Source organism: Klebsiella sp. CN_Kp106, assembly GCF_040064575.1.
Classification (GTDB): domain Bacteria; phylum Pseudomonadota; class Gammaproteobacteria; order Enterobacterales; family Enterobacteriaceae; genus Klebsiella; species Klebsiella michiganensis.
The window spans coordinates 113260-170438 of the sequence record NZ_JBEAIG010000003.1; the positions used below are offsets into that span (position 1 = coordinate 113260).

Annotated in this window: 54 protein-coding genes and 1 pseudogene (2 of these 55 only partly in view); 34 read left to right on the forward strand and 21 right to left on the reverse strand. The window is 55.8% G+C overall.

Going from position 1 to position 57179, the window contains the following annotated elements; all coding sequences use genetic code 11:
* The 3 genes in view from ABLU96_RS03445 to ABLU96_RS03455 are tightly spaced (at most 8 nt apart) and all read left to right on the forward strand, a layout consistent with a single transcriptional unit that may run on beyond the window.
* On the forward strand, positions 1-351 hold the end of the coding sequence (locus ABLU96_RS03445) for a cytochrome ubiquinol oxidase subunit I (protein WP_014229613.1). The gene continues 1053 nt to the left of window position 1, outside the view; only the last 351 of its 1404 coding nucleotides appear in the window; the start codon falls outside the window, past its left edge; it ends in the stop codon at positions 349-351.
* Complete coding sequence (cydB, locus tag ABLU96_RS03450; RefSeq protein ID WP_025105844.1) at positions 351-1361, forward strand: cytochrome d ubiquinol oxidase subunit II; 1011 nt, start codon at positions 351-353, stop codon at positions 1359-1361. The genes ABLU96_RS03445 and cydB overlap by 1 nt, the downstream gene beginning before the upstream one ends.
* Positions 1362-1369: 8 nt before the next feature.
* Positions 1370-2995: an alpha-amylase family protein gene (locus ABLU96_RS03455; protein ID WP_064405886.1), complete on the forward strand. Its 1626-nt coding sequence runs from the start codon at positions 1370-1372 to the stop codon at positions 2993-2995.
* Here ABLU96_RS03455 and ABLU96_RS03460 read toward each other — a convergent pair.
* From ABLU96_RS03460 to ABLU96_RS03475, 4 genes are read right to left on the reverse strand one after another with little or no spacing between them, the layout of a single operon-like run.
* Entirely contained in the window at positions 2992-3981 is a 990-nt protein-coding gene (locus tag ABLU96_RS03460) for an SDR family oxidoreductase (RefSeq protein ID WP_014229616.1), read from the reverse strand. The two genes, ABLU96_RS03455 and ABLU96_RS03460, sit on opposite strands and share 4 nt — an antisense overlap.
* Before the next feature lie 22 nt (positions 3982-4003).
* A complete protein-coding gene (locus ABLU96_RS03465; RefSeq protein ID WP_009653693.1) occupies positions 4004-4522 on the reverse strand; it encodes a 2-oxo-tetronate isomerase in 519 nt (172 codons plus the stop codon).
* Positions 4523-4534: 12 nt separating this feature from the next.
* A complete protein-coding gene (locus tag ABLU96_RS03470) occupies positions 4535-4981 on the reverse strand; it encodes a YetF domain-containing protein (RefSeq protein WP_025105847.1) in 447 nt (148 codons plus the stop codon).
* Positions 4982-4990: 9 nt separating this feature from the next.
* Positions 4991-5494, reverse strand: coding sequence for a hypothetical protein (locus tag ABLU96_RS03475; RefSeq protein WP_064405885.1), 504 nt, complete (start codon positions 5492-5494; stop codon positions 4991-4993).
* A 354-nt stretch (positions 5495-5848) separates the two neighbouring features.
* On the opposite strand from ABLU96_RS03475, the gene ABLU96_RS03480 reads away from it, so the two are divergent.
* The 5 genes from ABLU96_RS03480 to ABLU96_RS03500 all read left to right on the forward strand — a co-directional run bounded on the left by ABLU96_RS03480 (position 5849) and on the right by ABLU96_RS03500 (position 13448).
* Complete coding sequence (locus tag ABLU96_RS03480) at positions 5849-6847, forward strand: LacI family DNA-binding transcriptional regulator (protein WP_064405931.1); 999 nt, start codon at positions 5849-5851, stop codon at positions 6845-6847.
* A 43-nt stretch (positions 6848-6890) separates the two neighbouring features.
* Complete coding sequence (locus tag ABLU96_RS03485) at positions 6891-8558, forward strand: alpha-glucosidase (RefSeq protein WP_224243828.1); 1668 nt, start codon at positions 6891-6893, stop codon at positions 8556-8558.
* 7 nt (positions 8559-8565) lie between these two features.
* Positions 8566-9963 (forward strand): PTS transporter subunit EIIC, encoded by a 1398-nt coding sequence (locus ABLU96_RS03490; protein WP_025105851.1) that lies wholly within the window; start codon positions 8566-8568, stop codon positions 9961-9963.
* 117 nt (positions 9964-10080) lie between these two features.
* Complete coding sequence (locus ABLU96_RS03495) at positions 10081-11655, forward strand: carbohydrate porin (RefSeq protein WP_064405881.1); 1575 nt, start codon at positions 10081-10083, stop codon at positions 11653-11655.
* Between the two features lie 182 nt (positions 11656-11837).
* Positions 11838-13448, forward strand: coding sequence for an FAD-NAD(P)-binding protein (locus ABLU96_RS03500; protein ID WP_064405928.1), 1611 nt, complete (start codon positions 11838-11840; stop codon positions 13446-13448).
* A 37-nt stretch (positions 13449-13485) separates the two neighbouring features.
* On the opposite strand, the gene ABLU96_RS03505 is transcribed toward ABLU96_RS03500, so the two are convergent.
* Together ABLU96_RS03505 and ABLU96_RS03510 are read right to left on the reverse strand one after the other, a co-directional pair.
* On the reverse strand, positions 13486-13635 hold the full coding sequence (locus ABLU96_RS03505) for a hypothetical protein (RefSeq protein ID WP_004851580.1): 150 nt from the start codon (positions 13633-13635) through the stop codon (positions 13486-13488).
* A 21-nt stretch (positions 13636-13656) separates the two neighbouring features.
* A complete protein-coding gene (locus tag ABLU96_RS03510) occupies positions 13657-14049 on the reverse strand; it encodes a YdeI family stress tolerance OB fold protein (RefSeq protein ID WP_025105854.1) in 393 nt (130 codons plus the stop codon).
* Positions 14050-14422: 373 nt separating this feature from the next.
* Here ABLU96_RS03510 and ABLU96_RS03515 point away from each other — a divergent pair, with 373 nt between their 5' ends.
* Positions 14423-15307 carry an SDR family oxidoreductase gene (locus tag ABLU96_RS03515; RefSeq protein ID WP_064377232.1) on the forward strand — a complete coding sequence of 295 codons (885 nt, stop codon included), beginning with the start codon at positions 14423-14425 and terminating at the stop codon, positions 15305-15307.
* Between the two features lie 22 nt (positions 15308-15329).
* On the opposite strand, the gene ABLU96_RS03520 is transcribed toward ABLU96_RS03515, so the two are convergent.
* Positions 15330-16136, reverse strand: a complete 807-nt coding sequence (locus ABLU96_RS03520) for a hypothetical protein (protein ID WP_064405879.1) — start codon at positions 16134-16136, stop codon at positions 15330-15332.
* 106 nt (positions 16137-16242) lie between these two features.
* Positions 16243-16878, reverse strand: coding sequence for a carbonic anhydrase (locus ABLU96_RS03525; protein WP_004119381.1), 636 nt, complete (start codon positions 16876-16878; stop codon positions 16243-16245).
* Positions 16879-17102: 224 nt separating this feature from the next.
* Between ABLU96_RS03525 and ABLU96_RS03530 the strand changes: the two genes are divergently transcribed.
* Positions 17103-17732, forward strand: coding sequence for a LysE family transporter (locus ABLU96_RS03530; protein ID WP_014229623.1), 630 nt, complete (start codon positions 17103-17105; stop codon positions 17730-17732).
* Between the two features lie 13 nt (positions 17733-17745).
* Here the strand turns inward: ABLU96_RS03530 and ABLU96_RS03535 are convergent, their stop codons facing one another.
* On the reverse strand, positions 17746-18516 hold the full coding sequence (locus ABLU96_RS03535) for a DeoR/GlpR family DNA-binding transcription regulator (protein ID WP_004851588.1): 771 nt from the start codon (positions 18514-18516) through the stop codon (positions 17746-17748).
* 93 nt (positions 18517-18609) lie between these two features.
* Here ABLU96_RS03535 and ABLU96_RS03540 point away from each other — a divergent pair, with 93 nt between their 5' ends.
* The 11 genes and pseudogenes from ABLU96_RS03540 to ABLU96_RS03590 all read left to right on the forward strand — a co-directional run bounded on the left by ABLU96_RS03540 (position 18610) and on the right by ABLU96_RS03590 (position 29482).
* On the forward strand, positions 18610-18993 hold the full coding sequence (locus ABLU96_RS03540) for a VOC family protein (protein WP_048262238.1): 384 nt from the start codon (positions 18610-18612) through the stop codon (positions 18991-18993).
* Positions 18994-19023: 30 nt separating this feature from the next.
* Positions 19024-19662, forward strand: coding sequence for a CatA-like O-acetyltransferase, family 1 (locus ABLU96_RS03545; protein WP_025105858.1), 639 nt, complete (start codon positions 19024-19026; stop codon positions 19660-19662).
* A gap of 272 nt (positions 19663-19934) precedes the next feature.
* Positions 19935-21156, forward strand: a pseudogene (locus tag ABLU96_RS03550) (SfnB family sulfur acquisition oxidoreductase).
* Position 21157: 1 nt separating this feature from the next.
* Entirely contained in the window at positions 21158-21832 is a 675-nt protein-coding gene (locus ABLU96_RS03555) for a methionine ABC transporter permease (protein ID WP_047723711.1), read from the forward strand.
* A 22-nt stretch (positions 21833-21854) separates the two neighbouring features.
* Positions 21855-22631, forward strand: coding sequence for a MetQ/NlpA family ABC transporter substrate-binding protein (locus ABLU96_RS03560; protein WP_046878498.1), 777 nt, complete (start codon positions 21855-21857; stop codon positions 22629-22631).
* 62 nt (positions 22632-22693) lie between these two features.
* Positions 22694-23740: an ATP-binding cassette domain-containing protein gene (locus tag ABLU96_RS03565; RefSeq protein ID WP_048262240.1), complete on the forward strand. Its 1047-nt coding sequence runs from the start codon at positions 22694-22696 to the stop codon at positions 23738-23740.
* 149 nt (positions 23741-23889) lie between these two features.
* Positions 23890-25593 carry an ABC transporter substrate-binding protein gene (locus ABLU96_RS03570; RefSeq protein ID WP_048262242.1) on the forward strand — a complete coding sequence of 568 codons (1704 nt, stop codon included), beginning with the start codon at positions 23890-23892 and terminating at the stop codon, positions 25591-25593.
* 43 nt (positions 25594-25636) lie between these two features.
* The gene (locus tag ABLU96_RS03575; protein ID WP_064405877.1) at positions 25637-26596 is read left to right on the forward strand and encodes an ABC transporter permease; all 960 of its coding nucleotides are present in this window, start codon (positions 25637-25639) and stop codon (positions 26594-26596) included.
* Positions 26593-27543 carry an oligopeptide ABC transporter permease gene (opp4C, locus tag ABLU96_RS03580; RefSeq protein ID WP_025105865.1) on the forward strand — a complete coding sequence of 317 codons (951 nt, stop codon included), beginning with the start codon at positions 26593-26595 and terminating at the stop codon, positions 27541-27543. The genes ABLU96_RS03575 and opp4C overlap by 4 nt, the downstream gene beginning before the upstream one ends.
* Complete coding sequence (locus tag ABLU96_RS03585) at positions 27540-28520, forward strand: ABC transporter ATP-binding protein (RefSeq protein ID WP_048262246.1); 981 nt, start codon at positions 27540-27542, stop codon at positions 28518-28520. Before opp4C ends, ABLU96_RS03585 begins: the two co-directional genes overlap by 4 nt.
* Positions 28517-29482: an oligopeptide/dipeptide ABC transporter ATP-binding protein gene (locus tag ABLU96_RS03590; protein WP_049102257.1), complete on the forward strand. Its 966-nt coding sequence runs from the start codon at positions 28517-28519 to the stop codon at positions 29480-29482. Before ABLU96_RS03585 ends, ABLU96_RS03590 begins: the two co-directional genes overlap by 4 nt.
* A gap of 75 nt (positions 29483-29557) precedes the next feature.
* On the opposite strand, the gene ABLU96_RS03595 is transcribed toward ABLU96_RS03590, so the two are convergent.
* Complete coding sequence (locus ABLU96_RS03595; RefSeq protein ID WP_064392146.1) at positions 29558-31963, reverse strand: membrane-bound PQQ-dependent dehydrogenase, glucose/quinate/shikimate family; 2406 nt, start codon at positions 31961-31963, stop codon at positions 29558-29560.
* Between the two features lie 424 nt (positions 31964-32387).
* Here ABLU96_RS03595 and ABLU96_RS03600 point away from each other — a divergent pair, with 424 nt between their 5' ends.
* The 6 genes from ABLU96_RS03600 to ABLU96_RS03625 all read left to right on the forward strand — a co-directional run bounded on the left by ABLU96_RS03600 (position 32388) and on the right by ABLU96_RS03625 (position 38922).
* Complete coding sequence (locus ABLU96_RS03600) at positions 32388-32936, forward strand: tyrosine-type DNA invertase (RefSeq protein WP_032749775.1); 549 nt, start codon at positions 32388-32390, stop codon at positions 32934-32936.
* Positions 32937-33392: 456 nt separating this feature from the next.
* Positions 33393-33911 (forward strand): fimbrial protein, encoded by a 519-nt coding sequence (locus ABLU96_RS03605; protein ID WP_064392148.1) that lies wholly within the window; start codon positions 33393-33395, stop codon positions 33909-33911.
* A gap of 100 nt (positions 33912-34011) precedes the next feature.
* Positions 34012-34701 (forward strand): fimbria/pilus periplasmic chaperone, encoded by a 690-nt coding sequence (locus tag ABLU96_RS03610; protein WP_064405875.1) that lies wholly within the window; start codon positions 34012-34014, stop codon positions 34699-34701.
* Between the two features lie 60 nt (positions 34702-34761).
* A complete protein-coding gene (locus tag ABLU96_RS03615; protein WP_048262250.1) occupies positions 34762-37332 on the forward strand; it encodes a fimbria/pilus outer membrane usher protein in 2571 nt (856 codons plus the stop codon).
* A 15-nt stretch (positions 37333-37347) separates the two neighbouring features.
* The gene (locus tag ABLU96_RS03620; protein ID WP_025105873.1) at positions 37348-38349 is read left to right on the forward strand and encodes a fimbrial protein; all 1002 of its coding nucleotides are present in this window, start codon (positions 37348-37350) and stop codon (positions 38347-38349) included.
* Between the two features lie 45 nt (positions 38350-38394).
* Complete coding sequence (locus ABLU96_RS03625) at positions 38395-38922, forward strand: fimbrial protein (protein WP_048262251.1); 528 nt, start codon at positions 38395-38397, stop codon at positions 38920-38922.
* Between the two features lie 37 nt (positions 38923-38959).
* On the opposite strand, the gene ABLU96_RS03630 is transcribed toward ABLU96_RS03625, so the two are convergent.
* Positions 38960-39511 (reverse strand): tyrosine-type DNA invertase, encoded by a 552-nt coding sequence (locus tag ABLU96_RS03630; protein WP_014838689.1) that lies wholly within the window; start codon positions 39509-39511, stop codon positions 38960-38962.
* A 404-nt stretch (positions 39512-39915) separates the two neighbouring features.
* Here ABLU96_RS03630 and ABLU96_RS03635 point away from each other — a divergent pair, with 404 nt between their 5' ends.
* Positions 39916-40587 (forward strand): helix-turn-helix domain-containing protein, encoded by a 672-nt coding sequence (locus ABLU96_RS03635; protein WP_348862329.1) that lies wholly within the window; start codon positions 39916-39918, stop codon positions 40585-40587.
* Positions 40588-40702: 115 nt separating this feature from the next.
* Here ABLU96_RS03635 and ABLU96_RS03640 read toward each other — a convergent pair whose 3' ends face one another.
* Complete coding sequence (locus ABLU96_RS03640; RefSeq protein ID WP_025105876.1) at positions 40703-41611, reverse strand: DUF535 family protein; 909 nt, start codon at positions 41609-41611, stop codon at positions 40703-40705.
* Between the two features lie 315 nt (positions 41612-41926).
* Between ABLU96_RS03640 and ABLU96_RS03645 the strand changes: the two genes are divergently transcribed.
* On the forward strand, positions 41927-42067 hold the full coding sequence (locus tag ABLU96_RS03645) for a hypothetical protein (protein WP_004851627.1): 141 nt from the start codon (positions 41927-41929) through the stop codon (positions 42065-42067).
* Between the two features lie 122 nt (positions 42068-42189).
* Here ABLU96_RS03645 and ABLU96_RS03650 read toward each other — a convergent pair whose 3' ends face one another.
* Positions 42190-43608 (reverse strand): Na+/H+ antiporter NhaC family protein, encoded by a 1419-nt coding sequence (locus ABLU96_RS03650; RefSeq protein WP_032749783.1) that lies wholly within the window; start codon positions 43606-43608, stop codon positions 42190-42192.
* Positions 43601-44788, reverse strand: coding sequence for a PLP-dependent aspartate aminotransferase family protein (locus ABLU96_RS03655; RefSeq protein ID WP_064406636.1), 1188 nt, complete (start codon positions 44786-44788; stop codon positions 43601-43603). The genes ABLU96_RS03650 and ABLU96_RS03655 overlap by 8 nt, the downstream gene beginning before the upstream one ends.
* 464 nt (positions 44789-45252) lie before the next feature.
* Here ABLU96_RS03655 and ABLU96_RS03660 point away from each other — a divergent pair, with 464 nt between their 5' ends.
* Both ABLU96_RS03660 and cspF read left to right on the forward strand, forming a co-directional pair.
* On the forward strand, positions 45253-45423 hold the full coding sequence (locus ABLU96_RS03660) for a YnfU family zinc-binding protein (RefSeq protein WP_213220741.1): 171 nt from the start codon (positions 45253-45255) through the stop codon (positions 45421-45423).
* 170 nt (positions 45424-45593) lie between these two features.
* Positions 45594-45806, forward strand: a complete 213-nt coding sequence (gene cspF / locus ABLU96_RS03665; protein WP_074189048.1) for a cold shock-like protein CspF — start codon at positions 45594-45596, stop codon at positions 45804-45806.
* A gap of 28 nt (positions 45807-45834) precedes the next feature.
* On the opposite strand, the gene ABLU96_RS03670 is transcribed toward cspF, so the two are convergent.
* Entirely contained in the window at positions 45835-46707 is an 873-nt protein-coding gene (locus tag ABLU96_RS03670; protein ID WP_014229640.1) for a LysR family transcriptional regulator, read from the reverse strand.
* A gap of 106 nt (positions 46708-46813) precedes the next feature.
* On the opposite strand from ABLU96_RS03670, the gene budA reads away from it, so the two are divergent.
* The 3 genes from budA to ABLU96_RS03685 are packed head-to-tail and all read left to right on the forward strand — an operon-like array spanning position 46814 to position 50077.
* Positions 46814-47593 (forward strand): acetolactate decarboxylase, encoded by a 780-nt coding sequence (gene budA / locus ABLU96_RS03675; RefSeq protein ID WP_004851637.1) that lies wholly within the window; start codon positions 46814-46816, stop codon positions 47591-47593.
* Positions 47594-47603: 10 nt separating this feature from the next.
* Positions 47604-49283: an acetolactate synthase AlsS gene (gene alsS / locus ABLU96_RS03680; RefSeq protein ID WP_014838692.1), complete on the forward strand. Its 1680-nt coding sequence runs from the start codon at positions 47604-47606 to the stop codon at positions 49281-49283.
* Positions 49284-49306: 23 nt separating this feature from the next.
* Positions 49307-50077 (forward strand): (S)-acetoin forming diacetyl reductase, encoded by a 771-nt coding sequence (locus tag ABLU96_RS03685; protein WP_014838693.1) that lies wholly within the window; start codon positions 49307-49309, stop codon positions 50075-50077.
* Between the two features lie 56 nt (positions 50078-50133).
* Here the strand turns inward: ABLU96_RS03685 and ABLU96_RS03690 are convergent, their stop codons facing one another.
* The 6 genes from ABLU96_RS03690 to tssF all read right to left on the reverse strand — a co-directional run.
* Positions 50134-51204 (reverse strand): ABC transporter ATP-binding protein, encoded by a 1071-nt coding sequence (locus ABLU96_RS03690; RefSeq protein WP_032692928.1) that lies wholly within the window; start codon positions 51202-51204, stop codon positions 50134-50136.
* Positions 51197-52966, reverse strand: a complete 1770-nt coding sequence (locus ABLU96_RS03695; protein WP_064406638.1) for an iron ABC transporter permease — start codon at positions 52964-52966, stop codon at positions 51197-51199. The genes ABLU96_RS03690 and ABLU96_RS03695 overlap by 8 nt, the downstream gene beginning before the upstream one ends.
* A 71-nt stretch (positions 52967-53037) precedes the next feature.
* A complete protein-coding gene (locus tag ABLU96_RS03700; protein ID WP_048262261.1) occupies positions 53038-54126 on the reverse strand; it encodes an ABC transporter substrate-binding protein in 1089 nt (362 codons plus the stop codon).
* A 500-nt stretch (positions 54127-54626) separates the two neighbouring features.
* The gene (gene tssJ / locus ABLU96_RS03705) at positions 54627-55172 is read right to left on the reverse strand and encodes a type VI secretion system lipoprotein TssJ (protein WP_049083754.1); all 546 of its coding nucleotides are present in this window, start codon (positions 55170-55172) and stop codon (positions 54627-54629) included.
* Positions 55150-56235, reverse strand: coding sequence for a type VI secretion system baseplate subunit TssG (gene tssG / locus ABLU96_RS03710; RefSeq protein ID WP_049083755.1), 1086 nt, complete (start codon positions 56233-56235; stop codon positions 55150-55152). Before tssG ends, tssJ begins: the two co-directional genes overlap by 23 nt.
* Positions 56199-57179 carry the 3' portion of a type VI secretion system baseplate subunit TssF gene (tssF, locus tag ABLU96_RS03715; RefSeq protein WP_047723689.1) on the reverse strand. It continues 774 nt past the right edge of the window, so only the last 981 of its 1755 coding nucleotides appear in the window; its start codon lies beyond the right edge, outside the window — the gene reads right to left on this strand; its stop codon occupies positions 56199-56201. The genes tssG and tssF overlap by 37 nt, the downstream gene beginning before the upstream one ends.

Consider the following 57179-nt stretch of genomic DNA (forward strand, 5'->3'; position numbering starts at 1 on the left):
CTTTTTCACTCCCGCGCCTTTCAGTGGTTTGCGCTGGCGATGGGGCCGGCGGGGCTGCTGGCGCTGCTGGCCGGCTGGATCACGACCGAAGCGGGACGCCAGCCCTGGGTCATCTATGGTTTATTACGCACCCGGGATGCGGTCTCTCTCCACAGCACAGCGCAAATGATCGTCAGCCTGCTGGTCTTTATCGTGGTGTACTGTTCGGTGTTTGGCGTAGGTTATTACTACATTATCCGGCTGATTCAGAAAGGGCCTCAGCCCGTCAGCGAATTGACATCGACAACCTCCGGTACGCCGGCTCGCCCCCTTTCCGCCGCAGAAGCCGTGCCTGAAGAGGAGACTCGCTAATGGGCATCGATATCCCCGTTATCTGGTTTGTCATCATAGTGTTTGCCACGCTGATGTATATCGTTATGGACGGCTTCGATCTCGGCATCGGAATCGTCTTCAGCTTTGTGCCCAACGCCAACGAGCGCGACGTGATGATGAACAGCGTCGCCCCGGTGTGGGACGGCAATGAGACATGGCTTGTGCTGGGCGGCGCGGGGCTATTCGGCGCCTTTCCGCTGGCCTACGCCGTCATCACCGATGCGCTAACGATTCCGCTCACCGCCATGTTAATTGGCCTGATCTTTCGCGGCGTCGCCTTCGAATTTCGTTTTAAGGCCACCCCCTCTCATCAAAAATTCTGGGATTACTCATTTGTGGGCGGCTCGTTGTTGGCCACCTTTAGCCAGGGGATAGTCGTGGGCGCGGTCATCAGCGGCTTCGAGGTTGCCGACCGCAGGTTCATCGGCTCAGCGCTGGACTGGCTGACGCCCTTTAGCCTGTTCTGCGGCTTAGGGCTGGTGGTGGCTTATACGCTCCTCGGCACCACCTGGCTTATCATGAAAAGCGAAGGCGCGCTGCAGCAGCGCATGCGTGAGCTGACCCGTCACACGCTTCTGGCGCTGATGGCGGTTATCGCCGTGGTCAGCGTCTGGACGCCGCTGGGCTGGCCGTCCGTTGCTGAACGCTGGTTTACCCTGCCTAATTTCTACTGGTTTGTGCCCGTTCCCATTCTGGTACTTGTCTTTAGCCTGTGGATCTGGCGCCTGAGCGCTCATCCCGCGAGCCACGCCCGCCCTTTCCTCCTGACGCTTGGGCTTATTTTTCTCGGCTTCAGCGGTCTGGGCATCAGCCTGTGGCCCAATATCATCCCTCCGCATATCACGCTGTGGGAAGCCTCCGCGCCGCCGGCCAGCCAGCTATTTATGCTGGTAGGAACCCTGCTTATCATTCCGGTGATTTTGGTTTACACCGCATGGAGCTACTACGTATTCCGCGGCAAAGTTTCCGGAAATGAAGGCTATCACTGAGGTGGGCTATGGCTGACTGGCATACGCGGGCCATTGTCTATCAGATTGATTCAGCGCTGTTTTACGATCTTAACGGCGATGGCTGCGGCGATATCGCCGGGATCGCCGCGAAGCTGCGCTATATTCGCCGGCTGGGCGCGACGGTGATCTGGATAACGCCCTTCTACCTGACGCCGTTTCTGGATGAGGGTTACGATGTCAGCGACCATCTGCAGGTCGATCCGCGATTTGGTCAACTGGCGGATATCATTGCTTTTATCGAGCAGGCCCGCGAATTAGGCATGCAGGTTATTATTGAATTACTGATCCAGCACACCTCCGACGCTCACCCCTGGTTTCAACAAGCGCGGCGCAGCCGTCGCTCGCCGTTCCGCGACTATTATCTGTGGGCAGATAGCGATGATGACGATACGCCGCCCATGTTTCCCGGCGTCGAAGAGAGCATCTGGTCGTGGGATGACGAAGCCGGGCAATATTTTCGCCATATGTTTTACCGCCATGAACCCGATCTCAATCTGGCCTCTCCCGCGGTGATCAAAGAGGTCGAAAATATCGTTATCTTTTGGCTGAAGCTGGGGGTTTCCGGCTTTCGTCTGGATGCCGCCTCGCATTTGACGAAACAGGCCGGACGCGGCGAGGAGAAACGCGGGCTATGGCTCCTGGAGCATCTGCGTCGGCTAGTTGAACGACATAATCCGCAGGCCATACTGCTCGGCGAAGTCGACGTTGAGGTGGCGCAGTATCGCGACTATTTTGGCGATAATAACCGACTTAACATGGTACTTAACTTCTGGCTGAACAAATATTTTTACGTCAGCCTCGCCAGCCAGAGCGCCCGCCCGCTGATCGACGCCATCAAGAAAATGGTGGTGCCTCCTGACGCCTGCTGCTTCGCAAACTGGCTGCGCAACCACGATGAACTGGATCTTGAAGGGATCGGTAACAAGAACAAGCGGACCGTGCTGGATGCCTTCGCGCCGGATAAGGAGATGAACGTTTATCAGCGCGGTATTCGCCGTCGGCTGGCGCCCATGCTGAACGGCGACCGGCGGCGGCTGGCGTTCTGTCATGCCGTGCTTTTTTCGCTGCCCGGCGTACCGATCATGCGCTACGGGGATGAGATCGGCATGGGTGACGACCTGGCGCTGGAAGAGCGCTACGCGGTGCGTACGCCGATGCAGTGGGCCGGTTCAGCGGGCGGCGGCTTCTCCGCAGCCGATCCGCAGACGTTTGTGGCTCCCATGATCGACCGGGGACCGTTTCGCTATCAGAAAGTCAACGTCGCGGATTCCCTGCTGCACCGCCATTCTCTCCTGCACCGTATTATTGATATCGCCAATACGCGGTCAGAATTCCCGGAAATCGCCGTTGCGCCTTTCCGCATCATTAGCACCGATCGGCAGGCGATTCTTGGGATCTGCTACGATGACCACGAGCGCAGCGTCATCGCCTTTCTTAATTTCAGTGATAAACCGCTGCGTTTTACCGCGAAAGGGATCTATGCGGCGGTGTGGACGCCCTGCCTGGCCGACAAAACCTACGCGGACGCGCTCACTCCCGGTAAGCACGCTAAGCTGGAGATTAGCGCATATGGCTATCGATGGTTCTGGACCAACAGTAGCGCGCTGCGTTAGCGTTTTTTACGCGAGATAAACCATTTTGCTAAAAGTACCCCCGCCGCTGCCGCGCCGCCCAGCAGCGCTTTTCCCGGCACGCCGGAAGTGATGGCGGTGGCGCGATATTTCGCCTCAGAGGAAAAACGCCCGTGCGTTTTATGCAATCCGCTGACCGGCTGTTCGAGATAGTCCTGACGGTCGTCGGCATTCAAGCGCCGGGTCATTTGCCCTTCCCACGCTTTTTTGACCATCAGCCGGTCAAGGAAGCCCGGGAAAAGAAATTGCCCAATAATGGACTGAATCGTGCTGCTCCCTACCCAGAGTTCGCGTACGGGCCGGCGCGCGACGTTGAAGATAGCCTGGGCGGCCACTTCCGGCTGAAATACCGGCGGCACCGGGCGCATCGCCCAGGCAAACTTATTGCGCGCCCACTCGAACTGCGGCGTATTCAGCCCCGGCATCTGTACCATCGCAATACTCACGCCGCTATTTTCATGCATCAGCTCCGTACGCACCGCATCGGTAAAACCCCGAATCGCGGCCTTTGCCCCGCAGTAGGCGGACTGTAGCGGAATGGAGCGATAGGCGAGCGCGGAGCCAACCTGGATAATCACTCCGCGATCTCGGGGCGTCATCAGCGCCAGCGCGGCGCGAGTCCCGTTAACGTAGCCGAGATAGGTGACCTCGGTTACCCGTCTAAATTCGTCGTGGGTCATCGCTCTGAAAGGCGCCAGCACCGCACACATCGCGTTATTGACCCATACCTCGATAGCCCCGAGCCGATTTTCGATTTCGCCGGCGGCGGTCAAGAGCGCATCGGCATTTGCCACATCGGCCTGCACGGTATGCACCCGAACGCCGCAACGAAGGAGCTCCTGCTTCGTCGCCTCAAGGCTTCGGCCATCGCGGGCAATAATGCCGACGTCATAGCCTGCCCGCGCAAAGCGCAGGGCCGTTGCTTTACCGACTCCCGCAGTACCGCCAGTGATCGCCATGACTGCCATATAAACCTCCGCAATAAAAGCGTTATGCGCTCTGCCAGCCGGGCAGTTTCTCGATGAGCATCGCCAGTGAATAGCGTACGGCTTTCTCCACAACATCCTGGCACTCGCCGGAAAACAGCGTTTTATGCGCGTCGATACTGCCGCGAAAGTTCCACGCGAACCAGACGGTTCCCGCAGGGGTCCCGTCATCGCCGCCGTCCGGCCCCGCGTATCCGCTAATGGCGATACTGATATCCGCCCCGGAACGCGCCAGCGCGCCGGTGGACATCTCTTCAACGGTCTGCCGACTGACGGCGCTATATTTTTCCAGCGTTGAGGCGTTGACGTCGAGAAGCTGCTGTTTCGCCCGATCGCTAAAAGTGATTAAACCAATATCGTAGAATGCGGCCGTATCCGCTTCCGCGCACAGCGCTGCCGCCAGGCTACCGCCGGTGCAGGATTCCGCGGTGGTTAAGCGTAAACGACGGTCAATCAGCGCGCTGGCGACCTGTTTAGTCAGCTCGCCGGTGGTTTTCGCCTGGTTATAAGGGTTATTTGACATAAAAAGACCTTTTTAACTCTCAGCAGGAATAATAGAAATGTGGCCATTCCGTTCCAGTATGGCATATTTGATTTTACTTAATTCCGTAATACCCTGATTCTGCCGCGCGGCGACCAGAATATCATCACAGGAGACGTCCACTTTTTTCAGCTTGTCAATTAACGGCACGCCATTTTCGACTAAAATCACCGGGCAACCATCAAGCGCTGACTCTGCGCCAGCGGAATATTTCTTCATTAATCCGAAAAGCATATCCACGACCACCAGCGTCATAATCGTCAGCATTGCGCCGGTCACCGAAAAATCGTTCCCCAGCAGCGCCTGCTGGGTAGCCTCGCTGATAATAAGTAATAAAATCAGATCAAAGCTGGTCATTTGTAATAGCGCCCGGCGGCCGGCGATTTTAAACACCACCAGCAAAATTAAATATATCGCTAACGCACGCAAGACCATCTCCATCGCATCCTCCTAAGGATAAATAAATTGCCAGAAGCGGATTTCGGGTTCGCCGTTTAGCTGCAAAGAGTGGTTTAACTTACCTGGGCGGGTGGGCGTAACGTAGAGCCATATAGAAAAATTATTCATGCTTTTCAGATCATTATAGACCAGAAAGAGCCGGTCGTTCTGACTGTACATCCTGTCTGGCCGGGGCCAGATACTGCCAGGTTCAAAAGAAGAGGTAAAATCACCGCCAAGGCTAAAAATATATTTATCCGCGACCTGCGGGTGGGCGGTAATCTTTAGCCTGAATTCAGTTTGCAAACGACCGAAGCGGTCATAGGCCACCGTTAAATTGCGCTGCGCAGTTGTTTTTTCGGCAGTGCTAAAATATCCTCCAGAAAAGAGACCCAAAAGGGCTGCCAGTATGATCGCCAATAATATTCCGAGGCCTATCTGGCGGGCAGCGCATTCAAAATTAAGAAAAAATTCGTTCTCTTTAATCCCGGGCAGCCTCTCTTTTTCACTTGCCATTTTTCACCTCACCGTTGCGCTTATTATCGGGGCGCCAGTTTAAGAAATAGCAACCCGGCTTAATATGTCAAGTTCGTCGCGCCAAAGCCGGAATAATAGCAAAACGGGACATCTCGCTTGTTATTCGTTGAGCATCTCCCCCGCCTCCATCCGGAGGAAGATGTTTCCATTTAGCGCGGCGGGTGCACGGATGTTGTCTCGAGCTTAGGCCGTTGCCCGCGACAACATCCGTACCGCTCAGCAGGCGTGTCGTTAACTTTATTGTGAGTCAGGTCATGTTTTATAAAAATGAGGTTGACCCGACTCCTGCGCGAAAATATTTTATGCCCATGTGATATCGATTTCATAAAAACCATGGCAACCATAAAAGACGTCGCTGTAAAAGCCGGCCTGTCGGTCACGACGGTATCCCGCTTCCTGAACAATCATCCTTATATCTCTGAAGATAAAAAGGAAAAAATCCTCGCGGCCATGAAAGAGCTGGATTACGAGCCGAGCACCGTCGCACAGCAGATGCGCGGGGTGAAAACCCACCGGATTGGCGTGCTTATCTCAAGGATAACCAACCCTTTTTTTGCCAGCCTGGTCGACGCCCTTGAAGTTACGGCACGAAAAAACGGCTATTCGGTGCTGATCGTCCAGAACCACAATAGCGCGGGCGAAGAAGAAAACTGTCTCGATCTGCTGAAGAAAAAAATCATCGACGGGGTGATCTTATGCGCCGTAGAGAGTGACAAAGACGTCATTGAGCAATATCAGAAATATGGCCCTATCCTGCTGTGCAACACCAGCATAGATAATACCACTTTGCCCGTCGTCAGAATGAACGATGAACTGGCAACCTATAACGCCGTCAGCTGGCTGCTTAACAAAGGGTATAAAAAAATCGCCTACTCCACCGGTGGCGCATTCCAGCAAAAGGGCCACGGCAGCAGAAGGAACCGCGGCTTTATTGCCGCTATGCAAGACGGACAGCAGGCGGTTAACGAGCGGTTTATTTTTCGTCATGTCCACACCTGGCGCGACGGGCAGCGCCTGGCTGAGCAAATTCTGCAGATGACGAAAAGCGAACGTCCCGATGCGATTTTCGCCGGCAGCGATGAGGTCGCCTGCGGCCTGATTTCCGCGCTATCGGCCCACGGCGTCAGCGTTCCCGGCGAACTGGCGGTCATGGGCTTTGATAACCTTCCCGTGGCGGAGATGGTGCATATTCCGCTCACTACCGTTAGCCAGCCCATTGAGCAGCTGGGCCGCATCTCTGTAGAACGCCTGCTGTCCCTGATCAACCACACGCAGTATCGCTATGACGAGGAAGACCTGAAATCGGAACTGGTTATCAGAGCCTCGGCGTAATTTTTTTTCACTCAATATGGTATCGATTTCATACTCAGGAGAAATGATGAATCAATCACAACAAAGCGCATGGTGGAAAGAATCGGTTATTTATCAGGTGTACCCAAAAAGCTTCTATGACAGCAATAACGATGGCGTTGGCGATATCCCGGGTATTATCGCTAAACTGCCGTATCTGAAAACGCTAGGCATCACCCTGATTTGGGTCTCGCCGTTCTACCGCTCGCCGGGAGCAGATAACGGCTACGATATCGCGGACTACTATGCGGTGAATCCCGATTTAGGCCAGATGCAGGACGTTGATAACCTGATTAAACAGGCTGGCGAGCTGGGCATTGAGGTAATGGTCGACCTGGTGGTTAACCATACCAGCGATGAACACCCCTGGTTTCAGGCCGCGCTGGCCGACCCTCAATCGAAATATCGTGATTATTACATCTTTAAACCCGCCGCGGCGGGCGGCGCGCCCAATAACTGGCGATCGATTTTTGGCGGCAGCGCGTGGGAAAAAGTCGCTGGCGAGGAGTGCTACTATCTGCACGTTTTTCATAAAAAGCAGCCGGATCTCAACTGGGAAAACCCGCAGCTGCGCGAGGAAATCTACGCCATGATTAACTGGTGGCTGGATAAAGGCATCGCCGGTTTTCGCATCGATGCAATTACCTTTATTAAAAAAGATCAGGACTACGCCTCTCTGCCCGCAGACGGTATTGATGGTCTGGCATCGATTAAAGCGAAATCGCGCAACCGTCCGGGCATCGAGCGCTTTCTCCATGAGCTAAAAGAGCGCACTTTCCGTCGTCACCGCTGCGTAACCGTGGGCGAAGCGCCGGGCGTGCCTCTGGAAGAGTACGACAGCTATATTGGGCCAGACGGCTACTTTAATATGATTTTCGATTTTCACGCCGCCGATATTGATGTCGAAAACGGTTCTGAATGGTTTAAGCAGCGCGACTGGAACGTTCGCGAATTCAGGGAGGCGCTATTTGCCAGCCAACGGGCCTTTTGCCAGGCCGGCTGGGGAACGACGTTTATTGAAAACCACGACCAGCCCCGCGCGCTGTCCAAGCTTATCCGCGACGCGGATTATCAAAATGACATCGGTGCCAAAGCGCTGGCCGCGATGTACTTCTTTATGGCCGGAACGCCGTTTATTTATCAGGGCCAGGAGCTGGGGATGAAAAATTTCCGCCGACAATCGATCGCGGAATTTGACGATATTTCCAGTATTGATAACTACCACCGCGCCCTGGCGGAAGGTTTCTCTGAACAGCAGGCGTTAGGCTTTATCAACCAGCGCTCGCGGGACAATTCGCGAACGCCCTTTCCGTGGTCAGATAGCGCCAATGGCGGATTTAACCGGGGCGCGCGGCCCTGGCTGGCGTTTTCCGCAGCTGACTTCAGCGTCAACGCGCAAAGCCAGATAAACGATTCGGATTCAGTATTCGCGTTTTACCAGAAGATGATCGCCTTGCGAAATAAGCACTATCCGCAACCGCTGATCTATGGTTCATTCGCCGCCATAGAAGACGTTGACGATCGCATCATTGCCTACGAACGGAGAACGGCGACCGAGCGTTTTATCTCGATAACCAATTTAAGCGCACAGCCTCTGCCCTTTACGCTCCCGGCGGGTGAGATTGTCCTCAATAATTATGCCGACGCTGAGACTCCCCTGAAACCCTATCAAACCCTTCTCGTTAAGGAATGAGTCAAATATGAACAACTATAAAAATATCGCCGTTGAGATCGTGAATATCATCGGCAAGGAAAATATTGCCTCAGCCACCCACTGCGCCACCCGTTTACGTTTGCAGGTAAAAGATCGACAGAAAATTGATGACGATAAAATCCGCAATATTAGCGAAGTCAAAGGCGTATTTTTTAATGCTGGCCAGTATCAGATAATCCTCGGAACCGGGATCGTCAATAAGGTTTACCAGGCGTTTGTTAACGAATTCCAGGTGGCCGAAATCAGCAAGGATGAAATGACGAAGCAGAGTACGGGCCGGTTACAGCGGGGAATTCGCAATTTATCGGACGTGTTTGTGCCGATTGTCCCGGTACTCGGGGCCACCGGCCTGTTTCTCGGCCTGAAGGGGGTCATTTTTAACGATACCGTCCAGGCGTGGTTTGGCGGCAGCGTTCATCAGGTTCCGGTGGCGCTGCAAACGCTGACCACGGTGCTTTGCGACACCGCTTTCGCCTTTCTGGCGGCGTTTATTTGCTGGTCGGCGTTTAAGAAATTTGGCGGTACGCCAATAATCGGCTTCTTAATCGGCCTGATGCTGGTCTCCCCCGCGCTGCCGAACGCCTATGACGTGGCGTACGGCAACAGCAGCCCAATTTATGTATTGGGTTTTATTCCTCTGGTCGGCTATCAGGGGTCTATTCTGACCGCCCTGATCACCGGCATTATCGGCGCTAAGCTGGAAATTTTTTTCCGCCGGGTGATGCCCAACTCGATGGATCTGATTTTTACGCCGTTTATCGTCATCCTGATTGCGGTGGCCATCGCTTTACTGGTTTTAGGGCCGCTGGTGCATGCGTTTGAACATTATGCCGTGATGGCTATTCAGCAATTTCTGACGTTGCCTGCGGGTATTGGCGGTCTGTTAATCGGCTTCATCTATCCCATTGCCGTGATGACCGGGATGCATCATATGTTTATTATGATTGAAACCTCGCTGATTGCCGGTACCGGGTTTAATCCATTAATTACGGTGTGCGCGATGTACGGCTTTGCCAACGCCGCCGTATGTCTGGCTATTTCACTGAAGGCGAAAAATATCGCGTTTAAAACCGCCGGGATTTCCGCGACCATTACTCAGCTATTAGGCGTTTCGGAACCGGCTTTATTCGGTATCGTGATGCAATCCGGGCTACGGGCGATAATGGTGATGCTCACCAGCTCGGCGCTGGGCGGCATGGTGCTGTCGCTATTGTCGATAAAAGCGAACTCATACGGTCTGGCGGTCCTGCTGTCGCCGCTGATGTATCTCTACGATCGCTATCAGTTTGTTACCTATATTACCGTCGGACTCGCGGTCTTTATTTTTGCCTTTATTATCACGTTCATTTTTGTCAAAACCGATAAAGCGACCAAAGAGGCCTGAAAAAAATAAAGCCCAACTATTAATTTAACACCCCAATAAACATCCCATTTTAATGGCACAGTAACCTGTGCTCTGCGCCCGCGCGTCCAGAGCACAGCTACCCCTGTACAGGTATTAATGATGAAAGCCTATATGCTTACGCTCTGCGCGCTGGCTTTGCCAGCATCCGCCGCTGCGGCGGATACGACCCTGAATGAAATTAACGCCCGACTCGAAAGGCTTGAGGCCGAATTAAAACAGTCGCGCATCCAATTACAGGATGCGACGCGAAAAATAGACGCTGCGGAAAAAAGAGCGGCCAGCGCCGAAAAAAACGCGGCGCGCGCGCAAGAAAGATTACAGTTTGTCGAACAGCAAACCGAGCAAGACCTGGCGCGAATAAAAAGTAAACCGTCGCAGCCTCTTATCGCACAAGAGAAGGATCGGGAGATTAAATTCGGCGGCTACGCGCGCAGCGGAATATTGACCAGCAAAGGCACCACCAGCACCGTAGGCCCCTCTCTGACGCCTGCGGGCAGTACCGGCGGCAGCGTCGGGCGCCTGGGCAATGAATCAGATACCTACGTAACCGCCGATATCAACTACCGGCGAAAATATGATAATAACAGCCAGCTGCGTTATTACATGAAAATCGCCGAGTGGGATAAAACGTATAATACCGACAGTTCATTCAACGGTCAGATGAACGTACGGCAGGCGTTTGTCGAAATGAGCGATATGCCTTCGTTTAGCGGCGCATTTAAACAGGCCACGCTGTGGGCCGGCAAGCGTGAAGACCGGGATAACTTTGATATTCACTGGCTTGATTCCGATATGATGAATTTAATCGGTACCGGCGCCGGTATTTATGACGTGAACTTGTGGGGCGATATCAAAACCAATCTCGCCGTATACGGGCGTAATTTCAACGATATCGATACGATGGACAACGTTGAATATAACAACATGACCGGCGCGGATAACACCTATATTCAAAACTACACCTTCTCGCTGAATAACCGGCTGGACAGCTGGCAGTGGATGCTCAACGGGTTATACTCGCAGGACAACGATAAACGCATTAACGATGGCCTGGCGTCGGATAAAGCGGCCTCGCAGGGGTTCAACACCATGCTGGCGTACCATGGCGACAGCTTCTACGGCCTGCGTCCCGGCAGTACCAAAACGGCCCTGCTTTATGGCCGCGCGCTGGGGGCGGAGGTTCGCGGCCCGGGCTCCGACGGCTATCTGATAAACCCGGCATGGACCGTCAAGTTTGCCTCTTACGGGACAACGTCCCTCACCGACAGGCTGAGCTTCGCGCCGCTGATCGTCGCCCAGAGCAGCAATAGCCGCTATATCGATTCAGACCATTACGACTGGGTGACCCTGAACGCGAGAATAATTCAGCAGATTAATCAGAACTTCGCCCTGCAGTACGAAAGCAGCTATCAGTATATGGATATCGATCCGAAAGGCTTTAATGGCAACAGAGCTGCCAGCGGCAGCTATTACAAGCTGACGTTTGCTCCTACTTTCAAGATGCAGAACGTGACGGACTTCTTTGAACGCCCGGAAATCCGCTTTTTTGCCACCTGGATGCGCTGGGACAAATCGCTGGATGACTACTCCTCGACGGACACCTTCGGCAGCTCCGGATACCATAGCGCGGGGACGCTATTCTTCGGCGCCCAGCTCGAAACCTGGTTCTGAAAGCCTGCCTCTTTGACTAACCCCGAGGAAGATGCGCGCCAGCAATTGGCCCTCTTCCTCATTTTGAACCACAATTATTGGGCCAGATTTCCGTTACCCGGAAATGATCTATCGTGGAGCTTTTCAACTGGCGGAAGGCCACCGACAACAAATGTGATAACAACAACGGCGGGTCAGTCATTATGAAGAAAATTGCCATTATCGGCGCAGGTCCAACCGGAATTTATACCCTGTTCTCATTACTCAAACAGGGCGAGCCGCTGGACGTGTCAATTTACGAGCAGGCCGAGGAAGCGGGCGTGGGCATGCCCTACAACGATGAAGAGAATTCGCGCATGATGCTGGCCAATATCGCCAGCATTGAAATCCCCCCCATTCAGAGCAGCTATCTCGACTGGCTGAAAGCCCAGAGCCGGACGCGCCTTGCGCGCTACGGCGTGGATTACGACGCTTTGCACGATCGTCAATTTTTACCGCGCATCCTGCTGGGTGAATACTTTCGCGACCAGTTTCTTGCGCTGGTCGGAGAGGCCAGGGAGCAGGGCTTTCGCATCCGGGTCAATGAGTCCTGCCGGGTCAGCGACCTGCAGGCGACCGAAGAAGGGGTCAGACTGTGGGTTGAGGATGAGCCGGTCGCCGAAGCCTTTGACCTCGCGGTGATCGCCACCGGACACGTCTGGCCCGATGAAGAAGAGTCGACCCGCACCTGGTTTCCCAGCCCGTGGTCTGGCCTCATGGAGGCCAGCATTCCCCCTTGCCGGGTGGGCATTATGGGCACCTCGCTAAGCGGAATTGACGCCGCGATGGCCGTCGCCGTCCAGCACGGTCGGTTTATCGGGTCCGACGATGACGCCCTCGCCTTCAGGCTGGACGAGGCAAGCGAGGCGCTAAGCATCGCGCTGATGTCGCGCTCCGGCATTCTGCCGGAAGCGGATTTTTACTGCCCTATTCCCTGGGAGCCGCTGAGCATCGTCAGCGAAAGCGCGATGGAGCAAGCCATCGCCGCGGGCAACGACGGTCTGCTCGATCGCGTCTTTGAGCTGGTGGCGCAGGAAATCACGCTTGCCGACCCCCTATGGAGCGAAAATATCGCCCTTCACAGCCTTAACGCCGACAGCTTCAGCGAGGCGTGGTTTGCTAAACGCCAGCAGCATAATCCGTTCCACTGGGCGCTGGATAACCTTGAAGAGGTTGAGCGCAACAAACGCGCGCGATATACGGTTCCCTGGCGCTACGCGATCCTGCGGCTGCATGAAGCCGTTCAGACGATGGTGCCTCACCTTAATGACCATGACCGGGAGCGTTTCAAAAATGGCCTTGCGCGGGTCTTTATCGACTGCTATGCCGCCATTCCTTCAGAGTCTATCCGCCGGCTGCTGGCGCTGCGCGAAGCGGGCGTCATCACTATTCTCGCCTTAGGGCATGACTATGAGATGGCGGTAGAGCAGGAAAAAACGGTGATTACCAGCGAACAAAATCGCTATACGTTTGATGTGTTTATTGATGCCAGAGGGCAAAAGCCGCTGAAAAATAAAGATCTTCCCTTCCCGCATTTAAGGGAGCAGCTGCTGGCGACCGGAGAAGAGATTCCTGAGGTCGGAGACGACTATACGTTGCGGGAACCGCCCGAAGTACGCGGGCGCATCGCGTTCGCCGCCATTCCCTGGCTGATGCACGACCAGCCTTTCGTTCAGGGTATCACCGCCTGCGCGGAGATCGGCGCGGCGATAGCGAAAGCGATATCCCAGCCGGCAAGCCGCTCGCGCAGGCGTTTATCCCCGCTCGATCTTTAGGAAAGAAAAATAGCCGCCCGTTGACGGGCGGCTATTTTTAACGCTTTTCAGGCTGGGGATGCCAGGGATCTTTTTTATGATCTTCGCTGTCGTCTCTTTTACGCGGCACTTCCCCCTGCTCGCGCGGGTCCTCTTTCGATGGATGACGGCCCCGCTTATCCGGGTCGGCTGGATGCTGTACGGACATCAATTCCTCCTGCTTGAGCGGTTATTTCTGGATCCGGTCCACCCGCACTACCGGCGGCGTCATTTTTTTATCGAGGCTGCCGTTGATGCTGATCATCTGATCGGGCTTCACTTCGCGGCCATCAAAAACCGCGGCGGGGATAATCACTGCGATGGTGTCGGTTTTATCGCGAAAGCTATAGCGGTCGTTACCGTGCTGCTCGATAAGATTGCCGCGTAATGAGATGGTTGCCCCATCGTGCATTTCCAGGGCCTGGCGCACGGTCATAATTCGTCCGTCCTCCGTCCCGCGGTAGCCATCGTCAATTTTATGCGGCGGCGGCGGAGCGGCATCTTTTTTAAATCCCCCGTCGTCCGCGGCATAAACGCCCTGAGCCATCAGCGCACAGAAAATAACGGGCAGTAATTTTTTCATCAACCATACCTCCGGCATATTTTTGTCTTGTCTTAATAAGTCTGGTTGCTGATGTTCATTTTCACAAGTTCCGTACCTGGTGAGTCGCCCGGGAAATATTTTTAACGACTTCACCGCCCGCGTAAATATGCGCGCCGGACAGCATTAAAAAGGCGCTAAATATACCGTCAGGCTTGCGATAGAATAATCCTAAAATGCCAAACGCCGCTGGCGCCTCTCATTTTGAAAAGTTTCCCGGCAATCAGTAAATTACCGATGGGAGAGGAATCAAAGCGCCAAAATTATAACAGCGAAGCCGTTCAATTATTCTTCAATATTCCACGGCAGGCTGACCAGGCAACTACGCTTACTCTTTTAACACGAGGAGGTCAGTATGAGCGACAACGCTAACAATACCGCGAAGTATCCCCGTCCCCCCTTTGTTGACCAGCCGCAATCGCCTCCGGGTCTTGCCGAAGAGATGAAGCCGCAGCCGGATCACGGTGAGCTGAGCTATGTCGGTTCCGGTCGGCTCGCCGGTAAACGCGCCCTGATTACCGGCGGCGATTCCGGGATTGGGCGCGCGGTCGCGATCGCCTTCGCCCGCGAAGGCGCCGATGTGGCGATAAACTATCTGCCGGAAGAGGAGTCCGATGCGGAAACCGTGATTGCCCTGATTCAGGCCGAAGGACGTACAGCCGTCGCGATTCCGGGAGATGTGCGCGACGAATCCTTCTGCGAAACCCTGGTGGAACAGGCCGCCAGCGAACTCGGCGGGCTGGATATTCTGGTCAATAACGCCGGACGCCAGCAATATTGCGAATCACTGGAAGAACTCACTACCGCCGACTTTGACGCCACCTTCAAAACCAACGTTTATGCGGCCTTCTGGATCACCAAAGCCGCCCTGCGACATCTTAAAGAACACAGCGTGATTATTAATACTTCATCCGTCCAGGCCTTTAAGCCGAGCCCCATCCTGCTGGACTACGCGCAAACCAAAGCCTGCCTGGTGGCGTTCACGAAATCGCTGGCCAAACAGCTGGGGCCGAAGGGTATCCGGGTAAACGCGGTCGCCCCCGGTCCCTATTGGACGGTGCTGCAGTCAAGCGGCGGCCAGCCGGATGAGAAGGTGCGTCAGTTCGGTGCCGATACGCCGCTGGGGCGTCCCGGGCAGCCGGTAGAGATTGCGCCGCTGTACGTTACCCTTGCCTCTGATGCCTGCTCCTTCACCTCCGGCCAGGTGTGGTGCTCCGACGGCGGCGACGGCGTGCTGTAAATCCCGCGCGGCGGCGCGCCTCTCAGCGGTGCGCCGTCGTCTTAAGACAGGCGAGGTATTTCTGCGCTGAGTCCAGAACGATCTGCCGGGCATTTTTGGGGACGTTCTGCCCCTTAAAGGCGCCGTACAGCGCCCCGAAAGGCGTATCGCCCAGACGTTCAACGATCTTCTCCACGCTGGCGGCCGCCAACGGCAGCAAATTGGGATAGCTCCACATAAACGAAACGGCGCGCGCCCCCGGCGTCACCTGGATAATATCGCCCGCCAGCATAATACCGTCATCTTTCGCCCAGTGCAGAACGGTTCCTCCGGCGAAATGGCCGCCCAGGCGCAGCAGCCGCACCGCCGGGAGGATCTCCAGCGCATCTCCTTCCCATAGCGTGATGGCCGGGCTATCGCGCATAATCCATTCGCGATCGCTGGCGTGGAGATAAATTCGCGCATTAAAGGCGTCGGCCCAGTCCTGCATCGTGGTGTAGTAATGAGGATGGGAGATGGCGATCGCGTTTAACCCGCCCAGGGCGGTAATCAGCGTTTTGCTGGCGGCATCAAGATTGGCGATGCAGTCCCAGAGAATATTCCCCTGCGGCGTGAGCAGCAGAAACGCGCGCTGATCGATTGCAAATTTCGGTACCGTCCTGACGCTCAACAGCCGATCGTTATGCTGCTGCCACGTATTCGTATGCGTCTCGCTCAGATCGTCTGGCTTGATCCAGACCTGCCCGCTGGCCGGGACGTACTGGCGTTCATCCTCACAGATACGACAATGGTTCAGGGTGTTGCCGCGATCGTCATAAGACGTCCCGCAGGTTGCGCACAGCTTAATCATCACTTCTCCTTAAGAAATCATTCAGGAAGCCGTAATGAGTATGGCAGACAGGAAATTTATGGCAGGAGGTGGGCATCTCAGGGCTTCCGTGCCCTGAAAGAGAAGTTTATTCGAAATAAACGTCAGGGTTTTCCGACAGCGACACAAAGGTTTTGCTGTTTTTATCCAGCGCGCGAATGTCACCGCTTTCAATATCGTAGAACCAGCCGTGCAGACGCAACGTGCTATCCCGCAGACCCACGGCAACCGACGGGTGGGTTTTAATATTGTTCAGCTGGGCGATAACGTTTTCCTGCACCATACCGTTGACTTTATCGGTCTCGTTGGCCCAGGTTTTCTTCTCCACGACGGCTTTCGCCGCATCGGAGTAGCGCAGCCAGTGGGAAACGGCAGGCATGGGGTCCAGGCACTGGCAGGTGGCGATGGCTTTCATCGCGCCGCAGTTGGAGTGGCCGCAAATGACGATATCGGTCACGCCCAGGGCCACGACGGCATACTCGATCGTCGCGGAAACCCCGCCCGGCTCAGGACCGAAAGAGGGCACGATATTCCCGGCATTACGGATCACAAACAGCTGGCCCGGTTCCTGCTGGGTCACCAGCTCCGGCACCAGGCGGCTATCGGAACAAGAGATAAACAGCGCTTTAGGATTTTGGCTGGAGGCCAGGCTGCGGAAGAGCTCTTTACGTTGCGGGAAAATCTCTTTCTGGAAGTTGAGGAAGCCCTCAATGATATGTTGCATAGCAGTGTCTCTTTTCTCTGTTTTAATGACGATATGACAAAGATCACATTTAGCCAGTTTATCACCGACGCGCGAAATGGGAATCGTTATTCGAACAGGCGATGAAACATCGCGCCGTAAAGTCGGGTGACAGCGCGCTAAAGATTGTTTATTTTTTGACGGTGAAACAATCATGAGCGGGAGCCGGATGCGACTTTAGCGCTCAACATCAACCAGGAGCGTTTATGTTTTTATCCAGCCTGATGGCCATTGCCGCCGTACTCATTATGGGCGTGATCAGCCCCGGCCCAAGCTTTATTTACGTGGCCCGCAACGCCGTTGCGCGCTCAAGGATGCATGGTCTGGTCACCGCGCTGGGAACCGGGACGGGGGCGGCTATCTTTTCGATTATGGCCATGATGGGGCTGCAAAAAGTGCTGACGGCAGTGCCGGAAATGTTTATTGGCCTGAAGGTCGCGGGCGGCCTCTATCTGCTCTGGCTGGGGTATAAAATCTACCGCGGCGCGGCGCAGCCGATGGATTTTGCGGCAGGCGGCATGGCGGCGGAACATTCCCTGCTGAAAACCTTCCGCGATGGCCTCTATACCCAGCTCAGCAACCCAAAAACGGCGCTGGTGTTCGCCTCTATTTTTACCGCCCTGCTGCCGGAGCGTATCCCGCTGGCCTTTTACTATATCGTGCCGCTGATGAGCTTCCTGATTGACGTCAGCTGGTATTCGCTGGTGGCCCTGGTGCTCTCTTCCGCGCGACCGCGCAGCGTCTACCTGCGCATGAAGCGTAAGATCGATATCGTCACCGCCACCGTGCTGGGCGCGCTCGGCCTGCGCCTGATTGCCACTTCGCTGTCAAAGTAGGCCAGCAAACCGTTTAAACGGTATAAATACGAATATCGTGTTCGCTAAACGCGTCGCGATATTCGCGACTGATATTCTCCTCGACCACCAGCACGTCAATGGCGCTGCTTTCGACCACCACAAAGCGCGCCACCGCCGGGATTTTGTCCGAGGTCAGGCCGACGATGATTTCGCTGCACTGTTTTATCACCGCTTTTTTAAATTCACAGTCGGCGTAGTCAAAGCCCGTCAGACCGGACTCAGGCGCCATGGCGCAGCCGCCGATAAATCCCTGATCGAAGAGCATGCCCTGAATCTGCGCCACGGCGGAGGCGCCCACGCAGCCGCCGCTGGCCCGCTGGATCTGACCGCCAAGCATCACAACGTCATACAGCGGTTTTTTGAGCAGTACGGCAGCGATTTCGGGAGAATTCGTGACCACCGTTAACGCCAGCTCCGCCGGCAGCGCTTCCGCCATCGCCAGGTTGGTGGTGCCGGTATCGATAAAAATGCAGCCGCCGGGCTTCACCAGCTTTGCGCACTTCTGCGCGATCCTGCTTTTTGTCGCCGTATTTTTCTCTTTGCGCTCGCTATAGTCCCCCGCCTCCGGCAGGGTCATCACCGCGCCGCCGTAGACCTTTTTACAGTACCCTTCGCGGCTAAGTTCATGTAAATCACGGCGAATAGTATGCTCGGAGACGTTAAGGCGGCTGGCGAGTTCGGCGCAAACCACCCTGCCGTTCTCCTGCAGGATCTGGCAAATAAGCGCTTGTCGTTGTTTAGGAAAAGCAGCATAATCGAGCACAAATAACTCCTGATAAAATCTTTATCGAGCAACAAAGTGCATGATCGTGCATTCAGACCCTGACTGTCAATACACCCTATAAAGAGGTTTGCTATGAAAATTGCCCACATCGCCCTATGGACCCGCCAGCTTGAGCAACAGGCCCGCTTTTGGGTGGCCTTCTTCGACGGCGAGATTAATGAGAAGTACTGCAGCCAAACCAACCCGGGCTTTGAGTCCTTTTTTGTCAAGATTGGCGACGGCATTGCCATTGAGCTGATGACCAAGCCGGGGCTTGTCGCGCAGACGGCGGATAACAACCACACCGGCTGGGTACACCTGGCGATTACCGTTGGCGGCGCTGAAAAGGTCAATACGCTGGCAAACCGCGCCGCCGCGCAGGGGATTCTGGTCTCGCCGCCGCGGACCACCGGCGATGGCTATTATGAAGCGGTGATTAAAGACCCCGATGGCAACCTGATTGAAATCGTCGCATAGTATCAGGCACTGACTCAACAGGAGACGCCCGTGGCCAACTATCGCGTAATCGACAAACAAAACTGGCCGCGTAAAGATCATTTTGATTTTTATCGCGGTTTTGCCAACCCCAGCTTTAATCTCTGCGTTCCTGTCGAGGCGCAGCGGCTATATGAGTGCGCGAAAGATCGCGGCGTCTCGTTTTTCCAGCTGGCGCTCTACGCCCTGGTTCGCGCGGCGAACGGGGTGCCGCAGCTGAAACAGCGGCTGCTGGGCGACGATATTATCGAATATGACCAGCTGGCGGTAATGACGCCGGTGATGACCGCCCAGGAAGGCTTTCGCCAGGTCTGGTGCGACAACGCCGCCGATTTTGCCGCCTTCAGCCATGCCGCCACGCCGAACATTGAAGCGGCGAAACATACCGCGCCGGCGCCGCTTATCGTCAACGGCGAGAATTTCTTCTGCGCCAGCTGCCTGCCGTGGCTGCATTTCAGCGCCATCACTCACGCGGAGTATTACGTCGGCGCGGCGGTGCCCGCCCTCACCTGGGGCAAGCTGAAAAACGGCATCATCCCGGTGGCGGGCAAATTCAATCACGCTTTTGTTGACGGCCTGCACGCCAGCCGCTTCTTTGCCCGAGTCGAAGAGGGGTTCGCCGAGCCGGAGACCCTCTGGCAGGCAGAATAAATATCGTCCCTGTCATTCCCCTGCCCCGACCTTTCCCGGGGTGGCTTCCCCTTCCTGCGCTGCTGCAAATCCAACACGCGGGTTGCCTCAGGTTGCAATTGCAGCAGCCCGCGAGCTTTCCACAAAACCTATCTCACTGATTAATAAACATTAAAAATGAAATGCGTTCTGGCATAGCCTTTGCTTTAGCTGTCATATAACCCACAGGAATTATTAACTATTTAGATAGTTATTTTTTGCATATACCGTTTATTGAACCGTGAGATGTGACTATGCCCGACGAAAAATCCCCCCTTCGCTATACCCGCCAGACGCCAAAGGCATACGTTATCCGCAGCGATGACGAAGCGATCGCCATCGCCCATGAGATCGCGGCGGTACTGCAGCCCGACGCGGCGCAACGCGATCGCAGCGGCAGCGTCCCGCCGGAGATTATCGATACCTACTCCAACAGCGGCCTGTGGGGGATTACCGTCCCGCGGCAGTGGGGCGGCGCCGAGGTTTCTGCCGCGACGCTGGCTCAGGTGATTGCGATTATTTCCGCCGCCGACCCGTCGCTGGGGCAAATCCCGCAGAACCACTACTGCCTGCTGGAGGATATTCGTCTGCAGGGCAGCGAAGCGCAGCAGGCCTTTTTCTTCGCTCAGGTGCTGAAAGGCTATCGCTTCGCCAATGCCCTTTCTGAGACCGGCGGTAAGACGGTGCTTGATATCCGCACCCGCCTGGAGGCCAGCGATCGCGGTCTGCGCATCACCGGTCGTAAAGGATACTGCACCGGATCGCTCTACGCCCACTGGATCGGCATTCTGGCGCTGGATGCGGAGAATAACGCGCAGCTGGCGTTTGTTCCGCGCGAATCTGCAGGGCTGACGGTCATCGACGACTGGGCCTGCCTCGGCCAGCGCACCACCGCCAGCGGGACGGTCCTGGCGGAGGATCTGGCCGTCGAGCCTTTCCACCTGTTCCCGACGTGGAAATCCTACGCGACGCCAACCCTTGCCGGACCGTTTGCCCAGCTCACCACCGCCGCCATCGATCTGGGAATCGCCCGCGCGGCGCTTAGCGATACGGTAAGCTTTGTCAGCGAATTCGCCCGGCCGTGGATTGATGCCGGCGTTGAGCGCGCCAGCGAAGACGCTGACTATCTATCAGATAGGCCAGCTTGACAGCCGCCTGGCGGCCGCCGACGCGCTGCTGGAGCGGGCCGGGAAGGTGCTCGACCGGTATAAATACGATCTGAGCGAGGATAACGTCGCCCAGGCGTCTATCGCCGTGGCGCGCGCCAAGGTCTTTACCACCGAAGCGGCGCTGGAAGCCGCCAGCCGCCTGTTTGAGCTTAGCGGCACTCGCTCGACCAGCATCGCCCTCAATCTTGATCGCCACTGGCGCAACGGGCGCGTCCACACCCTGCACGACCCGGTGCGCTGGAAATATCAGCTGCTGGGCAACTGGGTGCTCAACGGCATTCGTCCGCAACGCCATGACTGGAACTGAGATGAACCGCGCGCTGGCTTTTTTCGCGAATATCGACTGGGGCGACGTGGCGCAGGCCAGCGTCGATACCTTGACCATGCTGGGCTGGTCGCTGGGCTTTACCGTGCTGATTGGCCTGCCGCTGGGGATTGTGCTCTATCTCAGCGGCCAGCCTCGCCTGCTTCACGCGCCGCGCCTCTATCGCCTGCTGTCGCTGGGGGTCAACGTCCTGCGATCGCTGCCGTTCATCATTTTATTGATCGTGATGATCCCGGTGACGACGCTGATTACCGGCACTTCGCTCGGCGTTGAAGGCACCATCCCGCCGCTGGTTGTCGGCTGCGCGCCCTTCTTTGCCCGGCTGGTTGAGACCGCGCTGCGCGAGGTGGAGCACGGCCTGGTGGAGGCCAGCTGGTCGATGGGCGGCAACACCTGGCAGCTTATCTGGCACACCCTGCTGCCGGAGTCGCGCGCCGGGCTGATTGCCGCCGTGACCGTGACCGCGATTTTACTGGTGGATTACACCTCGATGGCCGGGGTCATCGGCGGCGGCGGGCTGGGCGACCTGGCCATCCGCTTTGGCTATCAACGCTTCCAGACGGACGTCATGGCGATTACCGTTCTGCTGCTGATTGCGCTGGTGCAGATAGTACAAATGAGCGGCGATCGTCTGGTGAAGGCGATGAGCCGCAAATAACAATAGCTTCAGGAATAAGACAATGAAAAAAACAATCCTCGCAGCGGGGCTTCTGGCCCTTTTCTCCCTGTCCGCCAGTGCCAATGAGACGCTGACCGTGGGCGCAACGCCGGTCCCCCATGCCGAAATTCTCGAGTTCGTGAAGCCCGAGCTGGCGAAACAGGGGGTCGATCTGAAAATTAAAGTCTTTAACGACTTTATCCAGCCTAACCAGCAGCTGGCGGAGAAAAATCTCGACGCCAACTACTACCAGTACCGCCCTTTCCTTGATAACTACAATCAGACCCGCCATACCCATCTGCTTCCGGTGGTCGGCGTGCATATTGAACCCTTTGGCGCTTATTCGAGTAAATATAAAACGCTCAAAGAGGTACCGGATGGCGCCACCGTTGCCATTCCGAACGATCCGGTGAATACCGGCCGCGCGCTGGTGATGCTCAGCAATGCCGGGCTGATTACCCTTAAAAACCCGCAGGATCCGCAGTCGGCGACCAAAGATATCACCGCTAATCCGCACCATTTTAAAATTCGCGAGCTGGAAGGCGCAATGCTGGCGCGGGCGGTGAATCAGGTCGATCTGGCGTTTATCTTCGCCAACTATGCGCTGGAGGCCGGAATTGATACCGACAAGGCGCTGCTGGTGGAAAAAGGCAGCGACCTGTACGTCGAGTATCTGGTGGCGCGTCCCGACAACATCAACGATCCCGGCATTCAGAAGCTGGCGAAAGCCCTGAACTCAGACCGCGTGCGCAGCTTTATTCTCACCCGCTATAAAGGCAAAATTTTGCCCGGTTTTTAATCGCCGGATGTTCATCGGCAGCCTGCGGGCTGCCGCTTAATTTCGTTAACAGAGCCGCTATCGTGACGCAAAAACCCAACGCCACAACACATATTCAGCTAAGCCAGATAAGTAAAGCCTACCCCAACGGCGTGCAGGCGCTGCGGGATATTAATCTGCAGATCGCGCAGGGAGAAATCTTCGGCATTATCGGGCGCAGCGGCGCCGGAAAATCAACCCTGCTGCGCCTGTTCAACCGCCTGGAAAATGCCGATAGCGGTGAAATTATCATTCACGGCGAGCATACGCGGCACTACTCCCGCAGCCAGCTGCGCGACCTGCGCCGCCGGGTCGCGATGATCTTCCAGCACTTTAATTTGATGGCCACCAAAACGGTGGCGCAGAACGTTGAGCTGCCGCTGAAAATGGCCGGGGTACCGCGAGCGGAGCGGCGGCGACGGGTCGATGAGATCCTGGCGCTGGTCGGCCTCAGCGCCCTGCGCGACAGCTGGCCGGCTAAGCTTTCCGGGGGACAAAAGCAGCGTACCGGCATCGCCCGCGCGCTGGTTACGCAGCCGGAGATCCTGCTGTGCGACGAAGCCACCTCGGCCCTCGACCCGGAAAATACCCTTGCGGTGCTGAAACTGCTAAAAGAGATTAATCAGCGCCTCGGTCTGACCATCGTACTGATCACCCATGAGATGGACGTCATTCGCACCCTCTGCGACCGGGTCGCGGTGCTTGAGCGCGGAGAAATTATCGAACAGGGGGAGGTGTGGCGAGTATTTGGCCATCCCCGGCACGAAGTCACCCAAAGCCTGCTCGGCACGCTGCACCATGACCGCCCGGACGAGCGTCCGCCGCTGAGCGGAAACCAGCAGCTGGTCACGCTGCATTTTGACGGCAGCAGCGGACATGAACCCAACTTACAGCATATCGCCGCGCTGCTGGGCGACGATGCTCGCCTGCTTTACGGCAGCTGCGAGCAGATTCAGGGACGGGTGATTGGCCAGCTGCGGGTACGCCTGGCGACACCGCTGGCAAATCAGCGCTTAGCGCAGCATGCCGGCTGGGTAGCAGACCGCCTGACCTTCTCCGGCGAACCGACAGCAGAGAATGCTGGCGCTTAGCGCAAAAATGACAGATTAATGCTGAATTATTGCTAATGCTAAATCGCTATAAGCCATAGCTTTTCGGTGTTAGACAGTGCGCGGTGCGCCTCTTATCTTTCGTCATGATTTGTAAATATTTTACGCAATTCTTTGATGAGGGAGCACTTTTGTCCAGACTACTGCACGGGTTAAAAACCAAACAGACGCGGTTCGCGCTTGCTCTGAAAATCGCGTTGCTCGGCGGCGCGGTGGCATTTTCTTCGGTCGCCATCGCCGACGACATTTTAAAAGAAGGGATCACCCCGGCCAGCGATGCCAGCCAGATCCCCGCCGCCGCGAAGCTGCGCAAAGATACCGTCGTGGCCGGCATCTCCGAGCCGCAGGGCATTTTTAACCCCTACTTTTTCGTCAACGGCTGGGATGAGAACGTCACCAACGTGATTTTCTCTCGCCTGATCGACTGGGACAGCCACGGCAATCTGGTACCGGGCCTCGCCGAAAGCTGGACGGTGAGTCCGGATAACAAGGTCTACACCATCAAGCTGCGCCCCAACCTGACCTTTAGCGACGGTTCGCCGCTGACCGCCGACGATGTCGCCTTTACCCTTACCGTGCTGCTGGATCCGAAATATGACGGCGATACCGATATCACGCTCGCCAATATTGCCGGCGGCGCGGAGTACAAAGCGGGGAAAGCCGATAGCGTCAGCGGTCTGAAAGTGCTTGACCCCTTAACGCTGCAGGTGACCACCACCCAGCCGGGCGCGACGACGCTGGCAAAAATTGGCGGTCCGGTACTCTCCAAAGCCTATTACGGCAAAGGCTACCAGCGCGGCAACCTCGACTATCTGCGCACCCTGCACGGCAAACCGCTGGGCAACGGTCCCTACGTTTACGACAAATACATCCCCGGCCAGGAGATTCGTTTCCACGCCAACAGCCATTTTTATCGCGGTACGCCGCCCACCCCGCGCTTTATCTATCGCGTGACCAACCCGTCAACCAACTTCCAGCTCTTCCAGACGGGTGAAACCGACTACGACGCCTTTACCTCGCGTCCTGACGATATCGAACAGCTGAAAATGCTCGGCTTTGCCAACATCAACCTTTACGGCTCCAGCGACTACAGCCAGGTGGAATTTAACGTCCGCCGCCCGGCGCTGAAGGACGTGAAGGTACGCCAGGCGCTGATTTACGGCCTCGACCGCCAGAAGCTGATTGATGTGGTCTACCAGGGCTACGGCAAGGTGGCGATTGAGCCTATCGCGCCGATCTCCTGGGCCTGGAACGCCGACGGGGTAAACCCGTATCACTACGACCCGGCGCAGGCGAAAAAGCTGCTTGACGAAGCCGGCTGGAAACCGGGGCCGGACGGTATCCGCGTTAAAGAGGGCAAACGCCTGGAGTTAACGCTGCTGGTGAGCAAGAAAGTGCTCAACGATGCGCTGATCCCCATCGCCAAAGAGAACTGGCAGCAGATTGGCGTCCTGTTAAAACCGCAGGTCGTCGATTTCAACGCCCTGATGGCGCAGCGTAAGTCGGGTAATTACGATCTGGCGTCGTTCAGCACCAGCACCCTTAACGACCCGCATGATGGCGTGTGGGATTTTTACAGCGCGGAAGCGAAAGAGTCCGGCTATAACAACCCGCAGGTCGATAAGCTGATTACCGAAGGTAACTCGGTGCTCGACGTCGAGAAGCGTAAGCCTATCTACCACCAGCTGTATCAGGTACTGGCGCAGGACCCGCCGGTGATCCTTCTCGGCTACCGTGAAATTCTCTCGGCGAGCAGCGCCCGGGTCACCGGCTTCAAACCGGATATCTACAACGGCCTGACCGGCAGCCTGCCGGATGTCAAAATCGTTAAGTAAATCCCCGGCCGCCGGGATGACCGGCGGCTGACGTGAGAATGTCATGAGAAATTTCATCCTGAGACGGCTGCTGCAAACGCTGCCGATGCTGCTGCTGGCCTCCTTTATTATCTTTATGCTGTTTGCCAAAACGCCGGGCGATTTTATCGACGGCAATATCACCCTCACCGCCGCCCGCACCGCCGAACTGAAAGCCATTTACGGCCTGGATCAGCCGCTGCTCACCCGCTATATCCACTGGCTCGGCCAGCTGCTGCGCGGCGATCTCGGATTCTCGCTGCAGTACCAGATCCCGGTCAGCCAGCTGCTCAACCAGTACATCTGGAACTCTTTCCTGCTGGCCAGCGTGGCGCTGGTATTTTACTGGGGAATTGGCCTGACGGTGGGCGTGGTCTCAGCGCTGAAGCCCAATTCTGCGTTCGATCATCTGGTGAGCGTCGCGGTGTTCGCCGCCATGTCGTTCCCGACCTTTTTTCTATGTCTGCTGCTCATCAAGTGGTTCGCCGTCGACCTGCACTGGCTGCCGGTGGGCGGCATGACCAATACCGGCAGCGACGACAGCGGCTGGGGGTATGTGCTGCAGGTCGCCGCCCATCTGGTGCTGCCGGTACTGGCGCTGGTGATGCTCCAGGCGGGCAGCCTGACCCGCTATTTTCGCGCCAGCATGCTCGACGTGGTGAAAATGGATTTTATCCGCACCGCCCGCGCGAAAGGGCTGCGCGAACGCACGGTTATCCTGAAGCACGCCCTGCGTAACGCCCTGCTGCCGATCATCACCCTGCTCGGCTTCGAGTTGCCGGGGCTGTTCTCCGGGGCGATCATCACCGAAAAAGTGTTTAACTGGCCGGGGGCCGGGCATATTCATATCGATTCGCTGGCCGCCCGCGACTACCCGGTGTTAATGGGCTTTACCCTGTTTCTGGCGGTGCTGACCATTCTTGGCAACCTGATTGCCGATGTGCTTTACGCGTGGGTCGACCCGCGCATTCGCGTGAGGTCCTGATGCTCAGCTCTCTGTTTTCTGCTAACCGACGCCTGCGCAAGGCGGAAATCCCGGCGCTGGCGCAGGTGACCCCATCCCCCTGGCGTCAGGCCTGGCAGGCGCTGCGCCGCAATCGCCTGGCGATGCTGTGCCTGCTGCTGCTGGTCGTAATGGCCCTCTGGTGCATACTGGGGCCGCTGTGGTCGCCGTGGAAAGACGATGCCACCGACGCGCTGATGATTAACAGGCCGCCCGGCGCGGAACACTGGCTGGGTACCGACTTTCTCGGTCGCGATATTTACACCCGCCTGCTGCTGGCCGGGCGCATTTCGCTGATTATCGGCCTGCTGACCATGCTGCTGTCGGTCACCCTTGGCTATCTGCTCGGCGCGCTGTCGGGCTACGCCGGCGGCCTGACCGATAAACTTATTATGCGTTTTGCCGATCTGGTGATGACTATCCCCGGCCTGCCGCTGCTGATTGTCGCGGGCGCGATGCTCTCGGAGCTCGATTTCTCGCCGGACTCACGCATCTATATGGTGGTGATTATGCTGAGCCTGCTGGAGTGGCCGAAGCTGGCGCGGCTGGTACGCGGGCAGTGCCTCTCCCTGCGCGAGCGCGACTTTATGCTGGCGACCCAGGTGCTGGGACTGTCGGCGCGACGCCGTCTGTTTGGTCATCTGCTGCCGAATACGGTACCGATTCTGGTGGTCATGGCGACCATGGCGGTGGCGAACGCCATCCTCAGCGAGTCGGCGCTCAGCTACCTCGGGCTTGGTGTGGTACCGCCGACGCCGTCGTGGGGCAATATGATGGACGCCGCCAACAGCCTGATCGACTTTCAGCGCCGGCCCTGGCTGTGGATGCCGCCGGGGATCGCCATTTTTATCACCGTCATCGCCATTAACGTGCTGGGCGACGGCCTGCGCGACGCCATGGACCCTAAAATGAAACAGAGGCTGAAATGAGTCGCGCATTAATCACCTTTAATCAGCTTTCGGTCTCTTTTGCCGCCGACAAAAACCGGGTACGCGCGGTACAGGATGTGTCGTTCACTATTCGCGCCGGGCAGACCGTTGGCGTCGTCGGCGAATCCGGCTGCGGCAAAAGCGTCACCGCCATGTCGTTAATGGGTCTGCTGCCACCGCAGGCGGCGCGCATTGACGGCGGGGAAATTCTTTTTGAGGGCCAGGACCTGCTGCGGCTGAAAAACGCCCGTATGGCCGACCTGCGCGGCAATCAGCTGGCGATGATTTTTCAGGAGCCGATGACCGCCCTGAATCCGGTACTCACCGTCGGCGAGCAGCTCTGCGAACCGCTGATTCGCCACCGCGGCGAGCCGCCGAAGGCCGCATGGCGGCACGCTACCCAGCGCCTGACGGATGTCGGGCTGGCGCGCGCGGATAGCCTGATGGCCAGCTATCCGCATCAGCTTTCCGGCGGCATGCTGCAGCGGGTGATGATTGCCATGGCGCTGAGCTGCCAGCCGAAGCTGCTGATTGCCGATGAGCCGACAACCGCCCTGGACGTCACCGTGCAGGCGCAGATCCTGCGCCTGCTGCGCGACCAGGCGCGGGCCAACCGGATGGCGATGATGCTGATTACCCACGATCTCGGGGTTATCGCGCAGATGGCCGAGCACGTTGTGGTGATGTACGCCGGGCGTATCGTCGAGCAGGGCGCGACCGCCGCGATTCTGCGTCACCCGCAGCATCCCTATACCCAGGGGCTGATTGCCTCGCGGCCGGTGCCGGGGGCGCGGCGCCGACGCCTCTATTCAATCCCCGGCCAGGTGCCGGACCTCGCCGCCCTTCCCGCCGGATGCGCCTTTGCCGAGCGCTGCGCAAAAGCCACCGCGCGCTGCCGACAGAGCATTCCGCCGCTGTCAGGGCAAGACCGGCAGGCCGCCTGCTTTTACAGTGAACTTTCGGAGTCCGTGACATGAGTCATGAATACGTGATTGAAGTGGATGGGCTGAAAAAACACTTCCCGCTGCGCGATGGGCTGTTCGGTCAGCAGACCGGCGTACTGCGGGCGGTGGATGGCGTGAGCTTTAAGATTCGCCGGGGAACGATTTTTGGTCTGGTGGGCGAATCCGGCAGCGGGAAAACCACCGTTGGCCGTACGCTACTGGGGCTGTATGAGAAGACCGCCGGCAGCGTCAAGTTTCGCGGTCAGGAACTTGCCGAACTGCAGCCGCGGGCAATGCGCGCGCTGCGGCCTAAAATCCAGCTGGTGTTTCAGGACCCCTACAGTTCGTTAAACCCGCGCATTCGCATCGGCGACGCCATTGGCGAAGCGATGCTGGAGCACAAGCTCTGTCGCCGGGCGGAGCTGTATGACAAAACCCTTGAGGTGATGCGCATCTGCGGGCTGGCCCCGCAGCATTACAACCGCTTCCCGCACGAGTTTTCCGGCGGCCAGCGTCAGCGCATCGGCATTGCCCGGGCGCTGATCTTAAACCCGGATTTTATTATTGCCGATGAGCCGATTTCGGCCCTCGATGTGTCGATTCAGGCGCAGATTATTAATCTGTTTTCCGATCTGCGCGACGATCATGGGGTGACGTTTTTGTTTATCTCCCACGATCTCGGGGTGGTAGAACATCTCTGCGATGACGTGGCGGTGATGTATCTCGGGCAACTGGTGGAGACTGCCAGCCGCGATGCGCTATTCAGCCGGCCTTTGCATCCCTACACCCGGGCGCTGCTGGCGGCGGTACCGACCCTCGATCCGGACAGCGAGCCGGTCGCGGTGGTACAAGGTGAAATTCCCGACCCGTCCCGGCCGCCTTCCGGCTGTCGCTTTTCCTCCCGCTGCCCGCAGGCCAGCGACCGCTGCCGTCGCGATATTCCACTATTAAGGGAGGTCGCCGACGGCCACCACGTCGCCTGTCACGCGGTTTAGCGCCGGCCAGCCTTCGGACCATAAAAAAACCGCCCACAGGGGGCGGTTACTTGCGCAAGAGCGAAACGGCTGCGGCTACTCTTCCAGCGCGAAGGCAATAATATCATCGCCCACGTCCGGCGAGTGGCTGGCGCCCCCGGCGGAGATCACCACGTACTCTTTACCGCTTTTCGGTGATTTATAGATCAGCGGCGCCGCCACTGCCCCAACCGGCAGACGAGCGCGCCACAGCTCTTTACCGGTGGCGGAATCCAGCGCGCGCAGGTAGTTATCCTGAGTTCCCGCGAAGAACACCAGTCCGGAAGCGGTTGACGTCGGGCCGCCCAGCGTCGGCATACCCAGCGGGATATGCATGTGCGTTTTCAGCCCCAGCGGACCGGTATCCTCCACCGACCCCATCGGCACCTGCCACAACAGCTGGCGAGTGTTGAGGTCAATGGCGCTCATGGTGCCAAACGGCGGGGTATTACAGGGAACGCCCAGCGCCGACTGCAAAATATCGATCCGCACGCCGCCGTATGGCCCGGCAATTTGCGGCCGCACGGTTCCCATAAAGCCGGGCACCTCGTCGGTGGAGACTTTATATTTCGCCATATCCTCTTTGCGCACCAGCGACATTCTCAACGGCATCCGCATATCGTTGACGAACAGCGTTCCTGTGCGCTCATCGATAGTGATACCGCCCCAGTTCATGCCGCCCAGCAGGCTTGGCCACTCGATGTACGGCTTCTCTGACGGCGGCGTGTACATGCCAAGATAAGTCGACGCTTTGAAGTCGATACGGCACATCAGCTGATCGAACGGCGTCACGCCCCACATCGATTTCTCGGTGAGCGGCTCGACGCCCAGCTGCGGCATGCCGGTGGAGAAAGGTTGGGTGGCGGAGAGATGCTCGCCTTCCGCGCCGTCATGGGCGACAGGCTGCTCTTCCACGCGGGTCACCGGCTTACCGGTACGCCGGTCGAGTACGTAAATCTGCCCGGTTTTGGTGGTCTGGATCAGAACCGGAACCTCTTCGCCCCGCTCGTTTTTCATATGGAACAGTACCGGCTGCGACGGCAGGTCATAGTCCCAGATATCATGATGCACGGTCTGGAAGACCCACTTCGTCTCGCCGCTGCTGGCGTCCACCGCCACCACGGAAGATCCGTATTTCTCTTTGGCCGCGTTGCGATCGCCGCCCCAGTAGTCCGGCGGACCGTTACCGGTCGGCAGATAAATCAGGTTCAGCTCTTTGTCAAAGCCCGGCACCGTCCAGACGTTCGGCGTTTCGAGGGTATAGACGCGACCTTTTACCGGGTCGGTAACGTTTTCCGGCTGGCCGACGTCCCACGCCCACACCACGTTTCCGTTACGTACGTCAAACGCGCGTACCACCCCGGACGGTTCACCGTGCACGATATCGCGCACCCAGCCGCCGAGCACCGCAATATGCCCCATAATCACCGGCGTTGAGGTCGGGTGGTAGCGTTTGCTGTTTTCGGTATTGTCCATACCCTGTTTCAGATCGACGCTACCGTGATCGCCGAAGTCATCGCACAGTTCGCCGGTTTTGGCGTTCAGGGCGATCAAACGGGCGTCGACGGTAGACACCAGGATACGCTGCGGGCACTGCTGCAGCGCCGGGCTGGCCTTCTCTTCTGCGCTCAGCGAATCATCGCTTTGTACATCGTAATAGCCGACCCCGCGACAGGTGACGTGTTCGGCGGTACTTGCGTGCGGGTCAAAACGCCAGCGCGCTTTCCCGGTATCCGCATCCAGCGCCGTAACCACGTTCAGCGGCGTACAGGAGTACAGCGTGTCGCCAATTTGCAGCGGGGTATTTTCATCGACGCCAATCCCGGCGCCGGTTAGCCGGCGGCCGGTGTGATACGTCCAGGCGACTTTCAGGTTTTTGACGTTTTGCGGCGTGATCTCATCGTACGGCGCAAAACGGGTGCCGGAGGCATCGCGGCCGAAGAACGCCCAGTTATCGCTTTTGGCAGCCAGGGTCGGCGTGCTGTCGTCGCTCGCTTTCACCACGCCGTGATGAATACCGCCGTGCGGGTAGAAGGCGGAAACCAGCGTCGCCAGCAGCAGCAGGAAAATCGCCGAGGCGCTCCAGTTGGCGTAGCGTCTGCACGCAGGCGGGATCGGCAGCGTCGCCGCCAGCCACAGCGCCAGCATCAGCATCAGCGCGGGAACGACCAGCCGGGGGATCAGGCCCCAATAGCTGAGCTGCACTTCATACAGCGCCCAGCAAAGGGTCAACAGGAAAGTCAGAATGGCAAAAGGCAGGACATAGCGGCTGCGGACAAGATAGCCGACGGCGATAAGCAGATAAGCGAGACCGGCTAACAGATACCAGGCGCTGCCGCCGAGAGAGAGGAGTTTGCCCCCCCAGATAGTGAAAAAGAGTCCAGTGCCAAAGCTCAGTAATGCAAAAAGTACCCGGTAAACGGTAAAGAACAGGCCCCTACCGCTACCTTGTTGTTCGTCCATATTTCATCCCATACGACGTCAGTCGAAAAAACCAAAACATCTCATATAAACAGCGCGTTATCAGACCAAGAAAAGCGCATACCGCATATCATGTTGGTTGGACGCTCTCGGACAGAGCGAAGAACGTAAGGAATTATATGTATTTGTAAAAATAATGTAAAACTATCAGGCATTAAATGTTTAAAATTTTTTAATTTATAAAAGTAAGTTGAACGAATGATGGGTTATAACGAAAGCCGCAAAGCCCGCGTTGCATCCGCTGTTAAGCCCGTTTCGATCCAGGCGAATCAGTCCGATCGTCTTGCTATCCTCCCCCCGCTGTTTAATCATACCCGGCGCGTTCATTTGACCGCTTACATCGGGCGAAGCCATTCGCCTTGACACCTGAAGGGGAAAAATTTCATGGCTGTTCAGGAGAGTAAACATGAATAAACGAAAATATCTCACCGAAACTGAGATAAAAAAAATCATCAACGAGGCGTATAAGGGAGCGAACCCGGAGAGGGATCGTTGTTTAATCTGGATGTGCTTCATTCACGGCTGCCGCGTCAGCGAAATTCGCCACTGGCGGCTATCTGACCTTGACTTGCATAACCACTCAATTTACGTCAAACGGCTTAAAAATGGGTTTTCCACCACGCATCCTCTCTTTTCCAGCGAGATGACCTTTATCCGTGAATGGCTGTCGGTGCGTAAAAACTATCGCAACAGCGACAGCGACTGGCTATTCCTTTCGCAAAAAGGAACGCCGCTATCGCGTCAGCGGATCCACGTATTGATTAGCCACTATAGCCAAAGTGCGGGTTTAAGGATTGCGGCCCATCCGCATATGCTGCGCCACGCCTGCGGTTTTTCGCTGGCCGATAAGGGCATGGATACCCGGCTAATTCAGGATTATCTCGGTCACAGAAATATTCAGCATACGGTGCTTTATACTGCGAGCAATGCTGCAAGATTTAAAAATATATGGTGACGCAATAACCAATATATTTCTTACTTGACATAATGTATCAGATTGTCACTAACATAATAAATCGCCAATAACCTGTCAACCAGTAAGGTTTTTCGCATCTCGAAAAATTAAAAACATTAATTATCAATAGATTAGAATCTAACGCGCATTTTCCAGCAACCCCAAACCTCAGACGTCACCCTCCGAAACACCAGATTATTTACCATCCAATCCTGAATTTATGGTTTTTAATATTGCAAAAATCGCCATCCTTGGCATCTACATCTAAAAAATCAACAAACAAAATAGATAAAACTAAACATGACACTTTGATACAAAATGTCTTCTGCAGAAATAAACCTCAGCGTCACTGAATCTATTTCAGCACGACATCTGGCTATCAGATTAATAAAGGCTCATGAGAAATTTATTTCTGTGAAGCTATTACCTTTCTATATTGCATATAAGGACTACCTTATGAACAAGAGTCTTATTGCTGTTGGTCTGTTAGCCGGTGTCATGTCCGCCTCCGTATTCGCGGATGATGGCCGTATTGATTTTTACGGTTCCATCACCGATAGCGCCTGTACCGTGATCAATAATATGACCAACCCGCTGTCGGTTATGATGGGGAATGTCTCCAGCAAAGCCTTCAACGGCGCTGGCTCCACGGCCTCGGCGACTAAATTTATTATTGAGCTGAAAGATTGCCCGAAATCCGCTAAGTCGGCCACGGTAAAATTCGACGGCACGGCGGATAGCAGCGTCGGCACTATTCTGGCGCTCACCCAAGAGCCTGGCGTGGCACAGGGCGTCGGGATCCAGTTAATGGACAATAAAAACGTCGTCGTCCCATTATATACCGCTTCGTCCGCTTACCCGCTGCAGCCGGGCGAAAATAGTCTCGCTTTCGTCGCCCGCTATTATGCGACATCAAGCACCGTAAACGCAGGGTTCGCTAACTCTACCAGCACATTTACCCTCAATTACAACTAACGGATATTTCGTCGGCGTATTTCTTTTGCGCTGGCGTTATTTCCGCGGACCGGCAGCGGCCGGTCCGTCCCTTTTCGTATTTGTGGAGTCAATAGCTATCATGCATAAAGGATATAGAATATTTCCTCTTCTCCTCCTGGTGCTGGCGAGCGAATTAGCGGCGGCGACAGAAAGCGGCGGCGTCACAATTGGCGGCACGCGACTGATTTTTGACGGCGGCAAAAAAGAGGCCTCTTTAAGCGTCAGCAATTCGGATACCGGCCCATATCTGATCCAGTCGTGGGTGGAGCCGCGCAATAACGATCCGGCCAGGCCGCCGTTTATTATTACCCCGCCGCTGTTCCGCCTCGACGGCAATCAGCAAAACCTGCTGCGGATCGTCAAAACCGGCGGCCAGCTCCCTACCGATCGCGAGTCGCTTTATTGGCTAAACGTCAAAGCTATTCCGACAAATACCGCCCCGGAAGACGCGAACACGTTGCAAATCGCCGTAAGAACGCGCCTCAAGCTTATTTATCGTCCCAAAACGCTGAAGGGTATCCCGGAAGAGGTGACCCATAAGCTGAAATGGAGCCTGACGGGCAGCAGGCTAACGGTATCGAATCCGACGCCGTTTTACATGAATTTCAACGAGGTCACGGTGGGCAATCATCCCATTACCGAAGCCACCTTTGTCGCACCAATGAGCTCAGCCACGTTTGCTACCCCTGGCAAGGTGACCGGCCTGGTGTCATGGAAAATCATTAGCGACTTTGGCGGCGTGGGAAAAAGCCACACGCAGGTTCGCTAACCCGCCGCTGCCGACGGTTTGCGCTGCGGCGATTTGCCGTCAGCTAAGGAGCATTTCAGGATGAACAAAAGAACCTCAAGCGACTCGCCCTTGAATTTAGCTTACCTTATCGCCACCCAGATTGCCCTGATTGTGGGGATAAGCCCCTCAGCTAACGCCCGGGAACGGTTCAACCCCGCCCATCTGGAAACCGGCGCAGGCGGGCTGGCCACCACCGATCTCTCCGCCTTCGAGGAGCATGGCGGGCAGCAGCCCGGACGCTACAGGGTGGATATTTATGTCAATGACAGCAAGGTGGATACCCGGGACGTTGAGTTCCGCATACAGCAAAACGCGCAGGGACAGAACACATTACAGCCCTGCCTGTCCCTGAACGATTTGGCCTCATGGGGCGTCATGATCCAGCGTTATCCGACGTTAGGCCAGCCCGATGCCAGCTGCGCAAGGCTGTCGGCGATTCCTCAGGCCAGCGCCGACTTTCGTTTCTCGCACCAGCAGCTGCTGTTAAGTTTTCCCCAATCTTCCCTTACCAACGCCGCGCGCGGCTGGGTCGATCCGGCGCGGTGGGATGACGGCATTCCGGCGGCGCTGGTCAATTACAGCGTCAGCGGCGCCAACAACCGGGACAAAAAAGGCGGCGGCGGCGGCGGAAACGCGCAGTACATTAATTTACGCCCCGGTCTTAATATCGGTCCCTGGCGATTGCGTAATTACACCACCTGGAACCGCAACAGCCAGAACGGTGAAAGCGGCACCTCAACAAAATGGGATACCGTTTATACCTACGCCCAGCGCGATATACGCTCGCTGAAGAGCCGACTGACGCTGGGCGATAGCACCACGCCTTCCGATATTTTCGACAGTATTCCGTTTCGCGGCGGCCAGCTGGCGTCTGACGACGATATGCTGCCGGAGAGCCTGCGCGGCTATGCCCCCGTAGTGCGGGGGATCGCCCGTACCCATGCCCAGGTCACGATCCGACAAAACGGATACATCATTTATCAGACCTACGTTTCGCCCGGCAGCTTCGAAATCACCGATATGTACCCCACCGGCGGTTCCGGGGATCTGTACGTCACCATCAAAGAGTCTGACGGCAGCGAACAATTCCTCGTGGTGCCCTACGCCTCGGTCCCGGTGCTGCAGCGCGAAGGCCGGTTAAAATACGCCATGACCACCGGCGTTTACCGCGCCTATGACAACGGCATCGATAAAGCCCCGCTGGCCGCCGGCACGGCGATTTATGGCCTTCCCGCCGGCTACACCGTATACGGCGGCGGCCAGTTCAGTAACAGATACCAGGCGTTAGCGTTGGGCATAGGTAAAAACCTGGGCTCCATTGGCGCCCTATCCACCGATATCACCCAGGCCTGGTCGCAGCAAAAAAATCGACCGCGAGAAGAAGGCCAATCCTGGCGTATTCGCTACAGCAAAAACCTGGTGCAGACCGGGACTAACTTCACCTTCGCTGGCTATCGCTATGCCACCAGCGGCTACTGGGATATGCAGGACGTTCTTAATACCTGGCGCGATGGGCGGCGCTACGTGATGCCGGAACGCAGGCGCAACCGCGCCGAGTTAACCGTCAGCCAGAACCTGTTTCAGATACCAGGCAACCTCGCGCTTAGCGCCATCGTGGAAGACTATTGGGATACAAACAAACGCATGGAGTCATATAGCGCGAGCTACAACGGTTCGTATAAAGGCATCAGTTTCGGTCTGAGCTACAGCTATAACATTCACTCTGCGGAACGCTACGGCCAGCGCTCCGGGCGCATCTACGACCGCGATGGGCTGTTTGCGCTCACCATGAGTATTCCTCTGGAGAAATTATTCGGCGGCCATCCCACCTACGTCAGCTACATGATGAATACCAGTAAGCAGGGGAATACCACCAATAATCTGAGCCTGGGCGGTACCTTATTGGCCGATAACAATCTGAGCTGGAGCGTCATGCAGGGCTATGGTTCTCAGGGCCAGGGAAGCAATAGCGGGATTAATGCCGACTGGCGCGCCTCTTACGCCGAGACCCTCGTCGGCTACGCCCGCGATCGCTACAGCGAACGCGTTAACTATGGTTTGCAGGGCGGGATCGTGGCGCATCGCAACGGCCTCACCTTTAGCCAGCCCCTCGGCGAAACGATGGCGCTGATCGCCGCGCCCGGCGCACAAAACGTAGCGGTGCTTGGGCAGTCAGGCGTCAAAACCGATCGCTTCGGCTACACCGTCGTCCCCTACCTCAGCCCCTATCGCAAAAACGATCTCACGCTGAATACCGAAACCCTGGCCGATGATGCCGAACTGGCGCTGGCAACGCAGACGGTCATCCCCACGCGCGGCGCGCTGGTGAAGGCCAGCTATGAAACCAGCCTCGGTAAACGGGTCCTGATGACCCTGAGAAAACGCAACGGCGCGTCGGTACCGTTCGGCGCAACGGTTATCGATCCCGCCTCCCCGACGCCAAAAAGCTTCATCGTAGGCGATGGAGGACAGGTTTATCTGACGGGGCTAAAAGACGCGGGTCAGCTGGAGGTTAGCTGGAGTCACGACCCTGATGGCCGGTGCAGAGTGAATTACAGCCTGACGCAAAGCGCCAGCGGGATCATCAACCTTAATGCACAGTGTTTATAGCAGGAGCATGACGATATGAAACGAGTCAACGTCCCCCTTATGCTGGTTACTCTGATCGCCAGCGCTGCCCACGCGGAGAACAACTATTGTCCCAGTTCTCCGCCCACGCCGTTTACCCAGCAGCTCGCGCAGATCGCGGTATCGCGGGCGCTGCCGGTAGGCAGCGATATTCCCGGCACGCAGCGGGTCTTCACCTTTAACGGAAACTGCAAAGGCCGCAGCGGTTGGGCGGATGTCACCCCGGGGCACCCCATTATCGCCTGCTATTACGGCAGCGGCGAAGAAGTCGCGGGGTTTCCGGGGGTCTATGAAACCGGCGTCGAAGGCATCGGTATTGCGCTGCAAAATAGCGCCGGCCAAAGGGTGAGTGGTATCGGCAGCGATTGCGATACGCGCGCGCAGGCGCTGGGGTATATCTCCCGCGACGCCAGCATGACCTTTGGATATACGGTCACACTAACGCTGGTAAAAACGGGGGATACGGCAACGAGCGGCACTCTCGATGTCGCGCAAACCAAATTTGGTATGGGGGTCTATGATACCGGTCTGGGCATCGGCAGCCAGGGGCAGCAAAACTATATCGGCTATGCCGGAGATATTGTTTATAAAGCGGTAAGCTGCACCGTCCCCTCGACGTTAACTGTCAACATGGGTGCTGTTCCGGTGGGCCAATTCTCTGGTCCGGGCAGCACCAGCGGCGAACAGAGTTTGTCAATTCCGGTGCGGTGCGACGATAAGGTCGCCGTGAATACGTCAATAAGCAGTCAAGGTTATCTCTCCCCGACGCTCGGCGTAGTGGCCTTAAGCAATGAAACCGGCGTAGCCCAGGGGGTCGGCGTTCAGGTGCTTTATAACGGCTCGCCCGTCCAGTTCGATCGTTTTTTCCCGGTCGGCACCATCCCTGAGGCTGGCGCATCGATAACCCTGCCGCTCACCTTTCGCTATTACCAGAACACACCGGAGATCCATCCCGGCCACGCCAACGCGGTGGCCACCTTAACGATGATGTACAACTGAGTTTATCCCGCTCTCGTTTCTCACTGCTTACTTAAGGAGTCGATAATGAGAATTATCGCCAGCCCGGCCGTCATAACGTTATTTACGGCGATTTCGTCGTCATTACCCGCTTATGCTGCGGATGTCACTCTTTATATCAACGGCGATATTGTTGCGTCTTCCTGCACCGTCGAAAACAACGGTATTTATAATATCGATCTCGGACAAAATATTCCCAGCCGCCGGCTTAGCGCGGCCAACTCTTACTCCGAGTGGAAAGAATTTTACGTCACGCTGAGCCACTGCCCTGTAGGAACATCAAGCGTTACCGCTCACTTTACAGGCCCTGTCGACGGAGCTGACCCTGATTTATATGCCAACGTGAGCAGCCCGGACAGTTCACGCAATGTCGCGATAGAACTTCAGCGTATAACCGGTTCAATTAATGCAGGCAGCGGAAAATCTATTGCCGTCGACGTCGATAATAACCGTCAGGCCATATTCGATATGCGCGCGCGCATATTTAGCGTCGCAGGGGGCGCCACCGCGGGTCATATCAGCGCGATGGTCGTTATGAACTTTACCTATAACTAAAGGGTATCTGGCTCTTATCGAGCCAGATACTCCGGCTTCAGAGGGTAATCGAGCTAAAGCGCGCCGGATTGCTCGCCGTATACAAGACGGTATGCTGGATATTGCGATGGCCGAGATAATCCTGAATCAGGCGTGTATCAACGCCCTCCTCCGCAAGCGCATAACCGCAGGCGTGGCGCAGCATATGCGGGTGTACCGGAACGGCAATGCCGGCCTGCACGCCATAATTTCGCATCATAACGTGAATGTGCTGTCGGGAAAGCGGAGTGCCTTTTCGCGACAGGAACAGCCAGGGAAGATCGGCGTTTAAACAGCTCGTGCGCTTAACCAGCCACTGGCTTAACGCCAGCTGTTCACGGGGCTGAAGAGGATGAATGGTTGAAAAGCCATTTTTTAAACGCCGAATGGCGATCCGCTGGCTGGATAAATCAATATCGCTCACTTTTAAAAAACGTAATTCACTTACGCGCAGTCCGTGAATAAAACACATGAGGAGCATGCAATAATCGCGCAGCGAGCCATCCTGCTGCTGCGAAGCATCAATTAATGCCTGCACCTCTTTTTTACTTAAATATTTTCGTTTTTTCATAGCCAACCTGACGGTTTCTTCAATGGAGCCCCTGAGATTCGGCTCCTGTATTGACTCTGCTCATGGCTACTGGCAATCCACTGTCGAGCAATCCTTGATAACTGCAAGTCCTGAACACTGTTAATAGTCATAAACGCTACCGCCCAATAATATCAAATATCAGGAATAGCCCAAATGCCACATCGATAAAATTAAAACCAAATAGATTTAGCTGTTATGTAAATAAGGAGATTTATAAGCTTATGCTATTAATATTTATCTTAAGTCTGATGAGGCGGCAAGTTTTTTTAAGTCTATGTGTAGACTCATTGGGGGTTTATTCGCCCCCTCAGCGTCATCGATAATGTTCTGGCTACAGTTTGCTGTTTTTTGGGAGTTCTCTTTTTTATAAGGAAATCATAAGCATGGAAACAATCCCTCGTGTGCAACATGACACAGATCTGCTCCGAACCATCACCAAACCCATAGACGACATTGATAAACTCATTCGCTGCCTGGCACCCAAATGTAACCAAATGTTAATGGATGGAAGACGAAACATCGGCATAGTAAAAGAAAACCAGCATCAATGCTTGGTTTTGTTCCGTGGCACGATGTCTTTATATCGCAACAACGATGGACTCATCATCAACTCCGAAACGAGTCCATTCATCTTTGGCATGAATAGTCAGCTACGTTATTCTCGGCATATTTACCTGCGCACCCAGGAAACATCTTCTATTGGTCTGATATCAATTAACGAGGCGAATAAGATCATCGCCGAACAGCAATTATGGGAAAATGTCTCACGACTTCTGGAATATTCGTCGGCCAAAGTCTACGCCCACTGCTTTAAGGTTTCTAAACTTTCCTGTTATGAAATTATCGTTCATCAGCTTATAGAATTAAACAATGAACCGGAAGCGATCAAAAATAAAATCACCGCCGCCAATTATATTCTGTCGCGAACCTTTTTGTCGCGCAGTGGGGTCATGAGAACCCTGGCCAAATTAAAACAGCTGGGCGCTATTCAGCTCCATCGAGGGATTCTGGTGACGATGAATCAACTGCCTCCCAGCCTAAAGCTTAGTGAATAACGTCTTTCGCCGAGCGGCCACCGCGATGAAGGCGCCGGCCGCATTCAGCTTGCGTTGACTCCGCCATTGCCGGTGGGCAGCCCCCTGCCCACCGGCAAATGCGAAACGAGGATAATCAGCAGTGACGATCCACGCTAATGTCGCGTAGCGCGGCGGCCATATCCAGCTGGGCCAGCTCTTTCAAGCCTTCTCGCTTGATAAACTGGCTCCGGTGCTTGCTTTTAACCTCTTCCAGGCTTTTCTTTATCTCGTTCGCCGGTAATTTATACCAGCCGCGACGATGCTTCTCACCGCCAATTTCCAGCCAAAGCTCAGAATAGCTAGTTTTTACTCTGTCGCTTTTAACATGGTAATGGCTGTCGATCGCATAGATCTCCTTGATATTGAAATGCGACAAAAAACCGTACAGCAGCGTGATAATTAAGTTCTTAGGTCGGATGCCGTAAAGCTCCTTGGTCAGCGCTTTCACTTCTTCATTATCAATGTCTTTCCCACCCTGGATGCCGCCAATCCAGGCCCGGCCATCTTCGGTGCAGGAAAAACAGATACTGTAGACGCGTTTATCACCCAGGAACATTAATAGCATCAGCTCCCCCTCCTCCTGAAAAGGCGATGCCAGCAGCTTCACATCAATGCAGGTACCGTTTTTCAGCGGAATAGTGATTAGCGAACGACCAAATGCTTTCATATCGTACAGCTGCGGCAACGCCTCGGGAAGAAAGGTTTTCTCTATAAAATTCAAAGCGCCATGAGCAATATTGAGCTTCGCTCTTTTTGACATCTTTTTATTTAAATAGGCCTTAAAGGGTTTATCTTCAAAGTTAACCAGCCCCTCGGTTGCTCCTGTTAGTTTTGCGCAAGCGTAATTTTCACATAACGTCTGATATTCCTTATATTTTCCTCCGATTAAAGATATTTCTCTGCATTTCCGCAATACCTTTTTATAGTTGAGTTTAACGTGACAAATAAATTTATTAGTTTTCCGCCATTCTTTGATAGCGGCTACTGCTGTTGTCGAGACCATTGACCATAATCCATAGATACATCCATAAGCCGGTCAATATTAGCATATTTTATACAAGTCAATGTCTAACCCAGCGCTCGTTGTCGATTCGTTTAATAAATAATTTGATCGCGACTATAATAATCGCCGGCAGGTTATAAAACATGCTTTCAACTATTATTATTAGTAGGATCCCGACCCGCGCTCGCTCCCGACAGCACGCAATAACACACCCGCACTTATCGCTATGTGCTACACGGGTTCACACCGGGTGCATCCCCCCGGCGTTTTGCCTATACTTGCTCACGGTCAAAACTGAACTTAAGTGGGTAACGCATGGAGATTGATCTCGATAACCTCGTCTTTAGCGGGCTGGAAGAAGCGCAAGAGCGCAACGCTGAGCGCCTTGAAGAGGCCGATAAAAAAGCGCAGGCCGTTGTTGCCGACGATGACTGCGGCGACGCCTGTAAGATCTAACGACGAAACCGGCAGCTCTGCCGGTTTTTTTTACCTGCCTCTCTCCAGGGACGGACATAAAAATGCCTTCAACGCGCCCATTTTACCGGTCGGGTGCCGCCCTGCGTCCTTAAATCTGTAGGTTAAAGCGTAAAACCGACAATTAAATAAACAACGAGCGCCAGGCTACCCGTCACCAGCGCATAAGGCATTTGGGTACGAATATGCTCAATATGGTCGCAGCTGGTCGCCATCGAGGCCACGATGGCATCGCTGGAGATAGGGGAAGTCATGTCGCCAAAAATTGAGCCGGAAATCGCCGCGCCGATCATAAAGTGCGGGTCGATACCTATTGAGACGCCCAGCTGAACGCCAATCGGAATCATAATGGCGAAGGTCCCCCATGAGGTGCCCGTGGCCAGCGACATCACCGCGGCAATCAGAAAGATAAAGCCGATCGCGAAACCGGATGGAATAACGCCGGAGGTAATGGAGGCGATATACTGCCCGGTATTCAGTTCCGCTGAAATATGCCCCATCAGGAAAGCCAGGATCATGATTGAGCTAATTTTAACCATGCTGGCGTAGCCGATATACAGCTCTTTGAAAAAGTTCTCAACGTTCAGAATACCGCGCGCGCGGAACCAGATAAAAGAGACGACGGTACCAAACATAACGCCGGAGTAGACCGACATCGAGCCGCTGCCTTTTGAGAATTGTCCGTCGCCGGTAATATACAGAACAACCGGAACCATTAAGACAGTGGAAAGAATGGGAATGAAGAAGTTCAGCAATGAATTGCAGGCCGGATGGTCAATTACCGAGTCCGCCTCCTCTTCGCCATGCTCTTGTTCTATTTCGGTCTGGATCGTTTCAAACTTCACCTCCGCCTTTTTCATTGGCCCCCAGCTGCAGCCGGAGAGAATATAAAACAGCACCGAGGCTAATGAAAACCAGGCCATCGTGTTCCAGATCATTGAGCTTGCCAGGACTTCAAATGGCTCGCCGGTCAGGTACCCCTGCGCAATCTGTACGCCGATAACGCCCATCATCGCCGCCCCCCAGCCGTTGATCATCACCGATGAGCAGACGGAGACGCAGGATGTCTGGATAATATAGGACATCTTTTCCGGTGAGACTTTATAGCGTCGGGCAAGGTTTTTCGTCGATGCCCCGGCGATCAGCTGGTTTATCGAGCTCTCGATAAAAATCAACGATGTCACCAGCATCGCCAGCAGCTGGACCGATTTTTTATTGGTGACGAAATCGTTTTTTTCCGACAGAAACTGCACCAGTTTCCGCACGCCGCCGGTCACCACAATCAGCCGCATAATACCGCCGATCATCACCATAAAAACAATCGTTCGCGCATTACCGGCGGAAGCGAAGGTTTCGATAATCCCGTTCAGGGTAGCGCCAACGCCCTGGATAATACTGTGGTTAATCACCGCGTAGCCAACGAAAATGCCGGTGAGCAGGGAAAGGATCACCTGGCGAGTCAGGATAGCCAGAATAATGGTGACCAGCGGGGTAATAATCGTCCAGATGCCATAGTCATGCATGATGATTATCCTGTGCGATGCCCATCGCGGCGAAGGCGCTGTCAAGGTCTTGCAGCAAATCATCGATATGCTCAATACCGACGGAGAAACGTAGCGTCGTGTCGTAAATCCCAATAGCCTCCCGCTCTTCTTTTGACATCGACCCGTGGGACATAGAAGCCGAATGGTTGATCATGCTCTCCACCCCGCCAAGCGATTCCGCCAGCACAAAATAGTGCAGACCGCCGATGAAGCGTTTCAGACTCTGGATATCCCCCTTCAGCGTTGCGGTTACCACCGCGCCGCCTGAACGCATTTGCTTTCTGCACAGCGCATGCTGCGGGTGCGACGGCAGGCCGGGATAATAGACGTTGGCAATCGCCGGATGGTTTTCCAGATATTCAGCCACCCGCAGCGCATTGCCGCACTGACGCGCCATGCGTAGATCCAGCGTTTTCATACCGCGCAGGGCAAGATAGGCATCGAATGGCGAGGCAATGGAACCGATGGTGGTTTTAATAAAGTCGAGCTTCGACGCCAGCGTTTCATTATTGGTGATTACCGCGCCGCCAATTAAATCTGAATGTCCGCCGACATATTTACTGGTAGAGAGCATGACCATATCCGCGCCCATTTCAAGCGGCTTATGATTCCAGGCGCTGGCAAAGGTATTATCGACGCAGGTAGTAATGGCGCGTGCTTTAGCAATACGGCACACTTTCGCGATATCGACCAGTTCCAGTAAGGGATTGGTCGGTGTTTCAATCCAGATTAAAGCGGTATTTTCCTGAATAGCGGCCATCAGGCTTTGCTCATCATTCAAATCGATATAGGAAATCGTGGCGCCGGTGGTACGCGTTTTTAATTTTTCGAACAGCCGCCAGGTTCCGCCATAGACGCCTTTCATGGCGATAATATGGGCATCTTTGGGCAAGAGTTCCATCACGATATTGGTGGCCGCCATTCCCGATGCGGTGGCGGTGGCGTAAATGCCGCCTTCCAGCTCGGCAAGCGCCGATTCATAAGCCTGACGCGTTGGATTAGAGACCCGGGAATAACAAAAATCGCCGCCTTCATAAAGGTTAGGTTGAATAAATGAGCTGGCCGTGACGATCGGCGTAAATATAGCGTTAGTTACCGGATCGGATTGGTTTCCAGCGTGTACCGCCAGGGTTGCAATATCTTTAGTTTTGGTTTTCATAGAGTACACTCAAATTATTATTAGACATAAAAGGTCGTGATTTTTTATTGACGCCTTCGGCGGAGATGGCGAATAAAACAACAGCCAAAACTCCGTTTAATAGTCAAAAAGGAATAGCTATTTCATCATTAACAGCGTGATTTGCGTCCTTCAATCACTATTAAAATGTATATCAGACGAGGAAGAAAATTTTGCCTATTTTCACTCTATTCCGGGAAAAATGGAGAAAAATGTTCTCTACACGCCAAAATCGATGATCGCTAATTAATTGATATAAATTGATTTTATTTTAAAGAGTGATATTAATCACAAAAAAAGGGGAAAAATCCTCTCCTGCACGCTTCCGCTGGATCTTTTTTTTCGTCCTGCCGCTCACAGCCTGAACCACCGCTGCGAAGAATGAGTTAGAGCTATTTTCTGTAGAATGCTGTATGGTCATACGCTCTTAAATCAGGAAATATCATATGTCAGAACGCAAAGACGCTAAAACTCGCCGTAATTATCTCGTTAAATGCTCCTGCCCTAACTGCTCCCAGGATTCAGAACACAGCTTCAGCCGAGTCCAAAAAGGTGCGCAACTCATTTGTCCCTACTGCCATAAACTCTTTCAGTCCTCATCACGACCCGCTGCATAATTTTCTCTTGCCAGATGCCGATTACCGCGCGTGGTTGAGCAATAATCAGCCAGCGCCGATCTCTTTTGGCGAAAAAAAGCCCGCCAGCGCGGGTTTTATTTTGATTTGAATAGACTTCCCGCGCGCTTACTGTATAGTCGTGCCGGTTTTCATATTTAAAAGGTATTTCGTTGTTCCAAAAAATGACAGGTATTGTCAAAGCATTTGATAATAAAACAGGCAAAGGCCTGATAATCCCCTCCGATGGTCGTAAAGACGTTCAGGTTCATATTTCCGCATTTTCGCCCGGCGAACCCACCACAATCAGCCCAGGAATCCGCGTTGAATTTCGTCGCGTTAACGGACTGCGAGGGCCAACCGCCGCCAATGTCTATCTTTCATAAACACCGGCTCCAGGCGCTACCGAGCGGATTAAAACATGGCCAGAAAACGCTTCACCGTGCGCGAGCGCTCGTAGCGTCGCCAGGCGATAGCAATATCGGTTTTTAGCGGCGTGCCCGACAAAGGGTGATAGCTGACGTTAGGTAGCGTGATGCAGGTCATGGACTGCGGCACCAGCGCAAACCCGAATCCGGCCTCCACCATGCTTAACGACGACGATATTTGCGATGACTGATACGTTCGTTGCATATCAATACCGGCGCGCAGATAGCTGTTATACACCAGCTCATACAGCCCCGGAGCCACTTCCCGCGGGAAAAGAATCGGCGCCACGTCCGTTAACTGCTCCAGCGTCAGCTCGCTGTGGGACGACAGCGGATGCGAACGCGCCAGCGCAATCACCATCGGCTCCTGGTCGATAATTCGCAGGTTGAACGCTTTACTGCTTTCACAGGGCAGGCGCACAAAAGCGATATCCAGTTCCGCTTCGCCAAGCGCCCCCATCAGCGTCGCCATATTGCCCTCGACCTGATGTAACGTGACTCCCGGGTGACTGTGCTGAAACTGCTGGAGCAGGCTAAAGATCTGCGGATGAAAGGCATCAGAACTGGTAATGCCCAGCGAGAGTCGGCCGTTCAAGCCGCGGGCGATCCCCTTGGTCTTTTCCAGCGCCGCGTCGCTTAATGCCAGGATCTGGCAGGCATCCTCATAGAACGACTCCCCCGCTTCCGTCAGCTCGACGCCGCGGGTTAAACGGCGGAAAAGCGGCGTGCCAATTTCCCGTTCAAGTCGCTGTATTTGCTGGCTTAATGGCGGCTGGGAGATGCCAAGTTCTTTTGCCGCTTTAGTGAAGTGTCGCGCCTCGGCGACGGCGACGAAGTAGCGCAGATAACGAAGTTCCATATCGAAAACGTCTCAAACAATCATAGATTCTATATTGGAACTGTGAGCTGAATCGGGTCAACATTTATTTAACCTTTCTGATATTCGTTGAACGAGGAAGCGGGTAATGAACCATTCTGCTGAATGCTCTTGCGAAGAGAGCCTGTGTGAAACTCTACGAGGATTTTCCGCGCAACATCCCGATAGCGTCATCTACCAGACTTCTCTGATGAGCGCGCTGTTGAGCGGCGTTTATGAGGGCAATACCACCATCGCCGATTTGCTCACCCACGGTGATTTCGGCCTGGGCACCTTTAATGAACTGGACGGCGAGCTGATCGCGTTTAGCAGCGAGGTTTACCAGCTGCGCGCCGACGGCAGCGCCCGCAAAGCCCGCATGGAGCAGCGTACGCCCTTCGCGGTGATGACCTGGTTTCAGCCGCAGTACCGCAAAACGTTTGATAAACCGGTCAGCCGCGAACAGCTGCACGACATTATCGACCGGCAAATCCCCTCCGATAATCTGTTCTGCGCCCTGCGTATCAACGGCCATTTTCGCCACGCCCATACCCGCACCGTACCGCGCCAGACGCCGCCCTACCGGGCGATGACCGACGTGCTCGACGACCAGCCCGTTTTCCGCTTCAACCAGCGCGAAGGGGTACTGGTGGGGTTTCGCACGCCGCAGCATATGCAGGGCATTAACGTTGCCGGCTATCACGAACACTTCATCACCGATGACCGCCAGGGCGGCGGCCATCTGCTCGATTATCAGCTCGACCACGGCGTGCTGACCTTTGGTGAGATCCACAAATTGATGATTGACCTTCCTGCCGATAGCGCCTTCCTGCAGGCGGATCTGCATCCTGACAATCTTGATGCCGCCATTCGCTCAGTCGAAAACTAAGGAGATTCTCGTGGATAATCAACATCAACCGCGCCAGTGGGCGCACGGCGCCGACCTTATCGTCAGCCAGCTTGAGGCGCAGGGCGTACAACAGGTGTTCGGCATTCCAGGGGCTAAAATCGATAAAGTCTTCGATTCGCTGCTGGACTCCTCCATTCGCATTATTCCGGTACGCCACGAAGCCAACGCCGCGTTTATGGCCGCCGCGGTTGGCCGCATCACCGGGAAAGCGGGCGTCGCGCTGGTCACGTCCGGCCCCGGCTGCTCCAACCTGATTACCGGCATGGCCACCGCAAACAGCGAAGGCGACCCGGTGGTGGCGCTGGGCGGTGCGGTAAAACGCGCCGACAAGGCCAAACAGGTGCACCAGAGTATGGATACGGTGGCGATGTTTAGTCCGGTAACCAAATACTCGGTGGAAGTCACCGCCGCGGAAGCGCTGGCGGAAGTGGTTTCCAACGCGTTTCGCGCCGCCGAGCAGGGACGTCCCGGCAGCGCCTTCGTCAGCCTGCCGCAGGACGTGGTCGACGGGCCGGTCCACGCCAGGGTTCTGCCCGCCAGCGATGCGCCGCAAACCGGCGCGGCGCCGGACGAAGCCATTGAGCGAGTCGCGAAGATGATTGCCGGCGCTAAAAATCCGATATTCCTGCTCGGCCTGATGGCCAGCCAAGCGGAAAACAGCGCGGCGCTGCGTGAATTGCTGAAAAAAAGCCATATCCCGGTTACCAGCACCTATCAGGCCGCCGGCGCGGTGAATCAGGACCACTTTACCCGCTTCGCCGGGCGGGTTGGGCTGTTCAATAACCAGGCGGGGGATCGACTCCTGCATCTCGCCGACCTGGTCATCTGCATCGGCTATAGCCCGGTGGAGTACGAACCGGCCATGTGGAATAACGGCAACGCCACGCTGGTGCATATCGACGTGCTGCCGGCTTACGAAGAGCGCAACTATACCCCGGACATTGAGCTGGTCGGCAATATTGCCGCCACCCTGAACAAACTCTCTCAGCGTATCGACCACCAGCTGGTGCTGTCGCCGCAGGCCGCCGAGATCCTGGTTGACCGCCAGCATCAGCGGGAGCTGCTCGACCGCCGCGGCGCGCAGCTGAACCAGTTTGCCCTTCATCCGCTGCGCATCGTTCGCGCCATGCAGGACATCGTCAACAGCGACGTAACGCTGACCGTCGATATGGGGAGCTTTCATATCTGGATCGCCCGCTATCTCTACAGCTTCCGCGCCCGTCAGGTCATGATTTCCAACGGCCAGCAGACCATGGGGGTGGCGCTGCCGTGGGCGATTGGCGCCTGGCTGGTGAATCCGCAGCGCAAAGTGGTTTCGGTTTCAGGCGACGGCGGCTTCCTGCAATCCAGTATGGAGCTGGAGACCGCCGTACGGCTAAAAGCTAACGTCCTGCATATCATCTGGGTCGATAACGGCTACAACATGGTGGCGATTCAGGAAGAGAAAAAATACCAGCGGCTCTCCGGCGTTGAGTTCGGTCCGGTGGACTTTAAAGCCTACGCCGAAGCCTTCGGCGCCAAAGGGTTTGCGGTTGAGAGCGCTGCCGCCCTTGAGCCGACGCTGCGGGCGGCGATGGACGTCGACGGCCCCGCCGTGGTCGCCATCCCCGTTGATTACAGCGACAACCCGCTGCTGATGGGCCAGCTTCATCTCAGTCAAATACTTTGAGTCACTACAGAAGGAATCCAGCAATGAAAAAAGTCGCACTCGTGACCGGCGCGGGCCAGGGCATCGGGAAAGCTATCGCCCTTCGCCTGGTTAAAGATGGTTTTGCCGTGGCTATCGCCGATTACAATGACGCCACCGCACAGGCGGTCGCCGATGAAATTAACCGCGGCGGCGGCCAGGCGCTGGCGGTGAAGGTGGATGTCTCTAAACGCGACCAGGTTTTTGCCGCCGTAGAACAGGCGCGGAAGGGCCTGGGCGGTTTTGACGTGATTGTGAACAACGCCGGGGTGGCGCCCTCCACGCCTATCGAAGAGATTCGCGAGGACGTGATCGATAAAGTCTACAATATCAACGTCAAAGGCGTTATCTGGGGTATCCAGGCCGCGGTAGAGGCGTTTAAAAAAGAGGGCCATGGCGGCAAAATCATCAACGCCTGCTCCCAGGCGGGCCACGTGGGTAACCCGGAACTGGCGGTCTACAGTTCAAGTAAGTTTGCCGTGCGCGGCCTGACGCAAACCGCCGCCCGCGATCTGGCGCATCTGGGAATTACCGTTAACGGCTACTGCCCGGGGATCGTCAAAACCCCAATGTGGGCGGAAATCGACCGTCAGGTTTCCGAAGCGGCGGGTAAACCGCTGGGCTACGGGACCCAGGAGTTCGCCAAACGCATTACCCTTGGACGGCTTTCCGAGCCGGAAGACGTCGCGGCCTGCGTCTCTTATCTCGCCGGTCCGGACTCCAACTATATGACCGGCCAATCGCTGCTGATCGATGGCGGAATGGTATTTAGCTAATAATAAATAAGCTCTGACATGGTTTGCCCCGGCTTCAGCGCCGGGGCTTTTTTATCTCACCCTTTAGGGAAGATCCACAGGTCGCTGACGGGCAAGGCCAGATGGCAGCGCTCGGCATCGCGCAGCGCGCTGCCGTAGGCGCGAATGGCGAAATCATCGCCCTCGGTGCGAAACAGGTACTCCCAGCGGTCGCCGAGATACATACTGGTCAGCAGCGGCAATGCCAGCATATTCTCCTCAGGCGCTGAGGCGATGCGCAGGCGTTCAACGCGGATCACCGCCGTCGCCTCTTCCCCCACCTTGACCCCTTCCCCGACCATCCCCCACAGCGCCCAGCTGGCGCCCTCAATTCGCGCCCGACCATTATCCAGAGCGGTGACGGTGCCATGCAGCCGGTTATTGCTGCCCATGAACTCGGCGGCAAACAGCGTTCTCGGGCTACCGTACATCTCCTGCGGCGTTCCCTGCTGCTCGATCACCCCGTTATTGAGCAGCAGAATGCGATCGGAAATCGCCATCGCCTCGTTCTGATCGTGCGTGACCATCAGCGCCGACAGCCCCAGCTTGACGATCAGCTCGCGCAAAAAGACCCGCGCCTCTTCCCGCAGCTTGGCGTCAAGATTCGACAGCGGCTCATCCAGCAGAATCACCGGCGGGTTGTAAACCAGCGCCCGGCCGATGGCCACGCGCTGCTGCTGCCCTCCGGAGAGCTGGTGCGGATGGCGATTGCCAAGATGCCCCAGACCTAGCTGTTCAAGCACGGTCTGCACCCGCTGCTTGATCTCCGCGGCGGCAACCTTACGCAGCTTCAGCGGATACGCCACGTTTTCAAACACCGTTTTATGCGGCCACAGCGCGTAGGACTGAAATACCAGCCCCAGGTTGCGCGCCTCCGCCGGGATTTCGCTACGCGGGTTGCCGTCATAGACGCGGGTTTTACCAATGGTGATAATGCCGCTGGTCGGCTTCTCCAGCCCGGCGACCGCCCGCAGCAGCGTGGTTTTTCCGCTGCCCGATGGCCCGAGCAGCGAGACCACCTCTCCCCGCTTCAGCTCCATTGACACGCCCTTGAGCACCGGGTTATCACCGTAGGTCAGATGCAGGTTTTCTACCGATAATTCAATCATGTAATTTCACTCCAAAGCGCAGGGCGATACCCAGGCCCACGACCACCAGCAGAATATTAATAAAGGAGAGCGCGGCAACGATATCGATAGCCCCCGCCGCCCACAGCGACACCAGCATCGAACCGATGGTTTCGGTGCCCGGAGAGAGCAGATAAACCCCGGTGGAATATTCGCGCTCGAAGATAAGAAACATCAGCAGCCAGGAGCCGATTAAGCCGTAACGAGACAGCGGAACCGTGACGTGGCGGGTGATCTGCCCGCGCGATGCGCCGGTACTGCGTGCGGCCTCCTCCAGCTCCGGCGCTACCTGCAGCAGCGTCGAGGAGATGAGCCGCAGCCCGTAAGCCATCCATACGACGGTATAGGCCAGCCAGACGCTAAAAATGGTGTTACGCAGCGCGCGCAGCTGAACGATCAGATGTTCACGCAGCCAGTCTGCCGCCGGCAGCGCCGAGAGCCAGCCGTTTTTCAGCGACTGATCGAGCCACATCGGCAGAAACAGAAATACCCACAGAAACGCCAGCCCGGCCAGCAGCCCCGGCACCGCGCGCGGCACCAGCACGCTATAGTCCAGAAAGCGCGTGACGTTATCCGGTTTGCGGTGCATCGCGATGCCCACGAACAGATAGCAGACCACCGCCAGCGCGCCGCCAATCACCCCAATCGCCATAGAGTTAACGATGGCGCGCAGCAGATTCGGCTGCTGCCAGATGTTACGGAACGTCGCCAGCGAGAGTTCATCCCACAGCGAAACGCCCACGCCCCAGTTTGAAATAAAGGCCCGCAGCGCCACGCCGATCAGCGGCACCCCAATGGTGACCGTCAGCCATGCCACCACCACAATCCCGGCGACCCAGCGCCATTTCCCCAGCGGCAGCGCGCGGGCCTGGGACGCTTTTCCCTTCATGGTGACAAAGCGGTTGGCGGTGCGCATCAGGCGGCGCTGGAGCATCACCAGCGGAACGGTGATGCAGATCAGGACCACCGCCACCGCCGCCATCAGGTGATAAGAAGGCGTACCGAGCTTGTTGGTGAGCTTATAGAGATAGGTCGCCAGCACCATGTTGCCTTCCGGATCGCCCAGCACCAGCATCAGGCCAAATACCTCCAGGCCGAGGAAAAACAGCAGTACGCAGGCGTAGAGTATCGACGGTCGCACCATCGGCAGGCTCACCGAGGTCATCACCTGCAGCGGCGATGCGCCCACCGTCCGCGCGGCCTCCTCGACATCCGATCCGACGCTGCGCAGCGCGGAAGAGATATAGAGATAGGCATGCGGAACGTGCGTCAGCCCGGCAATTACCACGATGCTGAACATCGAGTAAATATTCCACGGCACGAAGCCGATCAGCTGCTCGGCCCACTGCGAAAAGAAGCCCACCGGCCCGGCCGCCACCACGTAACCAAAGCCCAGTACCATCGGCGAAACGAAAATCGGTACCAGAATCAGCGGCTCGATAAACCGCCGCCCGGGTAAATCGGTACGTACCATTAAAAAGGCGAGGATCCCGCCGAGGGGGATGGCAATCGCCACCAGACCAAAGGCCAGAATAAACCCGGACTTGAGCGCCAGATAAAAATCCGGGTCGCTAAAGATGAAGGCGAAGGCTTCGAGGCTGAACGATTTCGTGCGGGCAAAAAAAGGCGCCGAGAGAAAGCTCTGCACCACGATAAATAACAGCGGGACATAAATCGCCAGCGCCGTCATCACGACGACGATACCGCGCGGCAAACCCTGCCATTTTCGACGTAAGACATTCATAAGCGATCCCTTTAAACCTGGCGGGCGTTAAGCGGGCTGCGCATCCTGAAATGATGCGCAGCGCCGGAGGGTTATTTCGCCGCGGCGGTGCGCCACTGTTTGATAAACTCCAGTCGTTGTTTCGGCTCAAGATACGCCAGCAGCGTTTCATCGACCGGAATAGGCTTCAGCGCGCTACCGAGCATTTTGGTCATACCGTCGATATCATTTTTACCTTCGATATCATTGCGCAGGGAGGGAATATCGGCCTGGTTCGCCAGGATGCTTTGTCCCTTTTCCGACAGCACGTAATCAAACCACAGCTTCGCGGCATTAAGGTGCTCGGCTTCTGCGGTAATAAAAGAGACCCGCGAGAGCACCAGTACATAATCTTTCGGATAGGAGATGCCGAGCGAAGGATCGTTTTTGGCCCGCGCCTCCGCGTAGGATCCGAGAATATTGTAGCCAATCAGGTTTTCCCCGGAGGAGACGCGCTCCATCATCGTACCGGTGGACGATTGCACGGTCAGGCCGCCTTTCGCTATGCCCGCCAGATCGTCAAAGTAGCTGGCATCGGCTTTGCTGTCCTGTACCGCCAGCATAAAACCCAGACCCGATTTTTCAATGTCATAAGTCGTGACCTTACCTTTGAATTTATCGGCCTGGCCGGCGATCAGCTTCGCCAGCGCGGTATGCGAGTTCGGTACTTCGCCCTGAGGGATCAGCCGCTTATTGTAGATAAAGACCACCGGCTCGTAGGTCGTGCCGTAGGCTTTCTGTTGCCAGACCGCCCATTTTGGCAGCTTATCCCGCTCCGGCGAGGCGTACTCTTCGGCGTAATCGGTGGCGAGCTTCAGCGCCGTATCCATGGAAGAGCTCCAGACCACGTCGCCGCTGCCGCCGCCCGCCGCCTGTTCGCTGATATAGCGGTTGTACAATTCGGTGCTGTTCATATCGTTATATTCAACTTTAATGCCGGGATATTGCGCTTCAAACCCTTTAATTAACGGGCCTGCGGCCTTGGTATCGGTCGTTGAATAGATAACCACTTTGCCTTCTTTAATCCCGGCATCCACCACCTTTTGATAATCCGCCGGATAGCCCTGAGGAACTGCGGCAAGGACCTGTCCGGAGATAGCTGCCGTCAGTGAAATCACTAACCCACTAATTTTCATATACATAAAATCAACCTTTAGATATCAATTATTAAACTTAAATTTAACATATAGCGAGATGCCAGAGCCTTGCAACGCCGGGGTTTGTTTTTTTACGGCTTTTGTGACGCTGGCGTAATTTAAAGGAAGATTCGTGGGGCGCGGCTAAAGAGATAAAGGTTGTTGGGCGGGAATATTAAGAAAACATTAATTTTTTTGTTTTTAACCCCTCAGTGTTGCGTTTTCTTGCACACAAAAATAACACCCGCTGGCGCCGGGCGAACATCAATCGCGCTTATGGATATTGCCATCAGGGTAAATTTTGCGATCGGCCTTACAATTGAGCTGTTAAATAACGTAATGAAAAGGCATTTCATCAAATGAACTCGCCATTCTCCTGAATTTAAAATGGAACCAGGCCTATGTAGCCAGAAAGCTATCTCCGCTATGTCCTTGACGTCATTGCTGACTGGCGGGATTACCACTTAGCATTTCATACAGCGAGGGGGTGTTGTGTCCCTGTGGCATTAGTCCTCCTTCAGCGGCTGTAATGCAAGGTGGTTATTTCCGGCTTCCAGAACACGGGGTTTATCCGGATCGAGATCTTCACGTCTGAGAACCTGCTTCCAGGTATTGTTGACCATATCCGGATGGCGGAACAGTCCGGCCACCGCGACAAACTGCGCGCCTTCTTCCATTGGCATATCAAGATTCGCATCCCCACCCGGCTTTATCACCACATCGCGGGTCGCCAGCAGGTCGGCTTGCAGGATCGTGTCGCCGTTCTTGAGGAGTTGCTGATAAACCGTTTTGTCGAAGGTTTTGCGGTCTTTCAACTGGTAGACACGAACCACCACCGGCTCGGAGAGTGAATTACTCTCGCGGGAATCCGTATTCAGTGCTTCACGGGCTGTAAAATCCAGATGCAGCACCTTAATCTTCTTATAAAACACCGCCGTATACACCGATTTGGTGCCATCCGTGATACTCTGCGTCACCCCACAGCCCACCAGGCTGAACGCCAGTAGAGCAGGTAGCCAGCACGCGGGCTTAATCAAATTTGTACTTAGCACGTCGATTTCCTTGTTGTGGTTTCGCAGGCGCCAGCCCGGTGTAGTAACCCAGTTCTGTCGTAAAGGTCAGCGGGATATCGTCCGCAAACGCCCCCTCCTCCGCTCCCAGCACGCCGTTCATGCCGAGCCAGAAAGGTTCTTCGCCGAGCGGCGGGAAGGCCAGCAGTTGGGTCCGGGTGGTCAGGGTGATCCTGGCCTTAAAACGCCAGCCGAGATAAACACGCAGCATCACCAGAAAATCCTGATACAGCAGACCATCCGGTTTCCAGCCCTGCGCTTCCTGTTCGTTATCCGTCCTGAGCGCAACCAGCAGCTGACTGCCCGCATCCATCGCTTCTTCCCCCAGCGGCGTATTGCCGTCCAGCAGAAAATCGTCATCGCCGTAAAAACCCAGCGGCTGGCCGATCTCCACCGGCCGCAGGCAGTACGGACTTACCTGCACCGTAGTATCCGGGGCCAGCAGTCTCACCAGCGCCTGCATCCCCTCCTGGGTTTTGCCGGGTTGGCGCAGCACACCGAGCAGCGCCAGAAAGCGGGATACCGGTGTGGCGATGTGGTTTGCGGTTCCCGGTATGCCCAGCCCCACCAGACCCAGCAGCGACTGCGAAATGCAGTCAGTTCCCCCTGCCTCAAACGTGGCCGGATAAGAGTATTTCCGCCAGATGCGGTAAAACTGCGTCAGGATACGGTGGCTGAAAATATCCAGAAAGCCCTGCAGCGCGTCATGCCCTTCACGGCACTGAGTGATGTCATCGAGATAGGCTGTCGGCAGGGGTGAGTCGACACCGTACATCCCCATAAAGGTTGTGCGGATGCGAGGTGGCCTGCTGTCATCATCCTTGTCATATTCGACGGCTTTCAGTTCGCTGCCCGGAAACCCCATCCCCGGATGCGGCGCAAACCGCACCGGGTCATCAGCAGGGTGGCTGGTTGACCCCATCAGCGGCCTGTCCGGATTACGCTTCTCCAGAAGCTGACAGAAGCGATAAAAATTCATGCGGTGCAGGTCGGCTGCGAGCCGCGGGCTCAGCCAGGAATGCGGCGGTTGTGCTTCTCTTCCCATTCCAGGCGCTCTCCGGTCGGTTGCAGAATAATAATCAGGCGGTTAAACAGATAGATGTCGGTGTAAAGCGCGAAGAAGCGACTCAGCATCTCGCCGAACAGGCAGATGTCGCCGCGACCGGCAAAGCCGTGGCTGTCAAGGGTCACCTCAATCTGCACGCCGCGTACCAGGTAGCCCTGCTCAAATCGCCCGGTCTCACTGTGCTTCACGTCAATAATGGCTTCCAGGCGACGGCGGTTCATCTCGCTGTCGGTCCATTCATACAGCGCCAGGGTGCCGCGCAGCACGTCGGCATTATCCATCATCGACAGAAACCCGCTGCCGAGGTGGCTCAGCACGCGCCAGTGAAAACGGTCCTGTGCCGGGGGATAGCAGGGCAGCGTCGGCGCACACAGGTTACGCACGGCGACGCTGGCCGAGGTGCTTTTCATCACCGTATCCAGCACGGTGCTTTGTAATGCGCGTCGCGGCAGCTGGCCATTGGTACCGGTGAGCGTGAGGGACAGGCTTTCGTTTTCCGGCACCGTGTGATTATCAAAGGCTTCGCCGCCGAGGATAAGCCACGTGTTATACAGTCCTGACGGACCACGGCGCACGCGGGTGTGGTAGTAATACTCCGGCGCTTCATGGCGCATCATGCCGCCTTTGTGGCGGAAACTGGAGAACGGTACATAGGTATACTGGCTTGAGGATATCACCGAATCGACAGCATAAATCTCGGTATGGCCATCCTGCACGCGCATCGGGCGCAGCATGTATTCGGTCTGCAGTGAATTCAGCGTCAGCGGGTCAGATTCCAGCGGAAACAGGTTAATCACCGGCACACAGTTCAGGCGCAGATGTTTTTCGGTAAAGCTGAAGTCATGCTCCCAGCGTTCCGCCAGCACCACGTCGATTTCAAACCACGGAAGCTCAGCCGGAAAGACCACGGTCTCCAGCCCGCG

What these genes read in the sequence shown, in the direction of transcription:
- ABLU96_RS03645 (WP_004851627.1), top strand. Translation starts at nt 41,927, where the DNA reads ATGGAGATTGATCTCGATAACCTCGTCTTTAGCGGGCTGGAAGAAGCG.
- ABLU96_RS03690 (WP_032692928.1), bottom strand. Translation starts at nt 51,204, where the DNA reads ATGATTGAATTATCGGTAGAAAACCTGCATCTGACCTACGGTGATAAC.
- ABLU96_RS03480 (WP_064405931.1), top strand. Translation starts at nt 5,849, where the DNA reads ATGGCAACCATAAAAGACGTCGCTGTAAAAGCCGGCCTGTCGGTCACG.
- ABLU96_RS03685 (WP_014838693.1), top strand. Translation starts at nt 49,307, where the DNA reads ATGAAAAAAGTCGCACTCGTGACCGGCGCGGGCCAGGGCATCGGGAAA.
- ABLU96_RS03650 (WP_032749783.1), bottom strand. Translation starts at nt 43,608, where the DNA reads ATGCATGACTATGGCATCTGGACGATTATTACCCCGCTGGTCACCATT.
- ABLU96_RS03555 (WP_047723711.1), top strand. Translation starts at nt 21,158, where the DNA reads ATGAACCGCGCGCTGGCTTTTTTCGCGAATATCGACTGGGGCGACGTG.
- ABLU96_RS03625 (WP_048262251.1), top strand. Translation starts at nt 38,395, where the DNA reads ATGAGAATTATCGCCAGCCCGGCCGTCATAACGTTATTTACGGCGATT.
- ABLU96_RS03475 (WP_064405885.1), bottom strand. Translation starts at nt 5,494, where the DNA reads ATGGCAAGTGAAAAAGAGAGGCTGCCCGGGATTAAAGAGAACGAATTT.
- ABLU96_RS03525 (WP_004119381.1), bottom strand. Translation starts at nt 16,878, where the DNA reads ATGCAACATATCATTGAGGGCTTCCTCAACTTCCAGAAAGAGATTTTC.
- budA (WP_004851637.1), top strand. Translation starts at nt 46,814, where the DNA reads ATGAACCATTCTGCTGAATGCTCTTGCGAAGAGAGCCTGTGTGAAACT.
- ABLU96_RS03640 (WP_025105876.1), bottom strand. Translation starts at nt 41,611, where the DNA reads ATGGTCTCGACAACAGCAGTAGCCGCTATCAAAGAATGGCGGAAAACT.
- ABLU96_RS03670 (WP_014229640.1), bottom strand. Translation starts at nt 46,707, where the DNA reads ATGGAACTTCGTTATCTGCGCTACTTCGTCGCCGTCGCCGAGGCGCGA.
- ABLU96_RS03585 (WP_048262246.1), top strand. Translation starts at nt 27,540, where the DNA reads ATGAGTCGCGCATTAATCACCTTTAATCAGCTTTCGGTCTCTTTTGCC.
- ABLU96_RS03495 (WP_064405881.1), top strand. Translation starts at nt 10,081, where the DNA reads ATGATGAAAGCCTATATGCTTACGCTCTGCGCGCTGGCTTTGCCAGCA.
- ABLU96_RS03485 (WP_224243828.1), top strand. Translation starts at nt 6,891, where the DNA reads ATGATGAATCAATCACAACAAAGCGCATGGTGGAAAGAATCGGTTATT.
- ABLU96_RS03595 (WP_064392146.1), bottom strand. Translation starts at nt 31,963, where the DNA reads ATGGACGAACAACAAGGTAGCGGTAGGGGCCTGTTCTTTACCGTTTAC.
- ABLU96_RS03490 (WP_025105851.1), top strand. Translation starts at nt 8,566, where the DNA reads ATGAACAACTATAAAAATATCGCCGTTGAGATCGTGAATATCATCGGC.
- ABLU96_RS03470 (WP_025105847.1), bottom strand. Translation starts at nt 4,981, where the DNA reads ATGGAGATGGTCTTGCGTGCGTTAGCGATATATTTAATTTTGCTGGTG.
- ABLU96_RS03460 (WP_014229616.1), bottom strand. Translation starts at nt 3,981, where the DNA reads ATGGCAGTCATGGCGATCACTGGCGGTACTGCGGGAGTCGGTAAAGCA.
- ABLU96_RS03500 (WP_064405928.1), top strand. Translation starts at nt 11,838, where the DNA reads ATGAAGAAAATTGCCATTATCGGCGCAGGTCCAACCGGAATTTATACC.
- ABLU96_RS03465 (WP_009653693.1), bottom strand. Translation starts at nt 4,522, where the DNA reads ATGTCAAATAACCCTTATAACCAGGCGAAAACCACCGGCGAGCTGACT.
- ABLU96_RS03615 (WP_048262250.1), top strand. Translation starts at nt 34,762, where the DNA reads ATGAACAAAAGAACCTCAAGCGACTCGCCCTTGAATTTAGCTTACCTT.
- ABLU96_RS03600 (WP_032749775.1), top strand. Translation starts at nt 32,388, where the DNA reads ATGAATAAACGAAAATATCTCACCGAAACTGAGATAAAAAAAATCATC.
- ABLU96_RS03620 (WP_025105873.1), top strand. Translation starts at nt 37,348, where the DNA reads ATGAAACGAGTCAACGTCCCCCTTATGCTGGTTACTCTGATCGCCAGC.
- ABLU96_RS03605 (WP_064392148.1), top strand. Translation starts at nt 33,393, where the DNA reads ATGAACAAGAGTCTTATTGCTGTTGGTCTGTTAGCCGGTGTCATGTCC.
- ABLU96_RS03695 (WP_064406638.1), bottom strand. Translation starts at nt 52,966, where the DNA reads ATGAATGTCTTACGTCGAAAATGGCAGGGTTTGCCGCGCGGTATCGTC.
- ABLU96_RS03510 (WP_025105854.1), bottom strand. Translation starts at nt 14,049, where the DNA reads ATGAAAAAATTACTGCCCGTTATTTTCTGTGCGCTGATGGCTCAGGGC.
- ABLU96_RS03530 (WP_014229623.1), top strand. Translation starts at nt 17,103, where the DNA reads ATGTTTTTATCCAGCCTGATGGCCATTGCCGCCGTACTCATTATGGGC.
- ABLU96_RS03630 (WP_014838689.1), bottom strand. Translation starts at nt 39,511, where the DNA reads ATGAAAAAACGAAAATATTTAAGTAAAAAAGAGGTGCAGGCATTAATT.
- ABLU96_RS03655 (WP_064406636.1), bottom strand. Translation starts at nt 44,788, where the DNA reads ATGAAAACCAAAACTAAAGATATTGCAACCCTGGCGGTACACGCTGGA.
- ABLU96_RS03575 (WP_064405877.1), top strand. Translation starts at nt 25,637, where the DNA reads ATGAGAAATTTCATCCTGAGACGGCTGCTGCAAACGCTGCCGATGCTG.
- ABLU96_RS03700 (WP_048262261.1), bottom strand. Translation starts at nt 54,126, where the DNA reads ATGTATATGAAAATTAGTGGGTTAGTGATTTCACTGACGGCAGCTATC.
- ABLU96_RS03635 (WP_348862329.1), top strand. Translation starts at nt 39,916, where the DNA reads ATGGAAACAATCCCTCGTGTGCAACATGACACAGATCTGCTCCGAACC.
- ABLU96_RS03540 (WP_048262238.1), top strand. Translation starts at nt 18,610, where the DNA reads ATGAAAATTGCCCACATCGCCCTATGGACCCGCCAGCTTGAGCAACAG.
- ABLU96_RS03505 (WP_004851580.1), bottom strand. Translation starts at nt 13,635, where the DNA reads ATGTCCGTACAGCATCCAGCCGACCCGGATAAGCGGGGCCGTCATCCA.
- ABLU96_RS03560 (WP_046878498.1), top strand. Translation starts at nt 21,855, where the DNA reads ATGAAAAAAACAATCCTCGCAGCGGGGCTTCTGGCCCTTTTCTCCCTG.
- ABLU96_RS03590 (WP_049102257.1), top strand. Translation starts at nt 28,517, where the DNA reads ATGAGTCATGAATACGTGATTGAAGTGGATGGGCTGAAAAAACACTTC.
- ABLU96_RS03660 (WP_213220741.1), top strand. Translation starts at nt 45,253, where the DNA reads ATGTCAGAACGCAAAGACGCTAAAACTCGCCGTAATTATCTCGTTAAA.
- cydB (WP_025105844.1), top strand. Translation starts at nt 351, where the DNA reads ATGGGCATCGATATCCCCGTTATCTGGTTTGTCATCATAGTGTTTGCC.
- ABLU96_RS03455 (WP_064405886.1), top strand. Translation starts at nt 1,370, where the DNA reads ATGGCTGACTGGCATACGCGGGCCATTGTCTATCAGATTGATTCAGCG.
- tssG (WP_049083755.1), bottom strand. Translation starts at nt 56,235, where the DNA reads ATGGGAAGAGAAGCACAACCGCCGCATTCCTGGCTGAGCCCGCGGCTC.
- ABLU96_RS03515 (WP_064377232.1), top strand. Translation starts at nt 14,423, where the DNA reads ATGAGCGACAACGCTAACAATACCGCGAAGTATCCCCGTCCCCCCTTT.
- ABLU96_RS03610 (WP_064405875.1), top strand. Translation starts at nt 34,012, where the DNA reads ATGCATAAAGGATATAGAATATTTCCTCTTCTCCTCCTGGTGCTGGCG.
- ABLU96_RS03520 (WP_064405879.1), bottom strand. Translation starts at nt 16,136, where the DNA reads ATGATTAAGCTGTGCGCAACCTGCGGGACGTCTTATGACGATCGCGGC.